The 57,671-nt window shown below is 36.5% G+C and carries 60 protein-coding genes (2 of these 60 only partly in view); 57 read left to right on the plus strand and 3 right to left on the minus strand.

Translation table 11 applies throughout. The features are described 5' to 3' along the window. The 14 genes from lepA to L323_RS25850 form a co-directional block, all read left to right on the plus strand. A protein-coding gene (gene lepA, locus L323_RS25785) for a translation elongation factor 4 (protein WP_020814530.1) crosses the window boundary here: on the plus strand, positions 1-1,294 show its 3' portion. It extends 515 nt beyond the left edge of the window; only the last 1,294 of its 1,809 coding nucleotides appear in the window; its start codon lies off the left edge, out of view; its stop codon occupies positions 1,292-1,294. Between the two features lie 251 nt (positions 1,295-1,545). Then, entirely contained in the window at positions 1,546-4,002 is a 2,457-nt protein-coding gene (locus L323_RS25790) for a mannose-1-phosphate guanyltransferase (protein WP_020814531.1), read from the plus strand. Positions 4,003-4,131: 129 nt separating this feature from the next. Then, positions 4,132-4,677: an RNA 2',3'-cyclic phosphodiesterase gene (thpR, locus tag L323_RS25795; RefSeq protein ID WP_020814532.1), complete on the plus strand. Its 546-nt coding sequence runs from the start codon at positions 4,132-4,134 to the stop codon at positions 4,675-4,677. Positions 4,678-4,805: 128 nt separating this feature from the next. Continuing rightward, complete coding sequence (locus L323_RS25800) at positions 4,806-5,939, plus strand: S1C family serine protease (RefSeq protein WP_020814533.1); 1,134 nt, start codon at positions 4,806-4,808, stop codon at positions 5,937-5,939. A 25-nt stretch (positions 5,940-5,964) separates the two neighbouring features. Beyond that, complete coding sequence (locus tag L323_RS25805) at positions 5,965-7,908, plus strand: stalk domain-containing protein (RefSeq protein ID WP_020814534.1); 1,944 nt, start codon at positions 5,965-5,967, stop codon at positions 7,906-7,908. A 10-nt stretch (positions 7,909-7,918) separates the two neighbouring features. After that, the gene (locus L323_RS25810) at positions 7,919-9,202 is read left to right on the plus strand and encodes a replication-associated recombination protein A (RefSeq protein WP_031341811.1); all 1,284 of its coding nucleotides are present in this window, start codon (positions 7,919-7,921) and stop codon (positions 9,200-9,202) included. A gap of 2 nt (positions 9,203-9,204) precedes the next feature. Next, positions 9,205-9,438: a hypothetical protein gene (locus L323_RS25815; protein ID WP_020814536.1), complete on the plus strand. Its 234-nt coding sequence runs from the start codon at positions 9,205-9,207 to the stop codon at positions 9,436-9,438. Between the two features lie 71 nt (positions 9,439-9,509). Further along, on the plus strand, positions 9,510-9,788 hold the full coding sequence (locus tag L323_RS25820; RefSeq protein WP_020814537.1) for a YkuS family protein: 279 nt from the start codon (positions 9,510-9,512) through the stop codon (positions 9,786-9,788). Between the two features lie 173 nt (positions 9,789-9,961). Then, a complete protein-coding gene (locus tag L323_RS25825) occupies positions 9,962-10,408 on the plus strand; it encodes an RrF2 family transcriptional regulator (protein WP_020814538.1) in 447 nt (148 codons plus the stop codon). Positions 10,409-10,483: 75 nt separating this feature from the next. Continuing rightward, the gene (gene nifS, locus L323_RS25830; RefSeq protein WP_020814539.1) at positions 10,484-11,665 is read left to right on the plus strand and encodes a cysteine desulfurase NifS; all 1,182 of its coding nucleotides are present in this window, start codon (positions 10,484-10,486) and stop codon (positions 11,663-11,665) included. A 37-nt stretch (positions 11,666-11,702) separates the two neighbouring features. Next, complete coding sequence (nifU, locus tag L323_RS25835; protein WP_020814540.1) at positions 11,703-12,164, plus strand: Fe-S cluster assembly scaffold protein NifU; 462 nt, start codon at positions 11,703-11,705, stop codon at positions 12,162-12,164. A gap of 21 nt (positions 12,165-12,185) precedes the next feature. Further along, the gene (gene mnmA, locus L323_RS25840) at positions 12,186-13,265 is read left to right on the plus strand and encodes a tRNA 2-thiouridine(34) synthase MnmA (RefSeq protein ID WP_020814541.1); all 1,080 of its coding nucleotides are present in this window, start codon (positions 12,186-12,188) and stop codon (positions 13,263-13,265) included. 146 nt (positions 13,266-13,411) lie between these two features. Beyond that, positions 13,412-14,971, plus strand: coding sequence for a hypothetical protein (locus tag L323_RS25845; RefSeq protein WP_020814542.1), 1,560 nt, complete (start codon positions 13,412-13,414; stop codon positions 14,969-14,971). 84 nt (positions 14,972-15,055) lie between these two features. Then, on the plus strand, positions 15,056-15,244 hold the full coding sequence (locus L323_RS25850; protein WP_020814543.1) for a hypothetical protein: 189 nt from the start codon (positions 15,056-15,058) through the stop codon (positions 15,242-15,244). Positions 15,245-15,281: 37 nt separating this feature from the next. Here L323_RS25850 and L323_RS25855 read toward each other — a convergent pair whose 3' ends face one another. Next, positions 15,282-16,079 (minus strand): histidinol-phosphatase HisJ family protein, encoded by a 798-nt coding sequence (locus L323_RS25855; protein ID WP_020814544.1) that lies wholly within the window; start codon positions 16,077-16,079, stop codon positions 15,282-15,284. Positions 16,080-16,213: 134 nt separating this feature from the next. Between L323_RS25855 and L323_RS25860 the strand changes: the two genes are divergently transcribed. The 42 genes from L323_RS25860 (at position 16,214) to L323_RS26055 (ending at position 55,485) form a co-directional block, all read left to right on the plus strand. Beyond that, the gene (locus tag L323_RS25860; protein ID WP_020814545.1) at positions 16,214-17,644 is read left to right on the plus strand and encodes an aminopeptidase; all 1,431 of its coding nucleotides are present in this window, start codon (positions 16,214-16,216) and stop codon (positions 17,642-17,644) included. A 20-nt stretch (positions 17,645-17,664) separates the two neighbouring features. Continuing rightward, positions 17,665-18,531 (plus strand): TIM barrel protein, encoded by an 867-nt coding sequence (locus L323_RS25865; RefSeq protein WP_020814546.1) that lies wholly within the window; start codon positions 17,665-17,667, stop codon positions 18,529-18,531. Positions 18,532-18,594: 63 nt separating this feature from the next. Next, positions 18,595-19,023: a type II 3-dehydroquinate dehydratase gene (aroQ, locus tag L323_RS25870; RefSeq protein WP_020814547.1), complete on the plus strand. Its 429-nt coding sequence runs from the start codon at positions 18,595-18,597 to the stop codon at positions 19,021-19,023. Between the two features lie 48 nt (positions 19,024-19,071). Further along, the gene (locus tag L323_RS25875) at positions 19,072-20,157 is read left to right on the plus strand and encodes a M24 family metallopeptidase (RefSeq protein ID WP_020814548.1); all 1,086 of its coding nucleotides are present in this window, start codon (positions 19,072-19,074) and stop codon (positions 20,155-20,157) included. 152 nt (positions 20,158-20,309) lie between these two features. Then, positions 20,310-20,870 carry an elongation factor P gene (gene efp, locus L323_RS25880; RefSeq protein WP_020814549.1) on the plus strand — a complete coding sequence of 187 codons (561 nt, stop codon included), beginning with the start codon at positions 20,310-20,312 and terminating at the stop codon, positions 20,868-20,870. Positions 20,871-20,902: 32 nt separating this feature from the next. Beyond that, on the plus strand, positions 20,903-21,319 hold the full coding sequence (locus tag L323_RS25885) for a CD1247 N-terminal domain-containing protein (protein WP_020814550.1): 417 nt from the start codon (positions 20,903-20,905) through the stop codon (positions 21,317-21,319). A gap of 142 nt (positions 21,320-21,461) precedes the next feature. Further along, on the plus strand, positions 21,462-21,869 hold the full coding sequence (locus L323_RS25890) for a hypothetical protein (protein WP_020814551.1): 408 nt from the start codon (positions 21,462-21,464) through the stop codon (positions 21,867-21,869). A gap of 20 nt (positions 21,870-21,889) precedes the next feature. Further along, complete coding sequence (locus L323_RS25895; RefSeq protein WP_020814552.1) at positions 21,890-22,279, plus strand: GntR family transcriptional regulator; 390 nt, start codon at positions 21,890-21,892, stop codon at positions 22,277-22,279. Continuing rightward, positions 22,272-22,970 (plus strand): ABC transporter ATP-binding protein, encoded by a 699-nt coding sequence (locus L323_RS25900; protein WP_020814553.1) that lies wholly within the window; start codon positions 22,272-22,274, stop codon positions 22,968-22,970. Before L323_RS25895 ends, L323_RS25900 begins: the two co-directional genes overlap by 8 nt. Beyond that, the gene (locus tag L323_RS25905) at positions 22,964-23,788 is read left to right on the plus strand and encodes an ABC transporter permease (protein WP_020814554.1); all 825 of its coding nucleotides are present in this window, start codon (positions 22,964-22,966) and stop codon (positions 23,786-23,788) included. The genes L323_RS25900 and L323_RS25905 overlap by 7 nt, the downstream gene beginning before the upstream one ends. A gap of 199 nt (positions 23,789-23,987) precedes the next feature. Beyond that, positions 23,988-24,959, plus strand: coding sequence for a stage III sporulation protein AA (gene spoIIIAA / locus L323_RS25910; protein WP_020814555.1), 972 nt, complete (start codon positions 23,988-23,990; stop codon positions 24,957-24,959). Positions 24,960-24,974: 15 nt separating this feature from the next. After that, complete coding sequence (spoIIIAB, locus tag L323_RS25915) at positions 24,975-25,493, plus strand: stage III sporulation protein SpoIIIAB (protein ID WP_020814556.1); 519 nt, start codon at positions 24,975-24,977, stop codon at positions 25,491-25,493. A gap of 20 nt (positions 25,494-25,513) precedes the next feature. Beyond that, entirely contained in the window at positions 25,514-25,708 is a 195-nt protein-coding gene (spoIIIAC, locus tag L323_RS25920) for a stage III sporulation protein AC (RefSeq protein ID WP_014313799.1), read from the plus strand. Between the two features lie 33 nt (positions 25,709-25,741). Next, positions 25,742-26,128 (plus strand): stage III sporulation protein AD, encoded by a 387-nt coding sequence (spoIIIAD, locus tag L323_RS25925; RefSeq protein WP_020814557.1) that lies wholly within the window; start codon positions 25,742-25,744, stop codon positions 26,126-26,128. 57 nt (positions 26,129-26,185) lie between these two features. Beyond that, positions 26,186-27,382, plus strand: a complete 1,197-nt coding sequence (gene spoIIIAE / locus L323_RS25930; RefSeq protein WP_020814558.1) for a stage III sporulation protein AE — start codon at positions 26,186-26,188, stop codon at positions 27,380-27,382. Between the two features lie 141 nt (positions 27,383-27,523). After that, positions 27,524-28,039 carry a stage III sporulation protein AF gene (locus L323_RS25935; protein WP_242835242.1) on the plus strand — a complete coding sequence of 172 codons (516 nt, stop codon included), beginning with the start codon at positions 27,524-27,526 and terminating at the stop codon, positions 28,037-28,039. Between the two features lie 55 nt (positions 28,040-28,094). After that, complete coding sequence (locus tag L323_RS25940) at positions 28,095-28,715, plus strand: stage III sporulation protein AG (RefSeq protein ID WP_020814559.1); 621 nt, start codon at positions 28,095-28,097, stop codon at positions 28,713-28,715. Between the two features lie 126 nt (positions 28,716-28,841). Continuing rightward, positions 28,842-29,423 (plus strand): SpoIIIAH-like family protein, encoded by a 582-nt coding sequence (locus L323_RS25945; RefSeq protein WP_020814560.1) that lies wholly within the window; start codon positions 28,842-28,844, stop codon positions 29,421-29,423. A 236-nt stretch (positions 29,424-29,659) separates the two neighbouring features. Continuing rightward, complete coding sequence (locus L323_RS25950) at positions 29,660-30,043, plus strand: Asp23/Gls24 family envelope stress response protein (protein WP_020814561.1); 384 nt, start codon at positions 29,660-29,662, stop codon at positions 30,041-30,043. 171 nt (positions 30,044-30,214) lie between these two features. Further along, positions 30,215-30,766, plus strand: coding sequence for an alkaline shock response membrane anchor protein AmaP (gene amaP, locus L323_RS25955; protein WP_020814562.1), 552 nt, complete (start codon positions 30,215-30,217; stop codon positions 30,764-30,766). A gap of 17 nt (positions 30,767-30,783) precedes the next feature. Then, on the plus strand, positions 30,784-31,014 hold the full coding sequence (locus L323_RS25960; protein ID WP_020814563.1) for a DUF2273 domain-containing protein: 231 nt from the start codon (positions 30,784-30,786) through the stop codon (positions 31,012-31,014). A 32-nt stretch (positions 31,015-31,046) separates the two neighbouring features. Further along, entirely contained in the window at positions 31,047-31,484 is a 438-nt protein-coding gene (gene nusB, locus L323_RS25965) for a transcription antitermination factor NusB (RefSeq protein ID WP_020814564.1), read from the plus strand. A gap of 70 nt (positions 31,485-31,554) precedes the next feature. Continuing rightward, the gene (xseA, locus tag L323_RS0120515; protein WP_031341816.1) at positions 31,555-32,769 is read left to right on the plus strand and encodes an exodeoxyribonuclease VII large subunit; all 1,215 of its coding nucleotides are present in this window, start codon (positions 31,555-31,557) and stop codon (positions 32,767-32,769) included. Continuing rightward, entirely contained in the window at positions 32,762-32,998 is a 237-nt protein-coding gene (gene xseB / locus L323_RS25970) for an exodeoxyribonuclease VII small subunit (RefSeq protein ID WP_020814565.1), read from the plus strand. The genes xseA and xseB overlap by 8 nt, the downstream gene beginning before the upstream one ends. Before the next feature lie 12 nt (positions 32,999-33,010). Beyond that, positions 33,011-33,895, plus strand: coding sequence for a polyprenyl synthetase family protein (locus tag L323_RS25975; RefSeq protein ID WP_020814566.1), 885 nt, complete (start codon positions 33,011-33,013; stop codon positions 33,893-33,895). Between the two features lie 73 nt (positions 33,896-33,968). After that, on the plus strand, positions 33,969-34,133 hold the full coding sequence (locus L323_RS41265; protein WP_165582680.1) for a hypothetical protein: 165 nt from the start codon (positions 33,969-33,971) through the stop codon (positions 34,131-34,133). A gap of 503 nt (positions 34,134-34,636) precedes the next feature. Beyond that, a complete protein-coding gene (locus L323_RS25980) occupies positions 34,637-35,299 on the plus strand; it encodes an Mg2+ and Co2+ transporter CorB (protein WP_020814567.1) in 663 nt (220 codons plus the stop codon). Between the two features lie 6 nt (positions 35,300-35,305). Next, positions 35,306-37,177, plus strand: coding sequence for a 1-deoxy-D-xylulose-5-phosphate synthase (gene dxs, locus L323_RS25985; RefSeq protein WP_020814568.1), 1,872 nt, complete (start codon positions 35,306-35,308; stop codon positions 37,175-37,177). 22 nt (positions 37,178-37,199) lie between these two features. Next, a complete protein-coding gene (locus L323_RS25990) occupies positions 37,200-38,012 on the plus strand; it encodes a TlyA family RNA methyltransferase (protein ID WP_020814569.1) in 813 nt (270 codons plus the stop codon). 68 nt (positions 38,013-38,080) lie between these two features. Further along, entirely contained in the window at positions 38,081-38,941 is an 861-nt protein-coding gene (locus tag L323_RS25995; RefSeq protein WP_020814570.1) for an NAD(+)/NADH kinase, read from the plus strand. A 3-nt stretch (positions 38,942-38,944) separates the two neighbouring features. After that, positions 38,945-39,397 (plus strand): arginine repressor, encoded by a 453-nt coding sequence (locus L323_RS26000; protein ID WP_004617715.1) that lies wholly within the window; start codon positions 38,945-38,947, stop codon positions 39,395-39,397. A 30-nt stretch (positions 39,398-39,427) separates the two neighbouring features. Further along, positions 39,428-41,128, plus strand: a complete 1,701-nt coding sequence (gene recN, locus L323_RS26005) for a DNA repair protein RecN (RefSeq protein WP_020814571.1) — start codon at positions 39,428-39,430, stop codon at positions 41,126-41,128. Between the two features lie 208 nt (positions 41,129-41,336). Next, positions 41,337-42,662: a SpoIVB peptidase gene (gene spoIVB / locus L323_RS26010; RefSeq protein ID WP_020814572.1), complete on the plus strand. Its 1,326-nt coding sequence runs from the start codon at positions 41,337-41,339 to the stop codon at positions 42,660-42,662. 274 nt (positions 42,663-42,936) lie between these two features. Further along, positions 42,937-43,782 (plus strand): sporulation transcription factor Spo0A, encoded by an 846-nt coding sequence (gene spo0A, locus L323_RS26015; RefSeq protein ID WP_020814573.1) that lies wholly within the window; start codon positions 42,937-42,939, stop codon positions 43,780-43,782. 210 nt (positions 43,783-43,992) lie between these two features. Further along, a complete protein-coding gene (locus L323_RS26020; protein ID WP_014313779.1) occupies positions 43,993-44,679 on the plus strand; it encodes a response regulator transcription factor in 687 nt (228 codons plus the stop codon). Next, entirely contained in the window at positions 44,679-46,205 is a 1,527-nt protein-coding gene (locus L323_RS26025; protein ID WP_020814574.1) for a sensor histidine kinase, read from the plus strand. The genes L323_RS26020 and L323_RS26025 overlap by 1 nt, the downstream gene beginning before the upstream one ends. A 71-nt stretch (positions 46,206-46,276) precedes the next feature. After that, positions 46,277-47,845: a S1C family serine protease gene (locus L323_RS26030; RefSeq protein ID WP_020814575.1), complete on the plus strand. Its 1,569-nt coding sequence runs from the start codon at positions 46,277-46,279 to the stop codon at positions 47,843-47,845. 182 nt (positions 47,846-48,027) lie between these two features. Continuing rightward, the gene (locus tag L323_RS26035) at positions 48,028-49,494 is read left to right on the plus strand and encodes an HD domain-containing phosphohydrolase (protein ID WP_020814576.1); all 1,467 of its coding nucleotides are present in this window, start codon (positions 48,028-48,030) and stop codon (positions 49,492-49,494) included. Positions 49,495-49,512: 18 nt separating this feature from the next. Then, positions 49,513-50,973, plus strand: a complete 1,461-nt coding sequence (locus L323_RS26040) for a glycogen synthase (protein WP_020814577.1) — start codon at positions 49,513-49,515, stop codon at positions 50,971-50,973. A 27-nt stretch (positions 50,974-51,000) separates the two neighbouring features. After that, on the plus strand, positions 51,001-51,633 hold the full coding sequence (nth, locus tag L323_RS26045; protein WP_020814578.1) for an endonuclease III: 633 nt from the start codon (positions 51,001-51,003) through the stop codon (positions 51,631-51,633). Positions 51,634-51,666: 33 nt separating this feature from the next. Further along, on the plus strand, positions 51,667-53,793 hold the full coding sequence (locus L323_RS26050; protein ID WP_020814579.1) for a cell division protein FtsA: 2,127 nt from the start codon (positions 51,667-51,669) through the stop codon (positions 53,791-53,793). A 15-nt stretch (positions 53,794-53,808) separates the two neighbouring features. Continuing rightward, entirely contained in the window at positions 53,809-55,485 is a 1,677-nt protein-coding gene (locus L323_RS26055; protein ID WP_020814580.1) for a sensor domain-containing diguanylate cyclase, read from the plus strand. On the opposite strand, the gene L323_RS26060 is transcribed toward L323_RS26055, so the two are convergent. Together L323_RS26060 and rpmB are read right to left on the minus strand one after the other, a co-directional pair. Then, positions 55,482-56,162, minus strand: coding sequence for a PsbP-related protein (locus L323_RS26060; protein ID WP_020814581.1), 681 nt, complete (start codon positions 56,160-56,162; stop codon positions 55,482-55,484). The two genes, L323_RS26055 and L323_RS26060, sit on opposite strands and share 4 nt — an antisense overlap. A gap of 315 nt (positions 56,163-56,477) precedes the next feature. Beyond that, complete coding sequence (gene rpmB, locus L323_RS26065) at positions 56,478-56,666, minus strand: 50S ribosomal protein L28 (RefSeq protein ID WP_004617754.1); 189 nt, start codon at positions 56,664-56,666, stop codon at positions 56,478-56,480. Positions 56,667-56,912: 246 nt separating this feature from the next. Between rpmB and recG the strand changes: the two genes are divergently transcribed. Then, positions 56,913-57,671, plus strand: the start of a protein-coding gene (gene recG / locus L323_RS26070) for an ATP-dependent DNA helicase RecG (RefSeq protein ID WP_020814582.1). The gene runs 1,314 nt beyond the window's last position; the window shows 759 of its 2,073 coding nt (coding positions 1-759); it begins with the start codon at positions 56,913-56,915; its stop codon lies off the right edge, out of view.

A 57,671-nucleotide genomic window follows, 5' to 3' on the forward strand; every position in this document is an offset into this window, starting at 1 on the left:
AAACATTGAAGAGGTTCTTGAGAAGATAGTTGATATGATTCCATGCCCCGATTGTGATGAAAGTGCTCCCCTTCGAGCATTGATATTTGACTCATTCTATGACAGTTACAAGGGTGTTATAGTTTATATGAGGGTCAAGGAAGGTACTGTGAAAACAGGAGATACCATCCATATGATGTACACCAAAAAAGAATTTGTTGTTACCGAACTGGGGTATCTTAGACCTGGAGGACTATCTCCTGCCGATGAACTTAAGGCCGGTGATGTAGGATATATAGCGGCAAGTATTAAGAATGTAAGGGACACCCGTGTTGGTGATACCATAACTCTTGCTGATAATCCTGCAAAAGAACCGCTTCCGGGATATAAAAAAGTAAATTCCATGGTTTTCTGCGGAATTTACCCTGCTGACGGTTCAAAGTATGGTGACCTTCGTGATGCTTTGGAAAAACTGCAGCTTAATGATGCTGCCCTTACCTTTGAACCTGAGTCATCGGTGGCCCTTGGGTTTGGTTTCAGATGCGGATTTCTCGGACTGCTTCATATGGAAATAATTCAGGAGAGGCTTGAAAGAGAATACAATTTTGACTTGGTTACAACCGCTCCAAGCGTTATATACAAGGTTACAACCACAGATGGTGATGTTATTGAGATTGATAACCCAACCAATCTACCCCCTGTTACCGAAATTGAAATGATGGAGGAACCTGTGGTAAAAGCAACAATAATGGTACCCACAGAATACGTAGGCAACATTATGGAATTGTCGCAGGAGAGAAGAGGGTTATACAAGGATATGTCCTATATTGATGAGGGTAGGGCTATGCTAACTTATGAAATGCCTCTGAATGAGATAATATATGATTTCTTTGATGCCTTGAAATCAAGAACCAAAGGCTATGCATCCTTTGACTATGAGCTTATCGGCTACAGGGAATCTGACCTTGTTAAACTTGATATAATGCTAAACGGTGAAGTCGTTGATGCTTTGTCTTTTATAGTCCACCGTGAAAAATCTGTGGCAAGAGGCAGGAGAATGACGGAAAAGCTAAAGGAATCAATTCCGAGGCAGATGTTTGAAATACCTATTCAGGCATGTATCGGAGGTAAGATAGTAGCTCGTGAAACCGTTAAGGCATTCAGAAAAGACGTTCTGGCAAAATGTTACGGTGGTGACATAACCAGAAAGAGAAAACTTCTTGAAAAGCAGAAGGAAGGAAAGAAACGTATGCGTCAGGTAGGCTCTGTAGAAGTTCCACAGGAAGCTTTCATGAGCGTTCTGAAGCTTGATTAAAAAAAATAAAAAGCCAAAAAAGACTGTGCAAATAACATTGCACAGTCTTTTGTAAATTTTAAACCCAAAAACCATTACCAAATATTCCGTAAAGCAATATCGAATAGTTTTTATACATAAGGTAAAAATAATTTCATTATCATATTTGGAACAAATAAAATATAACAGTTCCATAGGCTCTCATTCAAATTTTGCAGTCTAATTGGACATACCAAAAGGTTATACAAAAACATTTTGAAAGGATGGATCTGATGAAAGCTGTGATTATGGCAGGTGGAGAGGGATCACGTCTAAGACCGCTGACCTGTAATAGGCCAAAACCTATGGTGCCAATTGCCAACAAGCCTGTAATGGAGCATATTATTGAGCTTTTGAAAAAATATGGGATCAGGGATATTGCGGTAACCTTGCAGTATATGCCGGAAAAAATAAAAGATTATTTTGGTGATGGAAGAGAGTACGGAGTCAACCTTAAATATTTTACAGAAGATGTTCCCCTTGGCACTGCCGGAAGCGTAAAAAATGCCGAGGAATTTTTGGATGAGACATTTATAGTTATAAGCGGGGATGCTCTGACAGATATTAATTTGCAAGAGGCTCTTGAGTTTCATAAAAAGAACAGGTCTATTGCGACACTGGTTTTAAAGAAAGTTGAGTGCCCTATAGAATATGGAGTTGTTGTAACGGCTGCAGACGGAAAAATTAGAAGATTCCTTGAAAAACCAAGCTGGGGAGAGGTTTTCAGCGATACTGTAAACACCGGTATTTATGTCTTGTCCCCTGAGGTACTTAAATATTTCGAAAAGGGAGTTGTTTTTGATTTCAGTAAGGATTTATTCCCAATCCTATTAAGAAAAGAAGAGCCAATGTATGGTTTTGTAACCCAAGACTACTGGTGTGATATCGGCGATTTGGATGCCTACGTTGGGGTACACACTGATATTCTCGATAAAAAGGTTAACATAAGTATTAATGCCCGGGAAATCAGACAGGGGGTTTGGGCCTCAGAAGGAGCAGTAATATCAAAAGAAGCTATAATCAAGCCTCCCGTGCTAATAGGTAAAAATTCTGTTGTCAAGGATGGCAGTGTATTGGGGTGCTATACTGTCATAGGAAATGAATGTCATATTGGTGAAGGCAGCACCACAAAAAGGAGTATCTTGTGGAATAGCTGTATTTTGAAAAATAATGTTGAGCTAAGAGGAAGCGTACTTTGCAGTAGTGTTAAATGCAGGGAAAAAACAGCGGCTTTTGAAGGAACGGTTGTGGGTGAGAATTGTATTCTGGGTGAAAATGCCTTAATTAAGCCGGGTATAAAAATCTGGCCTGAAAAGCACATTGACATGGGTACTGAAGTATGTACAAACATTGTTTGGGGTTCAAGATATTCCAAAAACCTTTTTGGAAGCAGAGGAATTTCCGGTGAAATCAATGTTGATATAACACCTGAATTTGCATCAAGAATGGCTGCGGCTTACGGTGCTGTATGTAAAAAAGGTTCGGGACTGGCTATAAGCTGTGAGGAAGTAGATGCTTTAAAAATGATAAAAAATGCCTGCGTTTCAGGTATGCTATCAGCAGGTGCGGAAGCCTACGATTTAGGAACGTCCTTGCTGCCGGTTACAAGGTCTGCCATACGATACTATAATTTATCCGGTGGAATTCATATCTCTGAAGGAAATAAAAAAGGAAAAATCATAATTGATATTTTGGATAATAAGGGAAGAAATATTTCCAGAAATGAAGAGAGGAAAATTGAAAACTGCTATATCAGGGAAGACTTTGCCAGATGCGAGGCAGATGAAATAAAAGCAGTTATTAATGTACCTGATCATAAAGTATTCTATATTAGAAGTATACTAAACCATACATTGTCAGAAAACCATGATTTGAAAATTGCTTTAATAGCACCTTCGGGTGATCTGAAGAATATAGTGTCGGCAGTGTTAAACGAGTTGAATTGCCGGTATGAATTTGTTAATACAAAAGAAGCCCATGATAAACGAAAAAGCCTTTTTTCCGATTTGAAAACACTTTCGCAAGTTGTCAGGCACGGAGGCTTTGATGTGGGAGTTTATTTTGCAAACTCGTATGATAAGATTTTTCTTATAGACACAAAGGGTAGAATAATAGCCGATGACTTGTATATGGCACTTATTTCATACATTCATTTAAAATCAAAGGCCGGCAACAAGGTTATAGTCCCATTAAATGCCAGTACTGTAATTGAAAAAATGGCAGGAGAGAATAAAGAAAGGGTTATAAGAACAAAGACCTCACCAAAAGATCTGATGAACAGGATACTCGATGATGAATTTGACGAAAGTATGTTGGATTTCTTTGCCATGAATTTTGACCCTATAGAAGCCTTTATCAGAATAATAGATTATATGGCGCTTAGTGATACAAACCTTGCAAAGATAGTGGATTCCATACCCGATTTTCATATAATAAAAAAAGAGGTAAAATGCTCCTGGTCTGCAAAAGGAAAGGTCATTAGAGCTATTATTGAGGAAAATTCGAACAGTGTTGAAACAATTGAAGGAGTTAAAGTAGTGGGTGATAAGGGTTGGGTTCTCGTATTGCCGGATGCGGAAAAGCCTGTTTGTAAGGTGATAGGAGAAGGTTATACCCAAGAATTCGCCAATGAATTAACAGATATTTTTGTAGATAAAGTAAAATCAATCAGCCAAAACAAGATAACTTGAATGTTCATATTATTTTAGTGCATCTGAATCTTTAAGTTTCAGATGCATTTTTAAGTTTATAGTACAATGAATAACAGGTATATTATATGCTAAGATTAATGATTAAAATATTAAATGGAGTGAGTCACTATGAGAGTATTTTTCGCTATTGAGTTTGACGATGTTATAAAGAATTATTTATCTGAGGTTCAGCATGAAGTCAGATCCCATTGTATCTCCGGGAATTTTTCCTTTAAAGAAAATTTTCATCTTACACTAAGATTTTTAGGTGAACAGAATACCCAGCAGGTTGAAAATCTAAAACAGGTATTAAAGGATGTAGCCGGGGTTTCGGAATTTGAGCTCAGGCTGGACAAATTGGGAAGTTTCAGGAAGGGGAACAGAAGTATAATATGGGTTGGATTGGAAAAAAGTTTACAACTCCAACAGCTTTACAATAATATGGAGAAAACCTTGTCTCAAAACGGATATCAAAAAGAGGAAAGAAGCTATAATCCTCATATAACCCTGGCTAGAGAAGTAAAAATGGAAAAGTTTGAATTTTTGGCAGAAAAAACTGAAATTGAGCAGCTTACTGTCAAAGTGAAATCGATCTCTCTTATGGAAAGCAAGCGTATTAATGATAAGCTTGCATATGTTCCCCTTGAAAGGGTTGAACTACAACATGATTTATAAATTTAACTAAAAAGGTTACAGATTCGTCTAATTGTATTCCAGTAATTAAAATGATAAAATATTACTCAAATAGCATATATAGCATTTTGAAACATGGTTTACAAAAGAAAACTCATACGGAGGTAAAAATGAAAAGAATCAATATAGCAAAATGTGCAGTTCTCGTTTTTGTTTTCGTTTTATGTACTGCAAATACTTTTGCAGCTGGAACTACCCTTAGCATAAACGGACAGGAACTATCGAGCGGAATAAAGACAATAGAGGGTAAGCAGTATATATCCGTCGATGCATTGTCATCCTATCTGGAAGGGGTTTCAATTACACAGGGGAACAGTTCCATCGAAATAAATTCTTCTGACAGGATTTCAAATGTAGTGTCAAAAGTAAGCCCATCAGTAGTCGGAATTATAGGAAAATTGAAAGAAAGCAGTTACGAATATGATGAAACTTCAGACAATATAATATTCGGCACAGGAGTTATATATCGCAGTAACGGTTACATAATAACAAATGCCCATGTGGTAAAAGATATGGAGAGCATTGTTGTAGTGCTTTCAAACAGTAAAGCATACAAGGCAAGGCTGAAAGCTATTGATGAGGATCTTGATCTGGCAGAGATAAAAATTGATAAAGGGGGTCTCCAACCTGCAACATTCGGAGACATTTCAAAAGTAGCCGTAGGAGATGAGGTTGTGGCAATAGGAACACCATTGTCCTTTGGTCTTAGAAATTCCGCTACTAGGGGAATAATCAGCGGGATGAACAGGTCTGAAAACAGACAGTATAGATTTTTACAAACAGACGCTGCTATTAATTCGGGAAACAGTGGTGGCCCGTTGGTAAATATGAAAGGCGAAGTTGTAGGAATAAATTCATGGGTTTATGCAGGAATAGGTGTACAGGGTATGGGATTTTCAATACCTGTGGATACGGTTAAATATGCCATAGACCAGTTTGAAAAGTTTGGGAAAATCAGACGCCCTTATCTTGGCTTGGTTTTCTCCGATAGTATAACTTCTATATATGGCTTACCTAATACCGCATCGGGAGTAACTGTAAAATCAATTGAAAAAAACGCTCCTGCCCAAAAATACAATATCAAAGTTGATGACAGACTGATTTCCATTAACGGTGTCAAGGTCAACTCAACCACAGACTACAATGAAGAATTAAAAAAGTATCTGCCCGGCGACATTGCTGAATTTAAATTACAGCGTGACAATAGGGAAATAAATATAACTGTTACTTTTGGCGAAAAATAATATTAATTAATAAGGGCGTGCAAATATGAAAAACAAGAAATATATAAGTATACTCATTGTTTTGGCAATTTTACTGGCAAGCATTTCAGGTACATATGCAGCTGACGATGACAAGACGGTAATAGAACTCCGGGCAGGTACCAATCAGGTTTGTGTAGATGGAAATTATTCCAATATAGCTGAATCACCGTATGTTATAGACGGTACTTTTTTAGTACCTATGGAGTGGTTTGCCGATACAATTGGGGCCGAGGTAACTAAAACCTCCGAGGATAGTGAACGTATCATTTACGGCGGAAATACGGCTGAAATAAGTATAGGTCAAGCTGTATACACATCAAACTATGAACAAAAGACCATGTCAGTTGCTCCGCAACAAAAAAACAACAGTACGATGGTTCCTGTGGATTTTATAACATCAAATTTTCCTGTGACTGTTACAAGTGATATGGATAGAGGTACCGTAAAAATCGTTCTTGAAGACGATGGTGCCTTAAGTGATTTGTCATTTCTTACAGGAGGGATAAGTACCCCTAAAATAGGCAACAGCTTTTTTGGATGGAGTCTTAGTGTACCTTCCGGGTCCAGAGTTATATCCAACAGTTTCAAGTCCGACTCCATTCAGTTGACAAACGAGGGTAGAGGGTTGTATTTTGAAATTAAGGTTGAACTAAAAAATGGCAGGACATTATCACAGTATTCAAATACATTCAAGCTTGAGAACAGTACCGAAGAATCAAATTTGAACTTAAAAGCCAAAGTCCCGTACTTTGAGTGTTCTGGTACATCAGAATACGATGAACCAACAAGAACCAGAATTTACGATAAGGGTCAGTATTTTTACTGTTTGACAATTGGCTGCTACGACGGTAGTGTATCTTCCAAGCATCTGATGTCCGATAAGTATTATTCAGATATTATAAACTCCTTTAGCCTTGAATATAAAGGCAATGTAAAAGGAATACAGGATCTTTCAAAAGTAGTTAACGGTAAAGTTAGCTATTATAACTATATTTCATTCTCATCACGTAATAAATACCTTTCATGGTCTATGGATATTCCTGCAAACTGGAACAATCTACAAATTTCTAGTAATCAGTTAACAACTTTCCTAGGACTTGATACAAAACACTATGTTCAGATTGCTGTAAACATTTTGGGAGAGAAGACTCTGGGGCAATATGTAGAAAATATTAAAAAAGGCTATGACAAAAATTTCAGCCCAAAGGCGTATACCTTTGTAAGTACCGGAGATAGAACTTTAGCCGGAGCAACCGCTAAAAACCTTAAGTTCAAGATAAAACAGGGTGGAAAAGATTACGTTATTGATGAATATTATTTACAGAAAGGTTCATTTATTTATGAAATCTCAGTAAAGCTTCCTGAAAAAGAATATTCCAAAGCAAAAACCGAATATCTGAATACCGTTGATAAAATATCATTCTTCAGCGAAAAAGAGGATAAGCTGTCTGACGAAATAAGTGATTTTAACGCCTCAAAGGAGGAAGACAGGGTATCTCCTAATGATAAACCCTTTAATTATGCAAATAAAGCCTATAAATGGAATTTGAAGATACCGGGATACTGGACAGATTCCAGTATGTTCAATACTATACAATTCAGCAATCCCAATACAAACGCATTTATAATGATTGAAGCTACACAGAATACTGCTGAAACCAAAAGCCTTCCGGACAAGGAAAAGTTTTATCTAAGTTCGATTATGTCTTCAACGGGTTTTAAACTTACCTCTAAAAGTACTACTTCAGACAAGGGAACAAAAGTCAGAAACTATACATACCGAGTTGAGGATGAAGAACAGGATTTGTATGGGGCTGCACAAATCCATGTTTTTGAAAAAGGAAGCTATTCATATTTCTTTATGAGTTTCATACCGGATTTGACTGCAACTGATAAGGCAGTCAAGGAGATTAATGATATTTGGAAATCACTTACAATTACAAAGTAAAAGGTGCAAAATGAGAGACAGGATACAACCTTTGGCGTACAGGATGTCGCCAAGGACAATTGATGAATTTGTCGGACAAAAACATATAATTGGTAAGGACAAGATGCTCTACAGGATGATAAAGGCTGACAGAATAACCTCTATCATTTTGTACGGCCCGCCGGGGACAGGAAAAACCTCTCTGGCACGAATAATAGCAAATACAACCCAATCCAGCTTTGAAAAGCTGAATGCCGTTACCTCCGGTGTAGCGGACATAAAAAGAATAGCCGCTGATACACAAAACACACTGTTAAATCCTAATGGAAGAACAGTATTGTTTATAGACGAGATTCATAGGTTCAATAAAGCTCAGCAGGATGCACTGCTCCCTTTTGTTGAGGATGGCTCCATTGTACTTATTGGTGCTACTACAGAAAATCCGTTTTTTGAAGTAAATAAGGCATTAATATCAAGATCTACAGTATTTATGCTGAAACCTCTTGAAAGTGATGATATCAAAGAGTTATTAAAATATGCTCTTGAGGACAAAGAAAGAGGACTGGGAAACTACCAGATTAATATAACAGATGAAGCAATGGATTACCTTTGTGAGGTTAGTTCAGGGGATGCCAGGACTGCACTGAATTCACTGGAGCTTGCAGTTCTTACCTCAGAGTTGGGTGAAGACGGCAAAATAGACATTGGAATTGATGCAATAGAACAATGTGTTCAAAAGAAGGCTATACGATTTGATAAAAACGGAGAAGAGCATTATGATAATATCAGTGCTTTCATAAAGTCAATGAGAGGGAGTAATCCCGATGCAGCCGTATTTTATTTGGCAAGGGCTCTTTATGCCGGTGAAGATGTGGAATTCCTTGCCAGAAGAATAATTATATGCGCATCGGAGGATGTCGGAATGGCCAATCCCACGGCGTTACAGGTGGCAGTTGCAGCAGCTCAGGCAGTTAAAATGATCGGTATGCCGGAGTCAAGGATAATACTTGCACATGCAGCCGTTACTGTGGCATGCAGCCCAAAATCCAATTCGGCATATATGGCAATAAACAAGGCATTATCAGATGTAGAATCAAAAAATACCGGAAGTGTTCCTATGCATTTGAGAAATGCCGCGGCAAAGGGAATGGAACAACTAGGGTACGGTATAGGTTATAAATATGCTCATGACTATAAAAACAACATAGTCAAGCAAGAGTTTTTCCCTGAGGAAATGAAGGGAACAATCTACTACAGCCCTACTCAAAATGGGTATGAAGCCAGAATAAAAGAATGGCTTGAAAAATGGAGGTAAAAATGGAAACCAGTACTTTAAAGAGAGTTTTGGCATGGATATTACTTGCAGGCTTCGTATTTCTGCTGTTAAATATAACGATATTCCATGTTTTAATTGTGCCAAGTGTGGCAGTGTATTTGATAATAGCTATCTTTTTTCTGTTTTCAAGGCCAAGGCTGGCAAGAGAAAACAAAAATTTAACAGATACTACTGCACGTCAGGAAACAGAGCCGGATACTGAAAATAATAAATGAAACTAAGAATAATAATAAATCCACAGCAAATAATATTCAGGTACAGACTATTGGATATTTGAGGTGGATTTATGATTGTTGCAGTTTCTTCAAATCTATTGGATATTGCAGAAGGGTTAATAAAAAGAGGTTATACGGTTGTTGACCTGTACTCCTATAAAAAGCCTGTGGATGCGGTTGTATATCAGGGGAAAAATTTTGATTTCTCTGCAATTACCGAGGATAACGTTAGTTCTAATGATGGTACAGGCAGTACAGGTTACGGAGTTTTTATAGTATGTTCAAACGGCAAGAGTATTGACGAAATTGATTATATGTTAAAGACTAGGTGTTATAGTTCGTTTTTTTAGCCAAAATAAAACAATAAAAAAATTTACAGATGCTTGCATTAACTTTGTTAATGTGTTAACATCTGATTAAATCATAGTAATTTAATTGGAATTGAGGTGATTAGCTTTTTTAAGACTGTATTTTAAAAAGCTGATTGCCTAAATTAATTTTTATAAGGGGCGTGGAGGTTAAAATGAAAGTATCAACAAAAGGAAGGTATGGACTCAGAGCTATTGTTGATCTTGCTGCCCATGAAAGTGAAGGACAGGTTTCTCTGAAAAGTGTTGCCGAAAGACAAAGACTTTCAGAAAACTATCTGGAACAGTTATTTTCATCACTGAAAAAGTCAGGTCTCGTTAAAAGCATAAGAGGGGCTCAAGGCGGCTATCTTCTAACAAGACCGGCTGATAAAATAACTGTTGGAGATATTTTAAGGTCTCTTGAAGGAACATTATGTCCGGTAGAATGTATTGACCCTGACGTGCCAGCCAGCTGTGACAGGGCAGATGAGTGTGTTACTGCAGATGTCTGGGCCAAGATAAGAGATAAAATTAACGAGGTAGTTGATTCAATAACTCTGGCTGATCTTGTTTCGGAGTTGGGAAATAAAACTAATAATGATTATATTTACTACATATAAGCTGTTTTTGTTGCTTCTTGCAGGGGTATAATTAAAATAAATATAATTTCACATATATAAAAGGGAGTGTTAGTGATGGAGGATAGAACAGTATACTTAGATCATGCTGCAACCACATATGTTAAACCTGAAGTATTTGAAGCTATGAAACCGTATTTCAGTGAGCATTTCGGAAATGCTTCGTCTATATATAGTTTGGGCCGTGACAGCAAAAAAGCTGTGGAAGAGTCCAGAGAAAAGGTTGCAAAAGCAATAGGTGCAGAACCTAGAGAGATATACTTCACCGGCTCAGGGAGTGAAGCAGATAACTGGGCACTTAAAGGAATAGCTGCTGCTTACAAGAAAAAGGGAAACCATATTATCACATCAGCTATTGAGCATCCCGCAATTATGAGTTCATGCAAATATCTTGAGGGTGAGGGTTTTGAGATAACATATATTCCGGTAGACAGTGACGGACTTGTATCTCCGGAACAGGTAAGAAATGCAATTAAAGATAATACAATACTTATCAGCATAATGTTTGCAAATAATGAGATAGGTACTATTCAGCCTATAAAAGAAATCGGTGCCATCGCAAAGGAAAAGGGAGTTTTATTCCATACGGATGCTGTACAGGCAGTTGGAAATGTAAATATAGATGTTAAAGATTTAAACGTAGACCTCCTTTCTTTATCAGGTCACAAATTCTATGGACCAAAGGGCATAGGAGCGTTGTATATAAAGAAGGGCGTTAAGATTTCTTCATTTATCCACGGGGGACAGCAGGAGCGTGGAAAAAGAGCCAGTACAGAAAATGTTCCGGGCATAATTGGTTTAGGAAGAGCAATTGAACTTGCAACGGAAAACCTTGATGAATACAACAAGAAGCTCATTGAGCTCAGAGAAAAAACTATAGAGGGTCTGTTTGCAAAAGTTCCTTATATCAGGTTAAACGGACACAGACATAACAGACTTCCCGGTAATGTAAATATTTCATTTGAGTTTATAGAGGGAGAATCGCTTCTTCTTATGCTTGATATGAAAGGAATATACGGTTCCAGTGGATCAGCCTGCTCATCAGGTTCTCTTGATCCTTCTCATGTCCTATTAGCTATAGGTTTACCCCATGAAATTGCACATGGTTCACTGAGGCTTACTTTTGGAGATGAAAATACCCAGGAAGATGTTGATTATATACTCGAGGTTATACCTCAGACGGTTAGCAAACTAAGAGATATGTCACCTCTTTGGGAAGCTGTAAGGGATAAAAAGTAAATTATATTATTTTATAGGGAAAAGAGGTATATAAAAAATGTATAGTGAAAAGGTTATGGATCATTTTTCAAATCCGAGAAATGTTGGAGAAATAGAAGATGCAAATGGTGTAGGACAGGTAGGAAACCCGAAGTGCGGGGATATAATGAAAATGTATCTTAAAATAGAAGATAATATAATTGTTGATGCAAAGTTCAAGACCTTCGGGTGCGGAGCGGCTGTTGCAACCAGCAGTATGGCTACTGAGCTAGTTAAGGGTAAAACAGTTGAAGAAGCTATGAAAATCACCAATAAGGCTGTTGCAGAAGCACTGGACGGACTACCACCGGCCAAAATGCACTGTTCTAATCTTGCGGAAGAAGCTATCGCCGCTGCATTGTCTGACTACAGAAAAAGAAACGGATTAGTTGACCTAAATGAAGGCGAAGATTGTACAGGCGAATGTTCATGTTGCCACCACAGCCATGGACGTGAGGAAGACTTTGAAGAAGAAGAATAGAATTTTTGCAGGAGATATATAATGGAATCAAAGAAAGTAATGCTTGGTATGAGCGGCGGCGTTGACAGTTCTGTAGCTGCCGCCATTTTATTAAGACAGGGTTATGAGGTAATAGGGGTCACTTTGCAGATATGGCAGGATATGGATGAAGAAAGGCAGAAATCGGAAGGCGGCTGCTGTTCACTTTCAGCTGTAGATGATGCCAGAAGGGTTGCAAACAAATTAGGTATACCTTACTATGTTTTAAATTTCAAGGCCATTTTTAATAAGACGGTTATAGAATACTTCAAAGAAGAATACTTCAAGGGAAGAACACCAAACCCATGTATTGCCTGTAACAGACATGTTAAGTGGCAGGCTATGCTGGACAAGGCTCTTTCCATGGGAATTGACTATATTGCCACGGGCCATTATGCAAAAGTAATGCAGGATGCTGCAACGGGAAGATTTATTCTAAAGAAATCAGTTACTGACAGAAAAGATCAGACATATGCACTGTATAATTTGACACAGCAGCAATTAAGCCATACGCTTATGCCGGTGGGTGACTATACAAAGGATGAAATAAGAGAAATCGCAAAAGAAATAGGACTTTCGGTAGCAACGAAACCTGATAGTCAGGAAATATGTTTTATACATGATAATGATTATGGCAAATTTTTAAGTGAGAACTGTGACAAAAAGATAGTTCCCGGAAAATTTGTAGATACAAAAGGGAATGTGCTGGGTAATCATAAAGGAATTGTTCATTACACGGTAGGACAAAGAAAAGGACTTGGCATAGCTTTTGGAAAACCAATGTTTGTGGTTGCTGTTAACCCCGAAAATAATACAGTTGTTCTTGGAGACGACAGTGAAGTATTTTCCGAAACGTTGACGGCATCTGATTTGAATTTTATTTCAATTGAGAAACCAATAGATGGAATGAGGGTAAATGCAAAAATCAGGTATTCTGCAAAGGAAGCACCTGCGACAATAAATGTAGTCGATGAAAACAGGATAAGGGTTGCATTTGATATACCCCAAAGGGCCATTACTCCGGGACAATCGGTAGTTTTCTATGACGGAGATGTAGTCGTAGGCGGAGGTACTATAGATTAATAAAACATAATTTTTTATAAAAATCTTCTATTAAAGCTTATTTTGAAGCTGTGATAGAAGATTTTCTATATAATATATAAAAAATTGATTGAATTTACATAAATTTACTGGTAATATATGCCTAGAAATTGTAAATGGAGGTATTTATGAAAAAAAATAAGTTGCAATTTATGTTTCTAGCAGTAGTTTTTATTGCAGTATTTTTTCATGTAGACAATATCTATAGTGCCGACCACATTAATAAAGATACGATTATTCAATCTATCGATATTGATGCCGGCAATGATAAAAATCCTGAATTCAAGGTATCTCTGTACAATACCCGTTCAGATGTGGAATATATAGTTCAAAGCCCATATATCACTAAATACAAGTATATGACATCTAAGATTTATAAATTGGTACAGTATAAAAACGGTAAAAAAACGGGATATGTTAACCTTACTTTGAAAAGTCTAAGTGATAACAATAACTGGATGTTTTTTGTTAACTACTATTCGGATGAAGATAACATTAAGCTCAAATATGATATCAAAGCATATACTCAACAGACAAATCTGAATATCTTGACTTTCCCAAACGAAAATGGCAAATATGTATTAAAAAGAGAAAAAGCATCGAGCAAAGTAACACTCTCAAATAAAGTTACATATCTGGAAAGTGCAAAACGTTATGTTAAGTTCGGCGAAATTATTTCAGCCAGAGGGTTAGGCTCCACAGTATGCGAAATATACAAGTATAAGTCAGACAATGTTCTGACAAAATCAAAAGATGGATTCAACTCACAGATAACATTAAACTCGATTGCAAAAAGGGAAATCAGGGGAAACTGGCTTTTATCCGTTAATCCTATGGTTGATTGGAGCCATAAAACCGCTTTTAATACGATGCTGAAAATGGACTTCGAAACAGGTACAATATTTTTTAGTGATGGAGTATACAGGGAAAACATGTATAATTATGTTCCCAGGTCATCCAGCGTAAGAACCTATTTTAAGAATCCTGCAGGCCTTCAGGTAAGGGCATGCAAATGGGTTTTGGATAAAGGAAGTCTCTTTAAAACAGTAGGAGTCTATTCAATGTATGTATTTGCCGATTCAATAGGTAACAAGGGCTACATACCAACACAGCCAATGTCTGAATGGCTGAAGTCGGATTACAACATTAGTTACAATTTCTATGATACAAGGTTCAATTCGGATACTATGACATCGCTGATATACATCTATAAGGACTATCCGGATAAATACGTACTTGAAAAGTTGAATAGGTATATAGCTTTTTACAAAAATTATTACAAGACAAAACAGTATAAGGTTGGGAAAGCAATATTTGTACCAGATTACATGGATATCAGCGGTAAAAACAAGATTAATCCTACCTCACTAAATCATTTTATTGCGGAAACAGAGGTAATGTTCCTTTACTATAATCTGACAGGGGATAAAGAATGTCATAAAATTGCTTTAGAAATGCTAAATTCCATAAAGCTGACCAGCAGCAAGTGGATACGTCCTAACGGTGATTTATGGTATAGGGTTACACCACAAGGTGTATTCAACACAGATGATTATCCACTGGTTACGTACAATGACCTTGTGTTTTTCAAACAGATTTTAAAAACAGTTGAAGGTAAAATTCCTGCTGAAATAGAAAAAATGTACCAAAGTAAAGAAAAATGGGCAAAGAACCATGGATTTCTTTGATACTGTTTATTTACCAACATATATTTTATTTAAGTGCAGACATTAAATGAGTATTTGTTTTAAAAGCAGGAGGAGGGATTTACTTTGCGTGAAGGATTAATTCCAACGGTATTAGGAACGGCTGTTACCGCAACAGGGCTGGCAATGCGAGGTTATGACATGAAAAAACATGGCATGAAGAAGCGTGACACAGCAATTGCAATTGGAGCAGGCGTTATTGGGTTTGGAGTAGCACACGTTGTATTGGGATCCATAGATCTGATACACAAATAAATTCAAAAGAGGGGTGCTTATCTACGCACCCCTTTTATCATATCCTTTCAAAGACAGGTTTCCTTTTTTCAAAATGAACTACATGTTTAAATCCAATATTTTTCAGGTGTTCCAACCCCTCGCTGAAACTATGTCCAAGATGTTCGGCAAAGTGAGAATCTGACCCTACGGTGATAACTTCTCCACCCAATTCAAAATAGCGTTTAAAAACATCATATCCGGGTATCGTACATCCAAGATCGCTTCTTAACCCGGAAGTATTCAGCTCAATACCTTTTCCCTTTTCTATAACCGCTTTTAAAATCTCGTCGATAATATCGCTGTAATCCTTGTATCTGAGAGGTTTGTCCTCAAAGTTGCCATATCTGGCAGCATAACCTATATGACCTATGACATCATAATTATCATATGCATTTACTGAACATAGGATTTCCTCCAAATATCTTTCATAAGCCTGCTGCTGTGTTCTGCCGATAAAGAAAGCTCCGGTATAAGGGTCCTTGTGCTCTATTATATGCACTGAGTTAATAACAAAGTCGAAGTCGTAACGATTGAGAATATTATTGATTTTGTCAACCACCTGAGGCTGAAAACCCATTTCAACACCTATAAGTATTTGAAGCTTTGATTCCCATTTATCTTTGAGTTTGCTAAAAAAGGAAAAATACTCATTATAATCTATTAAAAAACTTTCATCAAAATCCGGATAGTCATAATCTACATGGTCCGTAAAAACCAATCCTTCAAGCCCGATTTCGACTGCTCTTTTACAGGCTTCATCAGCGTCCATGTTTGAATCTGTAGAAAATTTTGAATGAATATGGTTGTCATGCATTGTAACTTTCTCCTTTGAAAAGTATAATAATACTAAAATTAATCATCCTATAAAATATAATACGTTTTTAAAGTAATACTAATTAATATTATCTACATTTTAAACTAAAAGTCAAAAAAGAGAGAGGTTAGAGTATGAAGCAAGAAAAAACTCAGGGTGAATTATTAGAAGAAAAGCTTACCTATAAACAAAAAAATGCTTGGGAGTATAGTGAAAAAGAGGTTCAACAAGCTTTTGAATTATGTGATGAATATAAGACGTATCTTGACCAAGGAAAAACAGAACGTGAATTCTGTTCAGTTGTAGAACGCCAGCTAGTTAAGGCGGGATATGAAAATCTGACTGAACTTATGAAAAAAGGAACAAAGTTGAAAAAAGGTACCAAGGTGTACTACATAAACAAGGAGAAGTCTGCTGTTTTTGCAGTAATAGGGCAAGAGCCGTTAACTCAGGGCATAAATATGGTAGGAGCGCATATAGATTCTCCTCGCCTTGATTTAAAGCCCAACCCAATCTATGAGGATTCCGGTATGGTACTTCTGAAGACTCATTACTATGGAGGTATAAAAAAATATCAATGGGTAACCATTCCTTATGCGTTACATGGTGTGGTTATTAAGGCAGACGGTACAAAGGTGGAAATTTGTATTGGTGAGGACGACAAAGACCCTGTATTTACCATAACAGATTTACTCCCTCATCTGGCTCAGGAGCAGATGAAGAAAAAAGCTACCGAGGTTATTGAAGGCGAAAGCCTTAATATATTATTTGGCTCAATACCTTTAAAGGATGATGAGGTAAAAGACAAGATTAAGCTGAATATATTAAAACTTTTAAACGAAAAATATGGAATGGTAGAAGAAGATTTTATATCAGCAGAGCTGGAGGCAGTACCTGCGTACAAGGCGAGAGATATTGGACTCGACAGGAGTATGATAGGAGCTTACGGTCAGGATGACAGGGTTTGTGCATTTACATGTATAAAAGCAATGCTTGATCTTCCACAACCTAAAAAAACTGCATTGTGCATTCTTACAGACAAAGAAGAAATCGGAAGCATGGGAAATACCGGAGCTCAGTCCAGTCTTCTTAAGAATTTTGTATCAAAACTATTATATTTAACTGTAGATAATTACTCCGACATTTTAACAAATCAGTGTCTGGAAAATTCAAAAATGCTTTCAGCTGATGTAAATGCAGCTGTTGACCCTACGTATGAAAGTGTAAATGAAAAGTTAAATTCATCATATATGGGAAATGGTATTGTATTTCAAAAATATACAGGTTCAAGAGGAAAGTATGATGCAAGTGATGCCAATGCTGAATTTGTAGCAGAAATAAGGAATTTGTTTAATAAAGAAGGCATTATCTGGCATTTATCGGAAATGGGTAAGGTTGACCTTGGAGGAGGCGGAACTATTGCCCAGCATGTTGCTAACCTTGGCGTTGATGTTCTTGATTGTGGAGTGCCGATACTTTCTATGCACTCTCCAATTGAAATATCAAGTAAAATAGATGTTTACATGAGTTACAAGGGTATGAAAGTTTTCCTTGAAAGTAAATAACGTTATTAGGAGAAAAGGACATGATAAGATTCGGACCATCTGGAAATTCAGACAGCTTTTATGAACAGGGATACAAATCGTCGGCACAAATGCCTGCATGGCTTGCTTCAAAGGGCCTGAATGCTTACGAGTACTCCTGTACAAAAGGAGTAAAGGTTGGAGAGGCAACTGCAAGGGAAATAGGTCAACAGGCTCAGAACAACAATATTTTTGTCAGTATCCATGCTCCGTATTATATAAACATGTCAAGTGAAGAAGAGGACAAAAGAGAAAATTCTAAGAGATACATTATGGAAACCTTGCAGGTTGCAAAGTGGATGGGTGCCAAGAGAATAGTTGTTCATACAGGGTCCACCAGTAAACTAGGACGGGAAAAGTCTCTTGAATGGGCAATACAGATTCTTAAGGAAACTCTGCAAATGTCTGATGCTGCCGGTTTTGGCGATATCAGTATATGTCCGGAGGTGTTGGGCAAGCATAACCAGTTGGGAACACTTGAAGAAATAATGGAAATGTGCAAAATTGATGAAAGGTTGATACCTACTATTGATTTTGGACATATTCATGCCAGAGGCCTTGGAATACTGAATTCTCAAGAAGACTTTGAAACGGTAATAGATTTTATAGAAAACTCAATAGGTAAGGAAAGAACCAAAAGAATCCATTGCCATTTCAGCCGGATTGAGTTTTCCAAAGGCGGAGAAAAAAAGCACTGGAATTTTGCAGACAAGCAGTTTGGGCCTGAATTCGAGCATCTTGCACCTGTTCTGGTTAACAGAAAGATGGAGCCTGTTATTATTTGTGAATCAAGAGGTATGATGGCTGAAGATGCCTCAGAAATGAAAGAAATTTATAATAGTATATTGGAAAATCAAAACTTGTTCTAAAGTAGTATATAAGCCTGTTTGGGGAAAACAAACAGGCTTATATAAAAGAATGTGGAGGTTAAAATGAAAAAAATACTTGTTTTAAACGGGCCTAATCTGAATATGTTAGGCATCAGGGAAAAAGCTGTTTATGGGAGTGAAACACTGCTGGATATTGCCAAAGAGGTTAATATCGTATCTCAGGAGCTTGGGTTGGAGTCGGATTTTGTACAATCAAACCATGAAGGGGAAATAATAGACAAACTCCATGCAGCACGTGGTGTATTTGATGTTGTAATAATTAATGCGGGAGCATATACACACTACAGCATTGCTATAAGGGATGCAATAAAGGCAATAGAAATACCTACAATAGAGATACACCTTTCGAATATACATAGCAGAGAAGAATTCAGACATACATCCATGATAGCACCCGTATGTGTAGGACAGATATGCGGATTCGGGAAGATGAGCTACATATTGGCACTTCATGCTGCGGCAAACTTTTAAAGGTTACTATATATAATTAAAATAATAGGGATTTATGGAGGTAGTTAAATGGTTGACAAACAAATATTATCAAATAGGTTGGATACTTTCAGAAAGGAACTGAAAAACCTTGGTCAGGATGGCGCATTGATTACAAAAAGAGAAAATTATATGTATCTTTCAGGTTTTTCAGGTACTTCAGCAAACCTTGTTATTACTGATAAAAAAGCATATCTGCTGACCGACTTCAGATATGTTGAACAATCGGCAAAGCAGGCACCTATGTTTGAAATAATTCAGCATAAGACCGACATAAAAGATACAATCCTTGAAATATTAAACTCCGAAGGAATTAAAAAGCTTGGCTTTGAAGACGAAAGCTTGACTTATGCGGAATACAAATCATTTAAAAGCAAGTTCAAGGATACTGAACTGGAGGGAATAGGTTCTGTTATCGAAAGGTTAAGGAGTATAAAGGATTCTTTTGAAATAGAAACTATAACTAAGGCTGTAGAAATTGCGGATGGTGCATTCAGCTACGTTCTCGGTATCATAAAACCCGGAATTACAGAGCTTGATGTTGCTGCTGAACTGGAATATCAAATGAAAAAATTAGGGGCATCCAGTGCTTCCTTTGAAACAATTGTCGCATCGGGGCTTAGGTCATCCATGCCACATGGAGTAGCATCTGAAAAGAAACTCGAAATTGGTGATACAATTACAATGGATTTTGGCGCATTATATAACCATTACTGCTCCGATATAACAAGAACGGTTTTTCTTGGACAGCCGGATAAAAAAATGATAGATATCTATAATATAGTTTTAGAGGCTCAATTATCTTCAGAGAGAGGTGCCGTTCAAAGGAAAACAGGGAAGGAAATCGATAAAATAGCAAGGGATATAATATACGGCAAAGGATTTGAAGGTAAATTCGGACATGGACTTGGTCACGGTTTAGGCCTTGAGATACATGAAAATCCACGCCTTTCCCCAAGCGGAGAAACAGTACTGGAAAACAATATGGCAGTTACCATAGAACCGGGTATCTATGTTGAGGGACTTGGAGGAGTAAGAATTGAGGATACCATTATAATCAGGGATGATAACCCTCTTGTTTTAACCCGTTCTACAAAGGACTTAATTATAATATAAGCCAAAATCAGACTTTTTCGGTGTATTTATTGACTTTTATCATTAAATTGAAAATTTTTCTTGCCTAATAGAGAAAATTAATTTAATATAAACTAGGATAGTATTAAAGATAAAATAAATTTTTATGCATTTTTATATTATGGAGGTAAAGTATGATAGTAGCTGGTGATTTTAAAAATGGCGTAACATTTGAATTGGATAATAATATATTTCAGGTAGTAGAATTCCAACATGTAAAGCCAGGAAAAGGAGCTGCGTTCGTTAGAACAAAGTTAAAGAATATAATAACAGGTGCAACAGTTGAAAGAACTTTCAACCCGACAGATAAAATGCCAAAAGCTCATATCGAAAGAAAAGATATGCAGTATTTATATAATGATGGTGATTTATATTACTTCATGGATGTTGAATCCTTTGAACAGCTTCCTATAAATAAGGAAACAATTGGCAATACACTTAATCTTGTTAAAGAAAATGATATTGTAAAGATTCTTTCACATAAAGGAAATGTTTTCGGTATTGAGCCTCCTACATTCGTAGAGCTTGAGGTAACAGAAACAGACCCGGGTTTCAAGGGTGATACTGCTACTGGTGCAACAAAACCTGCTACAGTTGAAACTGGTTATGTTATAAAAGTGCCCCTTTTTGTTAACACTGGAGATATAATAAGAATTGATACAAGAACAAATGAATATATGGAAAGAGTTAAATAATAAAATACCAAAGTGGTAATGAGGAGGTAAATATGAGCTATATAAGCGAACGTGTAGCATTCATTAAAGGTTTGGCAGAGGGTATGAAGATTAATGATTCAACCAATGAAGGGAAGCTGTTAAACGCTATAATCGATGTTCTGGATGACATTTCACTTGCAATTGAAGATATTGAAGAAATTCAGGATGACCTTGGTGAGCAGGTAGACAGCGTAGATGAGGATCTCGCAGAGATTGAAAAACTTATTTATGATGAGGATGACATTGAGTTTGAAGAAATTGAGTGCCCTAACTGTGGTGAAAAAATCGACGTTGATCTTGAAATGATTGATGAAGATGCTGAATCCATCGAGTGTCCCCATTGCCATGAGAAGATTGAATTGGAATGGGATTGCGAATGTGATGATGAATGTGGTTGCGGCTGCGGACATGATCATGATGAAGAATAATTTAATGTAAGTATTATTAAAAGCTTCCAACAAATATTTGTTGGAAGCTTTTTTAATGTTTCGCTATTGACAAAGGTATATTCAAGTTGTATTATTGTATTAATCACTTAATACAATAATACAACTTGAAGGAGAATAAGCCATGATAAATAAAAAGCACATCTTATTAATAATTGTTTCAACTATATTTTTATTATCGGGATGTACTTACGGAAGCTATAGTACTTTGAAATCTGTTGAAAACAATACTTCAAGCATGATGTCCATGAGGTATGAAAGATTTAACGGATACAATGCTACACCTATTAAAGTAAAGGAAGGCAATCCGATTGACGTAAGTGTCGATATTGTTTCAAACAAAGGGAAACTGGACATGTCGATTACAGATGAAAAGGGACAGAGTGTTTATGAAGGTAAGGATATACCCACATCCTCCTTTTCAGTAAGACTTGATAAAGACGGGGACTACAAACTGAAAGTTTCAGGTGAAAAGCACTCCGGTAGCTACAAAATTACATGGGGAAAGGCAAGTGAAGATAATGAAAAATAGCTACAAGGGGAGGTGGTGTGATGGCTAATGATTTTTCATCTAATGTTCCTATATATATTCAAATAATGAATGAAGTTAAGCTAAAGATAGTTTCCGGAGTATGGGAAGCAGGACAAAGACTTCAATCTGTCAGAGAACTGGCTGTAGAGTTTTCAGTTAATCCCAATACCATGCAGAAGGCCTTATCTGAACTTGAAAGAGAGGGCTTGTTGTATACTGAAAGAACATCTGGAAGATATGTCTCACAGGACGAGGAAAAAATAAAAAAAGCACGGGATGAGATGGCTGAAGAATACACCGGGAATTATTACAACCTGATGAAGAAACTGGGCTATAAGAAAGAAGAAATAATATATGTAGTATCTAACAGATTAGCTGATATTGAAAAAGGAGGTCTTAAAAATGAGTAATGTAGTAGAAATAAACGCACTGCATAAGTGTTATGGGGCCAGAAAGGTGCTGGAAAATGTGTCTCTATCCTTAGAAAGTGGGACAATAGTAGGTCTGCTGGGACCAAACGGATGCGGTAAGACATCAATGATTAAGATAATTGCAGGTATTATACAGGATTATGAAGGGCAGGTATTGATTGATGGAAGAGTGCCTGATGAGTATACAAAATCAATTGTTTCCTACCTACCTGAAAAAACATATCTTGGTGATAACTTAAGAGCTAAGGACGCTCTGAACTTCTTTGAAGATTTTTATTCTGACTTTGACAAGGAGAAGGCAAAGAGTATGCTCTCTCAATTCAAGCTTGATCCAAATCAGAAGATTAAAAGCATGTCAAAAGGAATGCAGGAGAAAGTTCAGTTGATTCTTGTAATGTCTAGAAAAGCAAAGGTATATTTACTTGATGAACCTCTGGGAGGACTTGATCCCGCTTCACGTAAAGCAATGCTTGACATTATACTGAACAATTATTCCGAGGATGCAGTAGTACTTCTTTCAACTCACCTGATAAACGATGTTGAAAGAATATTTGATAGGGTAATCATGGTGGGAGAAAAAAGAATTCTGGTAGATGATACTGTTGACAATATTCGTGAGAAAAATGGTAAATCTGTTCAAGAGCTTTTTGAGGAGGTGTTCAAATGTTAGGAAAATTATTTAAATACGAGGTTAAGGATACATCAAGAATAATACCTTTCTTTTATGCAATAACAGCAATTCTGGCTGGTTTGTCTCTGCTAGCCGGAAAACTGGAGTTGGGTTGGTTCAAGGTAACATCGTCGGCGCTACTGCTTTTAGTTGGAATTGCAGTATTTATTGTTACACTGGTAGTAATATGTATGAGGTTTTATAAAAACTTATACTCAAACGAAGGATACTTGAGTTTCTCATTGCCTTTAAAACCTCACCTTCATCTTGTTTCAAAGGCAATCGTATCATTTATTTGGATGATACTGAGTGTTCTGATTTGTCTGGGAGCTTTCTTTGTTGCATTGTATGGACTGGGAGTAGATGGGAAAGTGTGGTCATCGGTTATGGACGAAATAGAAAGATATGGTATGGGGAATTATTTATATGCAATTATACCTATGGTATGTTTATCAATACTGTATTTAATGAGCCAGATTTACTTTTCTATAACCTTGGCAAATCGTCCCAGATTTCATAATATAGGGGCGGCAGGAGCCTCGATTCTATTGTTTCTGGCTACAAATGTAGCGCTAAAGATAGTAGAGACTATACTAACCATAATAATTCCTTTTTCACTTTCCGTCAGCCTGACCGGCGGTTTTGATATTTCTTTAACTGCTCAGAATATGGTTGGATATTTAATGAATAATATAAACAATCAAAATCCTTCAAATATGGTTATTGGTCTCGGAGGATATACATTTGATATAATAATGGTATGTGTCCTCTTCTATACTACAGGTCGCATGATGAATAAAAAAGTTTCCTTGAGATAAAAGAAAATTATACAGATTAAATAAAACACCCGATAGAGCCAAAAATGGTATCATCGGGTGTTTTTTATACCCTTTTTTATTTTTGTCATAAAGTTGGACAAAGCCTAATATATATAAATAAATAAATTTCGTATATGAGATTTATGCGGTTACTTAACACAAGGGTGTTAACTAAAGAAAAGCAAGGAGTGATTAACACATGACTAACGTACAATTTGAAATATTGCCTTTCCTCATCCCCGGTATCAGGGAAGTTATTCAAAAAATCAATATTAATGAGTTAAACAATATGGAAGAAATACGGTTGCGGGCAGGAAAACCCTTAATGGTATTTTATAAAAAAAATGACTGGTTTGTCACTCAAAACGGGCGGTTAACACGTTCTTTTAGCGAGGCTTATGTAGTGGACCAAAAAGAGATAGTCAAAACGCTGGAACTTATGAGTGAGAATTCCATTTATGCATATCAGGACGAAATAAAATCAGGTTATATTACTTTACGGGGGGGACACAGAATAGGTCTCAGCGGCAAGGTTGTATTGCAGGAAGGCAAAATCAGAAATATAAAGGATTTTAACGGTCTGAATATTCGTATAGCAAAAGAGGTAAAGGGTTCTGCAAAACATATAATAAAATACATAATAAAAAACAGCTCTGATATATATAACACACTTATCGTCGGGCCGCCTCAATGCGGGAAGACTACCATACTTAGGGATTTGTCCAGAATGTTGAGCAGCGGTGAAACAGAATACGATTTTAGCGGTATGAAGGTTGGGATAGTTGATGAAAGGTCTGAAATCGCAGCATGCTGTAAAGGTGTGCCTCAGAATGATGTAGGATATAGAACTGATGTTTTAGATGGTTGTCCGAAAGTATTGGGAATGGAAATGCTTTTGAGGAGCATGTCGCCTGGAATAATAATTACGGATGAGATAGGAACTCATGGTGACAGGGATGCCATACTAAAAGTGTTAAATTCCGGAATAAAAATAATAGCGTCAGCACACGGCTATAACGTAACAGAGCTAAAAATGAGGGATGAACTCCTTTCTTTGATTAAATCCGCAGCATTTGAAAGGTACATAGTACTGAGTTCCAGAAATGGGCCCGGTACACTTGAAGAAGTTGTAGACGCAGGTATGATACCGGTTTACAGGGCATCATCATAGAAGGGAGCTGTAAAAATGATTATAAAAATTATCGGCTCGGCACTACTCATATGTGCCACCAGCCTTATGGGCTTTTCTCTGGCAGCAGACTGCTCTAAAAGACCTAAGGTGCTAAGAGAGCTTCAGGTACTGATGCAAATGTTTGAAAATGAGATAAGCTATCTGTCAAATTTATTGGCGCAGTCCTTTGAAAGGATATATACAAGCTCCAAAACTGATGCCTCACTACTTTTCAAGGAAGCGGCTGAAAACCTATCCTTACCCGGAATAACTGCAGATACAGCGTGGGAAAAGGCTGTTGAGAATACTTATTCAAAGCTGGGCTTAAATAAGGAGGATAAGGCCATTTTGATTACCTTCGGAAAAATGCTTGGCAGTTCAGATCTGGAAGGCCAGATTAACAACATAAATCTTGTCTCATCCCAACTGAAGCTTCAGGAAATGAAAGCGGAGCAGATGAGACAAAAAAATGAAAAAATGTACAAAAGCCTTGGTGTATTAAGTGGATTGGCAATAGTAGTTGTATTATTTTAGGTACAAAGGAGTGAAGTTTTATGGAAGTAGATCTCATATTTAAAATTGCAGCGATAGGCATTTTGGTTTCGGTATTGAATCAGGTTTTAATCAGGTCAGGCAGGGAAGAGCAGGCCATGATGACTACTCTGGCAGGAATAGTAGTTGTACTTTTAATGGTATCAAAACAGATTGCGGGCCTTTTTGAGGCGGTAAAAACAATGTTTCAGTTTTAACAAAAGCATTATGGATACGAGGGTACATATGATATGGATATACTTCAGATTGTTTGTATTGGTATAGTTGCGGTAGCACTTTCATCAGTGATAAAGGTACAGAAACCGGAGCTTGCTTTGCAGGTGAGCATAATTACCGGGATTCTCATATTTATGCTTGTAGCAGTAAAGCTATCCGCAGTCATAGAATTTATAAAAACCTTCAGTCAGAAGGCTGATATAGACTCAACATATATTGCTATTTTGCTTAAAATAGTCGGAATCGCATATATAGCGGAGTTTGGAGCGGAGGTTTGCAAAGATGCAGGAGAATCGTCAATTGCATCCAAAATAGAACTTGCCGGTAAGGTTACCATAGTAGTTCTGGCAGTACCAATAATAACATCACTCCTGGACCTGGTAGTAAAACTGATGCCATAGCAGGTATCGACATACATCACGTTAATGGCTGCTTTTAGCCTCGGAGGAATTTTACCAATGAAATTAAAAAAACTTGTATTTGCAGTATTATTACTTATAACTGTTTTCTCCCCACTTTGTATACATGCAGAGACATTACATCAAAATACTGACAGTAGTACTGAGAATGAAAAGATTCTTAACGATCAGCTCAAGGATAACTCAGGTATAAGCGACAATGTAAGAAAGTATTACGGTGAAGATTCCCAAGAACTCTTTCCGGACTTTGACCCCGGAAAAATTGTTTCCGATGCGGCAAAAGGTGATTTGAAATTCAGCTTCACAGGAGTTATTAACAGAGTAATCAGGTATCTTCTTAAAGAAGTCTTTTTAAATGCAGACATATTAATAAAGATAATAATCCTTTGTATTATTTGTGCAATACTGAAAAACCTGCAAAATTCATTTCTGAGTGAAAGTGTGGGTGAAATGGCTTTTTTCGTGTGCTACATAGTACTGGTATCAGTATTAATGGTTAGCTTCAGTACAGCTATGAAAATGTGCATGGATATTATTGATAGTATGGTGTCGTTTATGCATTCAATAATACCCCTGCTAATTACACTTCTGGCAACATCAGGAAGCATATCTTCGGCAGGTGTTTTTCAACCTGTACTGGTAATGTTGATTGAAATAGGTGCCACAGCAATTAAAAATTTTTTCATCCCGTTAATTTTTCTTATTACCATACTTAACATAGTTAATAATATTTCCGATAAGATTCAATTAACCAAACTTGCTGGTTTTATGAAACAAATATGTACCTGGGGGCTGGGGCTTATCCTTACAATATTTATAGCAATCGTATCAATACAGGGGTCAATGGGTGCAGTGGTAGACGGCGTGACAAGCAAGACAGCAAAGTTTGCACTGGGAACATTTATACCAGTAGTAGGAAAGTATCTGGCAGATGCGGCTGATACGGTTGTAGGTTGCACCCTTGTAATTAAAAATGCATCAGGACTTGTTGCAATGATTGGAATCCTATTAATATGCCTTGCGCCGCTTTTGAAAATTCTTGCCGTGGTTGTTTTGTACAAGCTGGCCTGTGCAGTTGTAGAGCCCATATCAGATAAGAAGATTACAAATTGCCTTAACGATATGTCAGGCTCGTTGACATATATATTAGGAGTAACGGCCGCTATAGCAGTTATGTTCCTAATAGCAATTACAATTGTAATAAGTACTACTAACATGTCTGCTGCAATTAGGTAAGGGAGGGTTTTCAAATGCTTGAATTTTTAAGAAGCTGGATTATCAACATTGTAACAATCACAATCATTCTTGTTTTGTTTGAAATAATAATGCCTTCAGGAAAAATAAAAAAAATAAATAAGTCTTATAGCGGGATTTATTTTGCTGATTGCTGTAATAAACCCTTTCTTAACTCTTAAAAATAAAAATTTTGACCTTGGACAGAATGTGATATCGGATAGCATGTACATTGATAAAAATGAGCTGGAAGCCAGCAGCAAACTGTTAAAGGACAAGCAGATGAAACAGGTATCCCAGGTGTACAAGGAAAAAGTGATTAACAGTATACAGGAACAAGCCCTTAAAATTGATGGAGTTTCTCAGGCAAAAGCTGATATTGAAATCAATGAGGACTACTCTTCAAATAAATTCGGGGAAATAACCAGAGTAAATCTGCAGATAAAACGAGGGAAAAAACAGTCGGACAGTGTAAAAATTAATTCCGTAATGCCTGTTAAAAAGATTGATATTTCATTACCTTTTATAAAGGGAAGGAACAATAAAACACCGGAAGCACCAGTAGATGATGAAAGTAAAAAAATAACAGAACAATTAAAACAGACCATAAATAAATCCTTTGAAATAAAAAAGGACAGTATTATTGTTATAGTTAATTAATTTATTTTGGATAACCCATAAATTTTCGGAATAAATGGTGCAGGAGGGAATATAAATGTATAAATTTAGTAAGCTTATAACGGATCTGAAAAAAAGAATAACTGCTGACGGGAGTAAAAAGGTAATTCAGAATACCGTAATAGTTGCAATTATAGGAATAATTCTACTCATCGCAGGCAGCGTATTTTTTCAAGGCACAGACAAGAAAAACGAGAAGGTTACCCCCCAGCCTAAAAACGGGACAGAGGTTGTGGAAACATTAAGTCAGAAGGAAGGTGAAACAAAGGATAAACTGGAAAAAAGTCTGGAAGCTATCCTGTCACAAATAAAAGGAGCAGGTAAGGTTAGTGTTATGGTGACCTTTTATTCCGGTAATGAATCCGTGCCGGCTTATAACACAAAAAACAGTACAAGCGACACACAAGAGAAAGACAAGGAAGGAGGTACGAGGTCAGTTAAACAGGCAGACAGGGAGAATAGCATCATTTTCGAAGAAAGCGACGGAGTAAAAAAACCATACATAACAAAGGAACTGCTCCCCAAAGTAAAAGGTGTTGTCATAGTTGCAGACGGGGCCGGAGATGCAGAAGTCAGAAGTAGCCTGGCAAAAGCAACGGAGGCACTTTTTGAAGTGGCTTCCCACAAGATACAGGTGTTTGAGAGAAATAAAAACTAATTTTAAAAAATAGAAATAAACTTAAATATATATGAATATACATAATGTGTGAGACGAGCAAAAATCCTTTAGGTGAAAAGCCAAGGAGAAACAATAAACTAAAAGATTGTTAGGAGGGTCTATGTAATGAATTTTTTAAAAAGAAAACAAATAATTGTACTTTCCCTTGTACTTATGCTGTTAGTCGCAGGCTATCTGCAGTACAACTACAACAAAAGCTCACAATACAGCGAAGATGACTCCGCTCAAATTGGCGATGCAGTATATGTAGATAATCAGGATGCATCTGATAAGGGAAATATTGACACTGCAGCTGCCGGGGATGAAGAGAAAACAGCTACCGCTTCAAAGGAAGCAAACAACTTTTTTGCTCAGGCAAAAATGGATAGGGATGTTACAAGAGACAAGGACATTGAAACAATGAAAGGTGTCTATGAAGACGATATGGCCAGCAAGGATGCAAAATCCAAGGCATATGAAAAAATGATGAAAATAGTTGAAACGTCTCAGAAAGAGGCCAATATTGAAACCCTTATCAAAGAAAAAGGTTTTAATGATGTAGTTGCATTATTTTCTGACGACGGAAGTGTAGATGTTGTTGTAAAAGCTCCCGCAATATCAAAGGCTGACTGGGCTAAAATAGCTGACATTGTTGCAAGACAGGGAAATGTTCCTTTTGATAAGATTATAATCAAGAATATGTTCTGATTCTTATAATTTTATAAATAAATCAGCTCAAAAAGGGGTTATCTTGAAAGAGATAGCCTTTTTGTTTTTTGTAAATTTTTTAGGACAAGGAGCAACATTATTCCAGATGATTAGAAACCGCTGTTATTTAAAATACTAGTATAGATTGATAATTAAGGATTGAAGTGATATAATTTTACAAGCTGTTATCCAGAAGAAATGGTAATATTGCCTGACTGATATAATGGAGGTATATTATGGAAGATAATAATATAATTGATGACTATGGTTCTGTAAAAATATCTGAGGAAGTTGTTGCCATTATCGCCGGAATTGCTGCGACTGATGTTCCTGGGGTAGCGGGAATGAGTGGTGGTATTGCAGGAGGAATCGCTGAGATTCTCGGAAGGAAGAACCTTTCAAAAGGTGTTAAAGTTGAGGTTGGAGAAAAAGAGGCAGCTATAGATTTATATATAATAGTAGAATACGGTGCGAGAATACCTGAAGTGGCATGGGACATACAGGACAAGGTAAAAAGTACAGTACAGGAAATGACAGGACTCAATGTTGTTGAAGTTAACATTCACATTCAGGGCGTTAACTTTGAAAAAGAGATAAAGAAGGATTCCGAAACTAAGTAGGGTATCAATATCGGTGTTATTGGAAATAATTAAGTAAAGTATATGAGAATGATTATTATCCAAACATTCTCATATACGTTTGATTTTTATACATAATTGAAATATAATGAAATTAATTACCGAATTTATGGTATTGTTTGCTTAAAATAAAAGAATAGAGGTGAAGTTTATATGAACATAATTTTACGTGTACTATTAGCTGTATATGCATTTTTCCTGACAATTGCATCAATGTTCGCAATGCTTGTTACAATCAAGTCTGACATATTGTCGGAGGCTTATACATACTTATATAACGATGTGTTGGCGTATCGGAATCCATCCATTTTGATGTTCATTGTTTCTTCAATATTTTTCTGTTTGAGTTTGACATTCCTTCTTTCCGGTTTTAAGCCTGAAGGAGATAAGAAAGCTATAACCAAATACAATAAAAACGGCGATATCAGAATTACTTTAAACTCAATCGAGAACATTGCATTGGCTACATCGAGAAAACTCAACGGGATTCGTGATTCCAAGGCATTTGTTACAAAAGTAGGCGAAGGTGTAAGCATTACTGTGAAAGCAATTGTTCTTCCTGACATAAACATTCCTCTACTGTCTGAAGATATGCAGCAGAAAGTAAAATCTGCAGTTGAAGATTGCACCGGAGTGCAGGTAGATAGTGTCAGAGTTTTAGTGGAGAGCATTTTCACTGGTTACAAATCTGCAAGAGTTGAGTAACAATTGGAGGTGTTACCATGGATAAACAGGTATTAACCGAATTTTACAATCAGCACAAGGGTGAAATACTGGGGGCTGCAATTGGTTTTGCGATTGCAGTTATTGTATTGATTCTTGGATTGTTAAAGGCATTATTTATAGTGTTGTGTGTAGTTTTTGGATTTTATGTTGGGAAAAAATTGTATCAGGACAAAGACTATATTAAAAATCTTCTGGACAGGATACTGCCCCCTGGTACATACAGATAGACAGAAATAACTTAATTTAAGGAGGAATATCAATGGGACGCCGTGCATCCAGGGAATCTGCGATGAAACTGTTGTATCAATTGGAAATACAGAAAACTGACAGAGACGAACAAATTAACATGGCCCTGGAAGACGAAAGTTTAACTAAAAACGATAGGGAATATATTAAAGGAATCGTTGATGGGGTATACGAAAAAACACCGGTTTTAGACGGTATAATAGAAAAAAAAGCTACCGGATGGAAAATAAATCGTTTATCAAAAATAGATTTATCAGTTTTAAGAATAGGAATTTACGAGATATTGTACAGAGACGATATACCGTTTAGTGTTTCTGTAAATGAGGCTGTAGAATTGGCTAAAAAGTATAGCAATGAGGATGCAGGAGCGTTTGTTAATGGCCTTTTGGCTAAGGTATCAAAGAGTGATGTGCCTCAAGAAACGTCCATAAGTGAAATTGATTCTGAATAATAGAAGCTTTAAAGGGTAATGTGATACATTTGACATTATCCTTTTTTGAAATATAGGAGTTTTAAGAATAATGAATAGAGTTTATTCGGTTTCTGACATAAATAATTATATAAAACAGTTGGTATCGAGGGACCTCATATTATCGGATGTGTCAATTAGGGGTGAAATATCCAACTTTAAGCACCATTACACAGGACATATGTATTTTACAATTAAGGATGAAAACAGCCTTTTAAAATGCGTTATGTTCAAGTCACAGGCCATTGCACTTAGATTCGCTCCCGAAAACGGCATGAAGGTGATAGTATCCGGCTATATCTCTGTTTTTGAAAGAGACGGGCAGTATCAGCTGTATGCAAGCAATATGCAGCCGGATGGAGTGGGTGCTCTCCATGTTGCCTTTGAACAGCTTAAAGAGAAGCTTCAGCGGGAGGGGCTATTTGATCCCGAAAAAAAGAAGAGTATTCCTGTGCTGCCCGGAAGTATAGGCATTGTCACATCTTCGACAGGTGCCGTTATCAGGGATATTATAAATGTTACCTATAGAAGAAACAGTAAAATGAAACTGGTTCTGTATCCTGTAGCAGTTCAGGGGCCACAGGCAGCAGGGCAGATAGCTGAAGCAATAAAGCGCCTCAATGAGCATAATAAGGTTGACGTAATTATTGTGGCCAGGGGCGGCGGCTCACTGGAGGAATTGTGGGCATTTAATGAGGAAATTGTTGCCAGAAGTATATATGCATCAAATATTCCTGTTATATCTGCCGTTGGACATGAAACTGACTTCACCATATCCGATTTTGTTTCGGATATGCGGGCACCGACTCCTTCTGCCGCCGCTGAACTTGCAGTCCCTGATATAGAGGTTCTTTTATATAAGCTGGATAGTTACAATATGAGAATGAAAAATGCCCTTATAAAAAAAGTCACCGCATTACAGAATCAACTGCAAAAGATAAATTCAAGACCTTTTTTTACACAGCCTTATGACAGAGTAAACCAACAAAGGCAGACATTAGACAATTTAATAAAAAGTATTTTGAGAGAGAATCAATCTATTATAAAAGATAAGAAGTCACAGTTTGGAATGCTTACAGGAAAGCTGGATGCTTTGAGTCCCTTGAAAATAATGGAACGTGGCTATAGTCTTGTAAAAAACTCTCAAGGACATGTTGTAAATAGTGTAAAGCAGGTTAATACAGGAGATAAGTTGGAAATATTGGTAAATGACGGACTGGCAGAATGTGACGTTATATCGGTAAGAGAGGGAAAAATATATGAGTAAAAGTGTTAAAATTGAAAAGAGCTTTGAAGAGGCTATAGCAGAGCTTGAACAAATTGTTGTGAAGCTTGAAAAGGGTGAAGCCACATTGGAGGAGTCCATTACCAGCTTCCAGCAGGGAATAGAACTGTCAAGGTACTGTGCAGCAAAGCTGGATGAAGCAGAAAAGAAAATTACAATGTTGATTCAGGATGAAGAGGGTAATTTGGAAGAACAAGATTTTAACATGTAATTCGGAGGAAATATGAATTTTAAGGAAAAAAACAATATATATGTGAATATGATTGAAGAGAGGCTTCATAATATTATTCCGGAAGTAAACGGTTACTGCGTTGATATAAAGGAAGCAATGTCATATAGTCTTTTAGCCGGAGGCAAGAGATTGAGACCTTTATTGGCACTTGCTGTTGCTGAGATGTTTGATAGGCCCTTTGATGAGGTAATTAATTTCGGCTGTGCAATAGAAATGATTCATACATATTCGCTGATACACGATGATCTGCCGGCTATGGATAATGATGATTATAGAAGGGGAAAGCCGACAAACCACAAGGTGTTTGGTGAGGCCATGGCAATACTTGCCGGAGATGGACTATTGAATATGGCTTATGAGATAATCATTAATGACGCAGTTGAATCAAGGAATATTGAAAAAATGCGGGCTGCCGGAATAGTTGCGAAGTATGCAGGGGCATTAGGAATGGTAGGGGGTCAGGTAATTGATCTTCAATCAGAAGGAAAAACCATTGAAAGTGATAGGCTCAAAACAATGCACAGACTAAAAACAGGTGCGTTGATAAAAGCGCCGGTGGAAGCTGCTGCAGTTATATGCGGTGCCGATATAAAGGAATTTGAGCTTCTGTCAGGATATGCAGCAAATTTAGGGTTGGCTTTTCAAATAAAGGACGATATCCTTGACATTGAAGGAACCGTTGAAAATATGGGAAAGAACCCCGGAAATGATTCTTCATGTAATAAATCAACTTATGTAACCATGTTTGGACTTGAAGAGTCAAAAAAGCTTCTGCAAACAGTAACTCAAGAAGGTATTTCCTGCCTTGAAGCATTCGGCCATAAGGCGCAGTTTTTGAAAGAACTTGCATTATCACTGGTTGTAAGGGACCGATAAGATAAATTTTGGGGAATAATATTCTCTTTGTTTATCAAAGTTTTTATGTTATAATGTTGTCTCGATAACATTTATGTTATTTAATATTATTACTATTGACAAAAAAACAGGGTGGCGCAGTATTCTAGTCAGTACTGATGATTCTGAAGACGGGCCTAAAAATCCGTTTAAGGGCACATCGATGAAGTTCCTTGTGTCGGCTTGCTACGCCCAGTGGTGGGTTGATGCTGGGAGTTAAGGCTTAGGGGCGATCCGCAATGGCATGCGGGCGTTGACCCCTTTTCCGTGGAGACCCTTACTTGTGGGAGAAAAGTCAAGCTTTTGCTTGCCACCTCGACTACGAAAAGGGATTAAACCTGTTATGCGGTGTCTTTATGATGGCTGTGAACAGTGTAGCCTGCCTTGAGTGAAATCCGGTGAATAACGGATCAGATGCTTCATGTATTGGCCGATATATAAGCATTATTGCTGTTTGAAACCTTTTTTGCAAAAGAGGCTAGGAATCATTTTGACTGCTGGGGAAAACCCCTAGACTGTTCTTAAAAGTGGTTTATTGGGGATTAAAGTGTGGACTAAGTGGTAATCAGGCCCCGTAAACGGAGACGTACGGTGATGTGTTTAAAGGGAAACCACTGGTTTGGCGACATTCCAGCACATGTCAGGGAAATCCTGCCTGACCTAAGCCGCAAAATTTACTCAATAAACTGCCACCTGTTTTTCTAATAAATCTGGAGGATTGGTGTGGAAGATAATTTAAAACATCCAGCCGACGAAAAGAAGGTTAAATTCAGGGCTAACGCAATTAGCTCTAAAAAAGAAACAAGAGTTTGGACACTTTTAATAACGGTAATCACTTTTTTCATTTCTATTTTTATGTCTTTTTTTTCAAATGAAACATTAGGTAATGCTACCACAGTTGTTTCATTTCTTATTGTTTTTGTTATAATAATCATAAGTATATTATTTGATCTTATAGGTACAGCTGCAACAGCTGCTGATGAAGCACCGTTTCATTCTATGGCATCAAGAAAGCTTTATGGTGCTAAACAGGCTGTTATACTAATAAGAAATGCCGACAAGGTCTCAAATTTCTGCAACGATGTCGTTGGGGATATTTGTGGTGTAATAAGCGGTACGGCGGCTGCCTTTATAGTATACAAGTTTTTGGGCGGCGGTACGGGTGCACAAAATTCTATCTTTGGACTTTCAATTACAGCAATGGTTGCATCGCTCACTGTTGGCGGAAAAGCACTGGGTAAATCCATAGCATTGCAAAATAGTAATTACATTATATATAAAGTAGCGGTTGTTATAAAATTTCTTTTTGGAAAATTAAATTTTAAAAAGAGAAAGAAATGGAATAATAAAAAAAAATGCACTAACAAAGGTACTAAAAAGGAGTAAATACAAGTGGGGTATTTGGATAGTATAAACTCTCCTGAAGATATAGAAAAATTGGAGATTGAACAGTTAAAGGTTCTTGCAGAAGAAATCAGAACATTTCTTATATATAAAGTTTCAAAAACCGGGGGGCATTTAGCCTCTAATCTGGGTGTTGTTGAATTGACACTTGCGATTCATAATAACTTTAATACAAATAAGGACAAGATTGTTTGGGATGTAGGACATCAATCATATGTCCACAAAATATTGACTGGCCGAAAGGCAGATTTTGATACGTTACGAAAATTCGGAGGTTTAGCTGGATTTCCCAAAACCTGTGAAAGCGTACATGATTGCTTTAACACAGGGCACAGCAGTACATCGATTTCTGCAGCACTGGGTATTGCCCGTGCAAGGGATATAAAGAAAGAAAACTATAGTGTAATGGCTGTGATAGGCGATGGGGCAATGACTGGCGGAATGGCTTACGAAGCCTTAAATGATGCCGGAAGACTGACAAGTAACTTTATTGTGATACTTAATGACAATGAGATGTCCATAGCACAGAATGTTGGCGGAATGTCAAGATACTTAAGTAAACTGCGTACTGACCCTGTTTACACAAAAACTAAAGAGGATATAGATAATTTTCTTGATAGGATGCCAAATATTGGAAAGAAGGCCAGAAAGGCTGTACGCAAATTAAAAAGTACTGTGAAATACCTCATTACGCCGGGAGTATTTTTTGAACAGTTAGGTTATAAATATTACGGACCTGTAGATGGGCATAGTCTGGATGAGTTAAATAAATCACTACAGGCAGCAAAAAAAATTAAAGGGCCTGTGCTGATTCATGTATGTACTCAGAAGGGAAAGGGTTATTCCTATGCAGAAGAAAGTCCCGACAGATTTCATGGAATAGCACCTTTTGAGGTGGAGACCGGAGAAACGTACGGTAAGAAGTTGCCCGACTATTCTGAAGTTTTTGGGGAAGCGGTTTTAGAAGCTGCCGGAGTAAATGACAGGGTGGTTGCCATATCAGCAGCAATGGCAAAAGGAACGGGATTATACAAATTCAGCGAAACGTATCCGTATAGGTTTTTTGACGTGGGTATAGCCGAACAGCATGCGGTTACGTCGGCTGCCGGAATGGCTATTAACGGTATGGTACCGGTTGTTGCAGTTTATTCATCATTTTTACAAAGAGCATATGACCAGTTGATACATGACGTAGCACTTCAGAAGCTGCATGTAGTTATAGGCGTGGACAGAGCTGGGATTGTAGGTGAGGATGGAGAAACTCATCAGGGTGAATTTGATCTGTCATTTTTAAATCACATACCCGATTTTACAATAATGGCTCCTGCCGACTATTATGAACTTAAAGCAATGGTTGATTATGCCATAAACAAACATACCGGGCCTATAGCCATCAGATATCCCAGAGGCAGAGGAAAGGATTTACTTACACAGGAGATACCTTTAGTACCTGGCAAGGGAGCAGTGCTAAGAGAGGGACAGCATGTGTGTATACTGGCTGTGGGCAGTATGGTTGAAACAGCTTTACAAGTATCAGAGAAGTTGAAAGAGCACGGTATAAATGCAGGAGTTGTCAGTGCAAGGTTTATTAAGCCTTTGGATGTAGAATTGATTAAGGAATGTGCAGACAAATATACAAACCTCGTAACGATGGAAGACAATTGTGTAATGGGTGGATTCGGCAGCAGAGTACTTGATACCCTTAACACTTTTAATTATAAAACACGTTTACTTATAAAAGGTTTGCCGGAGCAGTTTATATCTCAGGGTTCAAGAGAAGAGCTAATGAAAAAACTCAGATTAGATACAGACTCAGTAACAAATGATATAATAGATATGTTAAAAAATACCACGTTATAATAAATCTTTTGGAGGGTATATTTTGGAAAAGGAAAGACTTGATGTACTACTTGTAAATAAAGGCTTGTTTGAGAGCCGTGAAAAATGCAAGAGTGCTATTATGGCCGGACTTGTGTGGATTAATGGAATCAGGGAGGACAAGCCGGGTACAAAAGTCCCTGTTGAATGTGAGATTGAAATAAAGGAAAATGTCAATCCTTATGTAAGCAGGGGAGGATTAAAGCTTGCTAAAGCCGTGAGTGCTTTTAATATAATTCTTACAGATAAAACCTGCCTTGACATAGGTGCGTCTACCGGAGGATTTACGGATTGTATGCTTAAAAACGGTGCAACAAAGGTAGTTGCTGTAGATGTAGGGTATGGACAGCTTGCATGGGAGTTGAGAAACGACCCCAGAGTTATATGTATGGAACGTACTAATGTCAGATATGTTAAGCCGGAAGATATAGGCTTTTTATCTGATTTTGCATCAATAGATGTTTCATTTATATCACTTACAAAGGTGTTGCCGGCAGTTTTGGCACTTTTAAAGGACGAGGCTGAGTTGGTATGTCTTATAAAACCGCAGTTTGAGGCAGGGCGTGAAAAGGTTGGTAAGCACGGTGTTGTAAGGGACAGCGCCGTTCATAAGGAAGTTATATTTAATATAATTAATTTTGTTATAGCCAACAATTTATTTATAAAAGAGTTATCGTTTTCACCGATTAAAGGCCCGGAGGGCAATATAGAGTATTTGTTGTATACAACGAAAAAAGAAAATCAGGATTCAAAAGATACAAATGAACTTGTAGAAAGTGTTGTTTCTGAAGCACACAACACACTGGTAAAAAGCTGAATAATCTGTTAAAGTGTAAAAAAAGATAAACAACTATGTTACTGCACGGCTCATGGAGGCTGACGACTATGAAAAAAATCGGAATTATAACAAACAGAGAAAAAGACAAAGGTTTAGAATATACAAAACAATTGGTTAAAAGTATTCAAAAACACGGCGGACAAGCTGTATTGCCTACTTATGACGGTACTTTTGAAATGGATGATATTGACAACCATGTGGTTGAAATTTGTGATAATTGCGATATGATCATATGTCTCGGTGGAGACGGCACTTTTCTAAGAACAGCCAGAACCGCATATTTGTACGGACTCCCTATGTTGGGTATTAACCTTGGGTCTCTTGGGTTTTTAACTGATGTGGAAAAAGGTGAAATAGACAAAGCGGTAGAAAATATATTGAATGACAGGTACAGTTTAGAAGATAGAATAATGTTATCATCCAAATTGTACAAGGAAGGGAAGTTAGTTGCCCAGGACGTGGCAATAAATGATATTGTTATTTCGAGAGGGGGTATTCCCAGAATACTTCACCTTAGTACTTATATTGATAATAACCTTGTTGAAATGTATCCGGGTGACGGTATCGTTGTGGCTACACCAACAGGTTCCACAGCGTATTCCTTATCGGCAGGAGGACCCATAGTTGAGCCTACATCGGAACTGATTATCATAACTCCGATTTGTCCGCATATTTTGTCGTCAAGAGCATTAATTACATCGGATATGCGAAAAATAAAAATATGTGTATCACAGGGTTTTGAGCACAAAGCTATTGTAACTGTGGACGGACAGAAAAATCTTGAAATAACAGGTGGAGATTATCTTGAAATAGAGAAAACAGACAGTACTGTAAAAATAATCAGGGTAAATTCCAAAAACTTTTTTACCGTACTCAGAAGTAAAATTTACGAGAGAAAAGAGGAGTAAAGTATGAAATATAACAGACATGCAAAAATTTTGGATATAATCGATAATAACGATATTGAAACACAGGAAGAACTTGCAGAAAAGCTCAAGCAACAAGGGATGGATGTGACTCAGGCCACAGTTTCCCGTGATATTAAGGAACTAAGGCTGATTAAGGTTATGACTGCTGAAGGCAAATATAAATATTCTGCTTTTGCTCAGTCTGAAAATCAGGTTTCAAACAGATTGATTACCATTCTAACGGAAGCATATGTTTCCAGTGATTATGCAAATAATATCGTTGTTGTTAAGACACTCTCAGGTATGGCTCAGGCTGCCGGTTCTGCAATAGATTCACTTAAATGGACTGAAATACTGGGTACAATAGCCGGAGATGATACATTGATAATGGTTTGCAGGGCTGAAAAAATTGCTGAGGACATTGTTAATAAATTTAATAAAATGATAAAATCATAAATTACTTTTTAAACAGGCAGGTGTTTTTGTATGCTGTTACAGCTCGATATCCAGAATATTGCACTTATTGATAAGATAAGTCTTGAAATTGCACCGGGGTTGAATGTCCTTACAGGTGAAACCGGTGCAGGAAAGTCCATTCTTATTGATTCAATAAATGCCGTCCTCGGAGAACGTGTAAACAGGGACATAATAAGAAATGGTAAAGAGAAGGCATTTATTGAAGCTGTGTTCGAATATGACAGTACTTATATAAATGACATTTTGAATGAACTGGGTATTGAACATGAGGATGGTAGCTTGATTCTATCAAGGGAAATAAGTTTGAGCGGAAAGAATACGTGTCGTATTAACGGAAGATTGGTAAATGTTTCCGTGCTAAAACAAGTAGGTCAGCTTCTTTTGGATATTCACGGTCAGCACGACAATCAGTCACTGCTTAAAACAGAATCACATATTGAATTGTTGGATGCTTTTGGCGGAGAGGCCATTCAAAAAGTTAAGTCTGAATATCATTGTCTCTTTGAGGACTATAAATCAGTAAAATCCAAACTTAAAGGCATCGTTGGAGATAAAGGTGAAATTGAACGCAGGATGGATATGCTGAAATTTCAGATTGACGAGATTAAAAATGCCAAACTAAAGGAAGGCGAGGATGAGGAACTATTAAAAAGGAGACAACTACTCGCTAATTCCGAGAAAATAATGAATTCCATACATAGTTCTTATCAGTTGCTGAGTGATGGGGGAGACACCGGTAAATCAGCTTTATATAATATAAACAAGGCACTTTCTGAGCTTGCAGCCGTTCAGAAGTACGATGAAGGGTTTATTCCTTTGTCCGAAAAACTGGAATCAGTTGTTTACCAGATGGAGGATATTTGTGAGGAGTTAAGGGCAAGAAGGGATGAAGGTGATTTTGACCCCGATGAACTGTCAGTAATAGAGGAAAGACTTGATATTATTACCAGGGTAAAGAGGAAGTATGGAGCAGGTATAATAGAAGCCTTGGATTTTCTTAAGAAATCCCAGATTGAATATGACGAATTACTCCAGAGTGAAAGCCTTGCTGAAGACTTGAAAAAGCAGCTGGTAGCCATAACTCAAAAATTGCAGGAAACAGCTACTAAGCTGCATTCTCAGAGGGAAAAGGCAGCTCTGGTTCTTGAAAGTAATATAACTGCTGAACTTGAAAATCTTGAAATGAAAAATGCCCGTTTCAAGGTCAATATTATAATGGATGATACAAAGCATAATTTCACCAAAAATGGTTTGGATAATGTGGAATTTCTGATTTCAAGTAATGCGGGGGAACCATTAAAACCCCTTAGCAGAATAGCTTCGGGTGGTGAAATGTCAAGAATTATGCTTGCCATAAAAACTATTCTTGCCAATGTAGATGCAATCCCAACACTTATATTTGATGAGATTGATACTGGAATCAGTGGAAAAGCAGCTCAAAAGGTTGGAGAAAAGCTGTCCTACATTTCAAGAACCCATCAGGTTATATGTGTTACTCACTTGTCCCAGCTGGCGTGTATGGCCGATAATCACCTCTATATTGAAAAAAATTCTAATGGTGAAAATACATACACTACCGTAAGAATTTTGGATGAAAAGGGCCGTATTCAGGAAATAGCAAGAATAATAGGAGGTTCTGACATAACCTCCATTGCTTATAAGCATGCGGAAGAATTACTTCACTCTGCTGAAAATTTTAAGAAAAAATAATTATAGAAATCGTTTCCAAAAATCGAAAAGTCGCCAAACATGACAGATATGAGTTTTAATTACCTGTCATGTTTTTTTTTACTTGAATAATAAAAATGCATAAAGGTTAACTTATGATTATGATTTTGAGATCACGCTTTAATAGGCGTGATTTTATTATCCGCAAGCAGCCGTAAAGATATTTTAAATATCGGGAGAGTGAAAATAAATGCACTATATCAAATCAAATAAGAAAAAGCTGTTTGTATTATTATTTGTTTGTTTTTGTGTTATTACACTCAGTTACTTGCAAGCATTTTCCGTAATTCCAGAAAAACTTATTCTTCTGGAAGGAGAGGAGTATATTTACAATTTTAAAAGCTTCTATTTTGTAAATATCAAGGCTGATAACCGGGCAGTTCTAAAACTTAATAATACTGATATAAAAGCGCAGGGGAATTATCTGGAATTAATATCTCCACTTTCTTTTAAAACTCAAAAGAGAGGCTCGGTGAAACTTAATTTCAAAGCATTTGGAGTTATACCGTTAAAGACTATGCAAGTAGACATAATTCCTAGTAAAAAGCTTGCTGCATGCGGAAATACTATAGGGGTTAAAATTAGAATGGATGGTATTTTAGTAATCGGGCTTAGTGAGGTTGATAAGCCAGACGGCTCTAAGTCTGCGCCTGCCAAGGATGGAGGTATAAAGACAGGAGATGTCATTTACGAGGTAAATAACAAAAAATTGTCAGGTATTAAAGATCTTATTGATGAGATTGATTACTGTAAAGGAGACAAGCTGACAATTAAATTCAAACGTGGCAATGAATTTATGACTACTACCATTAATCCAATTGAAGGTGTAAATGACAAAAAATATCACATTGGATTATGGGTTAGAGACAGCACCGCAGGTATAGGAACTATGACATTTTATGATCCCGAAACTCATGGATTTGGCGCACTGGGGCATGGCATAACGGATGCTGACACCGGAACATTGATGCCTGTTAACAGCGGAGAAGTAATGGAATCAAATATTATTTCTGTAAGAAAAGGCGAGCAGGGAACACCGGGCGAACTTAAAGGAATATTTATGGAAAACAAACCCCCATTGGGAAATATATTTACCAATGCAGAATGCGGAATATATGGGCGAATGTTTGAAGATTTTCATATTGACAAAAACCGATTATATCCAATAGGTTTGAGAGGCCAAGTAAAAGTTGGACCTGCAACGATTTTGTCAAATATAGAAGGAAACAAAATTGAAGAGTTCAGTATAATTATTGAAAAGGTTTCAAGGCAGTCTTTCAGCGGGCCAAAAGGAATGGTTATAAGAGTAAATGACAAGAGGCTATTGAATTCAACCGGAGGAATTGTTCAGGGTATGTCAGGCAGTCCAATAATACAAAACGGTAAATTAATCGGAGCAGTTACACATGTTTTGGTTAATGACCCTACAAGAGGTTACGGAATATTTATTGAATGGATGTTAAAAAATATTTCTGAATCCCCTGTAAAACAAGAAGAACAACTTGATGCAGGATAAACTACAGATAAAATGTCAGCAAGTAACATAAATATAAATGAAAACATTATACTTATTTCTCTTTTTGGGCAATAATATAATGTTTTTTATTTTAAAAGAAGATTTTTAAAATGCAACAAAATGTGCTACTATAGACTTATACAGCGGATTTTAAAATTTCTGAAAAAATAATTCCTTGGCAATTCGTGTAAAAAACTTGAAATAATGTCGAGTTCAAAATATAATAGATTCATGACATATAATGGAAAAATTAAAAACATGGGGGGTTTTCAGTTTGAGTAGTAAAAAAATAGAAGTCCTAATCGCAGATGATAACCGAGAGTTTGGAGACATCTTATGCGAGTACTTATCCAACCAGGAGGATATAGAGGTTGTTGGTCTTGCAAGAGATGGATTCGAAGCAGTTGATTTGATCCTTCAAAATACTCCTGATATAGCAATTCTGGACATAATAATGCCTCATTTGGATGGTTTGGGCGTTTTGGAAAAAATAGCTTCATCCAATCTTGAGAAAAAGCCATTATTTATTGTTCTTTCTGCCGTAGGACAGGATAAGATTACCCAACGCGCTTTATCATTAGGTGCGGAGTACTACATAGTGAAGCCATTTGACATGGATGTTCTTGTAAGCCGAATCAGACAACTTAAGGATAACACATATTTATCTTCAGCTAGCACTTCCACATCAATGAATTCTTCCATATCGCAACACAGAAGTGATACATTTATCACAGAAAAGAAGCCGGCACATATTAATAATACTTCAAGAAGCCTTGAAGTTGAAGTAACAAATGTCATGCATGAGATTGGAGTGCCTGCACATATTAAGGGTTACCAGTATTTGAGAGACGCAATAATGATGGTTGTTAAAGACCTTGACGTTATAAATTCCATCACAAAATTGTTATATCCCAGTATAGCAAAGGAATATAATACTACTCCAAGCAGAGTTGAAAGGGCAATACGCCATGCAATTGAAGTTGCATGGAGCAGAGGCCAAGTAGAGGCTATAGATGCACTGTTTGGATATACAGTAAATATAGGCAAGGGGAAACCTACCAATTCAGAATTTATTGCAATGATTGCCGATAAGCTGAGATTGGAATTGAAGGTAAGCTAAATAAGGAATGCTTTTTAGAGTTTAGAAATAACCTTTTTATTTATTTGGTAAAATAATACCTATGAATAAAGAGGTTTTTTTATGTTTATCAATAATACTGATTTTAATTTTTTGTTAACAATTTAAAAATTTTCACCTTTTTCACACGGAATTGATATAATTAAATTAATTTTATGGAAAAAAATTAACTTACAAAGACAAGGAGTACTTATGAGTAGTAAAAGCAAAGTATTAATAGTTGACGATGATAGAAATATATGTGAGTTGATAGGGTTATACCTTGAAAAAGAAGGATATGAAGTCCTCTATGCTTATAACGGGCTTAATGCTGTTGATACATTTAAAATACAGACTCCTAGCCTGGTAGTTCTGGATATTATGCTTCCCGGAATCGACGGTTGGCAGGTATGCCGGGAAATAAGGAAGGTAAGCTCCATACCTATTATTATGTTAACTGCGAAAGGCGAAACCTTTGACAAGGTCCTTGGACTGGAGCTGGGAGCAGATGACTACATGGTTAAACCCTTTGAGCCTAAAGAGCTAGTTGCAAGGGTAAAGGCAGTATTAAGAAGATATGAGCATAAGGAAGTAGACACACTGGAAGTTGCATTTCCAAACCTGATTATAAATAAGAGTAATTATACAATCCGTCTGAAGGGCAACCTGATAGAACTTCCTCCAAAGGAATTGGAACTCTTATTTTTCCTAGCCTCCAATCCAAACAAGGTTTTTACAAGGGAGCAGCTACTGGAACATGTATGGGGATTTGATTTTTATGGAGATTCCAGAACTGTTGATGTTCATGTGAAGAGAGTTCGTGAAAAAATAGATCTGGAAGGTCAGCCATGGCAGCTAAAAACCGTATGGGGTGTTGGCTATAAGTTTGAGGTGAAATAATGATCAGGTTTAAAAAGACAATATTTCAGAAGCTCGTAGTGGTTTTTATAGGACTGCTTGTTTTAAGCTATGTAGTTACAGGCGGCTTTTTGTACTATTTTTTAAATGGTTTCGTTACAAAACAGCAGACTGATACTCTTGGTGAGAGTGCAGAAAATATAAGGGACTTTTTCTACAATTATTATCTACCAAATAAAAACAACCAACTGGTTCAGGGGATTTTTCGTCAAACCCTTGAAATGTACAGCGTTTCAAGTAATTCTATTATTTGGATAGTTGATAATACGGGGCATATCCTTATATCAGTATCCAGCGATGATCAAATAAGCGATGTTCTGAAGCAGTACATAGATGATTCGGGATATCCGAAGCTGCCGGATATAAGGCAATATATAAAAGTAATGAATAACAGTGGTAAAACACAAACAGAAACAGGAAACTTTTTTGGCTTTTTTAGTAATGAGGCTTTCCAAAAATACGGAAGTTCGTGGCTTACCATCCAGATGCCGTTTGAAGTAACACCAATTAATGGAAGGCAGCAGACTATAGCGGCCGTTTACCTGCATACTCCGGTACCTGCTATTCAAAAAGTAAGAACCTCGGTATTCAGCCTATTTCTTATTTCAGGTGGAGTAGCCATAATTCTTGCCATAATTCTTGTTTATATATTTTCAATCAGATTTACACGTCCTTTAAAACAGATTAACAATGCTGCAAAAATAATTGCAGGGGGAGACTTTCAAAAAAGGATTGTTGTCAGTTCCCGGGATGAGATAGGGCAACTTGCGGACAGTTTTAATCATATGGTTGAAGATTTGCAAAGGCTGGAAGAACTCAGAAGAGGATTTATTGCGAATGTTTCTCACGAACTACGAACGCCAATGACTTCTATAAGAGGTTTTATAGAAGGTATCCTTGACGGTACTATACCTCCTGAAAAGCAAAAAGACTACTTAACGATTGTGCGGGATGAAACCAACAGGCTTAACAGATTGGTGAATGATCTTCTGGATCTGGCGAAAATGGAATCCGGTGAGTTGACGTTATCTATGAAGCCTTTTGACATAAACGAATTAATAAGAATTTGCGTCATAAAGTTGGAAACTCTAATTACCTCCAAAAATTTGGAAATAGAAGCTAATTTTGAGATAGACAGCATGATGGTATTAGCTGACAAAGACTCCATTGAACGGGTTATTATAAATCTCTTGCACAATGCCGTAAAATTTTCAAATGAAAATGGTAAGATAATAGTTGAAACTGCAAAGAATAAAGATAAAGTCTATGTATCTGTTAAAGATAACGGTATTGGAATAGATAACGATGATAAAAAAAGAATTTGGGATAGATTTTACAAGTCAGATAAATCAAGGGGAAAGGATAAAACAGGTACCGGTCTTGGTTTAGCAATCGTAAAAAATATTATAACTGAACATAAACAGGATATATGGGTGGAAAGTGAGGTAGGAAAAGGAACAAAGTTTATGTTTACACTTGATTACTACAAAAGTCATGTTGAAGATTAACACTTTGTTCATACTTTTTTAAAAATACATCATTAAAATAAAACTATAGAAAAAGGAAGGGAGACTTCATAATGATCGACGATAGAGATGATAAGATAAATGAAAATGGTTCCATTAGTGACCAGCCGCAGAATGATAACGGCACTTATGAAGTAAACAGCAATTCAGAATCACAGGGGTCTGAAAGTACAACTCAGGAGGATAACACAAACAGCAGCAACCAATATGAAATAACGAATCCTGAAATTGAAAATGAGGAGCCGGTTGATAATGTAGCCGGAGAAAATACAAATCAAGATACTGTTGATGCTAATTACAATTTAAACACACAAGAATCACAAACCGGACCACAAGAAGTTGGTACGTCTAATTTTAGTGTAAAAGATAACAACTGGGAAACGCAAGGTGTACCGAGTCCGGCTTATAACAATTATTACAAGGAAAGCTTTAAAAAAACAAATACTAAAAAGTCAAATGCATGGAAATATGTATTAGTATCAGCTGTAAGCTCTCTAGTTGGAGCAGCGCTTCTTGCATTGTTAATGCTTTTTGTTGCACCGGTTGTGCAGCCACATATAAAAGAATATCTTGGAAATAATTTCCCAGGTCTTAAAACAGAAAGTACACAACCCAATAATACCGGCGAACTAAAACGGGTAGAGATTGTACAAAATGGAGAATCAGCGGTAACCAGCGTTGCAGAAAAAGTTGGACCTTCAGTAGTGGGTATAAAAACAACTTATCAAAATTCCAATGAATTATTTGGTGTTCAGTCTGAGGGCGGTGAAGGTTCAGGAATAATAATAAGTGCGGATGGATATATCCTTACAAACCATCACGTTATTGAAGGGGCTTTAAATGACAAAACCAGAGGCATCAGAAGTGACGCAAAGATTGAAGTGTTCCTTCCAAACAGAATAGATAAGCCATATTCCGCGACAGTTAAAGGTTACGATTCTAAAACAGACCTTGCTGTTTTGAAAATAAATGAGACAAATCTGCCTGTTATAGAATTCGGTAATTCAGATGACATTAAAGTAGGTGAGCCGGCCATTGCAATAGGCAATCCGGGAGGCCTTGAATACATGGGTTCTTTGACATACGGTGTTATTAGCGGACTAAACAGAACCGTTCAGTTGGATGGAGGAAAGAGAATCAGGCTTGTTCAGACAGATGCTGCTATAAACCCCGGAAACAGTGGCGGTGCATTGGTGAATATTAAGGGACAGCTTATTGGAGTAAATACAGTAAAAATGGTTGCAACAGGATTTGAAGGACTTGGTTTTGCAATCCCGGTAAATGAAGCAAAAACAATAGCAGATGAACTTATGACAAAAACCTATATTGCAAAACCTTATCTGGGGATTTCAGTTAATCAGCAATATACGGAAGATATAGCAAAGGCAAATAATATGCCGGCAGGTGTATATGTAGCAGATGTTGAGCTGTTTGGTGCCGCTGCTAAAGCAGGTATAATGCCTGGCGATGTAATAACTAAGTTCAATAATAAATCAGTGAAATCCTATGATGAACTTGAAGATATAAAGAATAAGATGAAACCTGGGGATGTTGTTAAGATTGAAATCTTCAGAGATGGAAATTCAAAAACCGTTCAGGCAAAATTAGGTGAAACAAAGTAAAAAATATTTATATGAAGGCTGTCTCGTGAACAATTAATTGTTTCATTGGACAGCTTTTTTTAATTGTAAATAAAAAAAATTTAGGGAATAAATAAATTGTATTGCTAATAAGTAAAAAAAAATTTACAATTAGATATATAATCTTAGGATTTTTCTGGAATTATAAAATGCTGGAGGCATATATGAACTTAAGCAAATATTATTCACATCTAGTTAAAATAATTATATGCGTTATAGCTTTACCATGCTTTATATACGGGATTTATATGAATGCTGAGAAACCGTTGGCTATAACTTGTGGTTTGTGTATTGTATTTTTAGCATATGATATTTGTGAATATATTATTATAGATAGAAAAAATCGAAAAAATATAAAGAAATATGGAATTCTCCAGCAAAATGAGTATCTTCTCAATACGATAGCGGGAAAGAGCTATTTTAAGACTTTAAAACTTCTTGTGGAAAAACAGAATCAGTTAGAAGCATTAAGCATTACGTCTGAAAAATTTAACTCTACAATTGAAATTGAAAATATAATTAAATATGTATACGATGTATTTAAAAAGTTTACAGGGTGTGACAGGTGCCTTATTTGCTTCAAGGATGTGGATTCTCAAGATATATATTGTAAATATGAATTGGGAGAAATAGTGTTTGGAGAAGTAGGGAAATATTTTGACGAGGATTCTGTTGTTACACAATGTTTTAATACAAATTCCGTTGTAGTTAAAAGCGGGATTGATATTAAAAGAAGAGGTATATTGGGAGACAAGCTTGTGATACCTCTTAACATATCCGATGAACAGCTGGGTGTTATTTTTCTTGAAACAAAAAATAAAGATTCTTTTAAAAAAGTAAATCTTACATTTCTCCAAAGTCTTGCAAATTATGCAGCTGTCGCCATGTACAAGTCTCAGCTAATAAATGATGTATATATACAGAAGCAGGAAATTGAAGCCCTTTATGAGGAAACAGCAGCGGTTAACGACGATTTGAATAATAATATTGAAAGTCTCAATACAGCCAAGGACGAACTTCGTCAAAAAAATGAAGAGCTTCTAAGGTACTCGGAAAGCCTTAATACAGGATATATTCAAACAGTTATGTCTTTGGTAAATGCAATCGAGGCAAAGGATGCTTATACCAGCGGACATTGCCAGAGGGTGATGGAGATTTCATGTGAGATTGCTGCCCGTATGAAGCTGGATGAAGATACTATACAGGATTTAAGATATGCGGCAATTTTGCACGATATAGGAAAGATAGGAGTATCGGCTTCAATTCTCAACAAATCAGACAAATTAACTGATGGTGAATATGAAGAAATAAAAAAGCATCCACTCATTTCCTATAATATACTTAAAAATGTAGAATTTTTAAGAAACGGTTTAAAAGCAATTCTGGAACATCACGAAAAATATAACGGTGGCGGTTATCCTAATGGGCTAAAGGGTGAGGAAATCAGTCTTTTAGGAAGAATATTATGTATAGCAGATGCCTTTGATGCAATGACAAGTGACAGAACATACCGAAGAGGTATGACAATGGAATTGGCAATTAACGAAATTGAAAGGTGCAAGGGTATTCAGTTTGATCCAAGAATATCGGATCTTTTTATAAATATGATTAAAGAGCTGATTAACAACTAGCATTTTGGAGGTAATGTGGTGAATTTATCTAATAAACAGTTAAAGGTACTTTTTGTATCCGCAGAAGTTGACCCTTTCGCAAAGACCGGGGGCTTAGCTGACGTTGCAGGTTCTCTGCCAAAGGAGTTAACGCTGCTGGGGCAGGATGTAAGAGTACTTATGCCGCGATACAAAAGTATAGATACAGAATTAGCTTATGTAGCCGATTTTCCGGTTGAAATGGGCGAAAGAAAAGAAACATGTGTAATCAAGGAAAGCTGTATACCTGTTTCAGGTTCAAAAGAAGTTAAGGTCTATTTTTTAGAAAACTATCATTATTATTATAGAGATGGTATATATTGCTACCAGGATGATGCACAAAGATTTATAATGCTGTGCAAGGCAGCCCTTGAAATGTTACCCTATATTGACTTTAAACCGGATATTATTCATTGCAATGACTGGCATACTGGCCCTTTATGTCTGCTTTTAAAAGAAAAATATGCCAAACATGATTTTTATAAAGATATTGCTACGGTTTATACTATTCACAACCTTGAGTATCAAGGAAATTTCAGTGCTGATATATGCGGTTTTCTAAACTTGGAGGAAGACTTCTTTACCTATGACAAGGCTGAATTTTATGGAATGTTCAGTTTTATGAAATGCGGACTTGTGTATTCAGATAAAATAAATACCGTAAGCAAGCAGTATGCGCAGGAAATTCTTTCAACTGCATACGGTGAAAAAATGGAAGGTATACTTAATAAAAGGAAAAAAGACCTTTTCGGTATTGTAAATGGAATATCTTATGAAGAGTTCGATCCCGGTAAGAATGAAGATTTATATAAGGGTTATGACTCTAAATGCCCGTGGAATAAGAAGGAAAACAAAAGAAAATTCCAGAAAGAGTTCGGCTTAGCTAAAAGTGATGCTCCGATTTTGGCAGTTATTACGAGACTGACACATCAGAAGGGTCTGGAACTTATATTGGGGTGTATCGACAGATTTATAAAAGAAAAGGATATACAGTTGACTGTTCTTGGAATCGGGGATGAATATTATCATAACTCGTTTAAGGAACTTCAGAAAAAGTATCCCGATAATGTAGCAGTTTTTTTGGAGTTCAACCAAAAACTGGCTAAAAAGATATATGCCTCAGCAGATATGTTCTTAATGCCTTCTCGTTTTGAACCTTGCGGCTTAGGACAGATTATTAGTTTCAGATATGGTACAATTCCCGTTGTAAGGGCTACAGGAGGCCTTGCTGAAACTGTAATAGATTATGATAAGGATAGAAAAAACGGAAATGGGTTCTCTTTCACGGAATTTGATGAAAAGGAATTTGAGGATACTTTGAATAGGGCAATACAGGTTTATTGCAGTCAAGAGTGGGAAGAATTGGTTGTCAGGGCGTTGGAAAGTGATTTTTCTTGGAAGAAGCCTTGTATTAAGTACTTAGATTTATATAAAATAGCTTTAGAACACAAAAATAGATAACATAAGATAAAGAAGGTATAAAATTCGATGACTAAAAAGGAAAAGGTTCTGCAGATGATAGAAGTTCTTGACAGGCTTTATCCTGGCGCGGAGTGCTCCCTGCAGTATGAGAACCCGCTTCAGCTTTTGATTTCTACTCAACTTGCAGCCCAGTGTACTGATGCCAGGGTAAATATAGTTGCAAAGGATTTATATAAGAAATATCCATCGGTAGAGGCATTTGCAAATGCAGATGTAAGAGAACTGGAAGAGGATATTAAATCAACTGGGTTTTACAGAAATAAGGCAAAAAACATAATCGCTTGTTGCAAGATTATTACTGAAAAATACAACGGAAAAATTCCTGATAATATGGAGGAACTTCTTGAATTGCCCGGGGTAGGACGTAAGACAGCGAACCTATACTTGTATGAGATACATGGAAAGCAGGGAGTGGTTGTTGACACCCATGCTAAAAGACTTTCAAACAGAACGGGTCTGACCAAGAATGAAGACCCTGAGAAGATTGAATATGATTTGCAGAAAATAATTCCTAAAGATAAATGGGCAGACTTTTGCCATAAGTTGGTCTTTCATGGCAGAGCTGTGTGTAACGCAAGAAAACCTGAATGTGAAAAGTGTGAGATAAATCATTTATGCAGTTATTATACTAAGAAATAGAGTCACGACTGTTTTTATACATGGGGGTAAGGTATGCCTGGTAAACAGAAGATAACAAAAACTAAAGTAGAAACATTTAATGAAGAAGATTTGATATTTGCTCTTGATATTGGAACAAGAACAGTTATAGGTATAGTAGGAGTTTATGAGAAGGAATGTTTCAGGGTTGTTGCGGCTGAGATATGTGAACATAAAAGTCGTGCAATGCTGGACGGACAAATACATGATATTGAAAAGGTTGCCGAAGTAATAACTCAAGTTAAAGAACGACTGGAGAAGATACTTGGGGTTGCTTTGACAAAAGTAGCCATAGCAGCTGCAGGAAGGGTTCTAAAAACAAGTCAGACAAAACTGGAATACGATATTGAACAGGGACGTGAAATAACATCGGAAATTGTGGGAAGTCTGGAAGTTGACGCTATTCAGAATGCACAATTTAAGCTAGATAACGAAATATCCAATGAAGAAAAAATGACCTTTTATTGTGTCGGGTATAGTGTTGTAAACTACTTTCTCAATGGGTATGTTATTTCGTCACTTGTAGGGCATAAAGGTAAGAAAATCGGGGTGGAAGTACTGGCTACATTCCTGCCTCACGTTGTAGTAGACAGCTTATACACGGTTATGTCAAAGGTTGGACTGGAGGTAATAAGTCTCACGCTTGAACCTATAGCTGCAATAAATGTAACTATTCCAAAAGATTTAAGACTTTTGAATCTTGTTCTGGTTGATATCGGTGCAGGAACATCGGATATAGCAGTAACCAGAGACGGCTCCGTGGTGGCGTATGGCATGGTTCCGATAGCTGGTGACGAGATAACCGAAAAAATAGCTCAGGAGTTTTTGGTTGATTTTAATACTGCTGAGAAAATTAAAATATCTATTTCATCTGGTACAGAAAATATCAAGTATACAGATATACTAGGGAATAAGTATGAGATTACACACCAAAAGGCTATTGAAATAATAAAACCTTCTATAGATTTTTTAGCAGGAAGTATATGCGATAAAATTCTGGAATTCAATCAGAAGGCCCCCAATGCGGTGTTTCTGATAGGAGGCGGGAGCCAGATACCCGGGCTTACAAACAGGATAGCTGAAGGACTGGGGCTTCCTGATAACAGAGTTGCAGTAAGGGGGAGGGATGTAATACAAAACATAAAGACCAAGATTAAAAAGTTAACAGGGCCTGAATCTATCACACCTTTTGGGATAGCCATGATGGCACATATGCAAAGAGGCCAGGACTTTATGACTGTCACTGTAAATGAAAATAAAATAAAGCTGTTCAACTCCAAGAAGCTTAGTGTAGCAGATGCTTTAATATTGGTAGGGTATAATCCTGATAAGCTGATTGGCAGATCAGGAAAGTCATTGAAGTTCACACTTAATGGTAAAGATGTGAGTATTAAGGGTGAACATGGAAGGGCGGCTGAAATTTTCGTTAACAATGAGCAGGCAAGTCTTGATACTAGAATAAATAATAATGATTCCATATACATAAAGCCTTCATACAATGGTATGGACGCTGAAAAGAGAGCAATTGATTATATCAAACACCCAAGAGGGCTAACTGTCTTTTTGAACGAAGACCGGATAGAGCTTGTACCGTATTGTTCAATTAACGGGCAGGTATGCGGTATGGATGTACCTATAAAAAATGGTGATAAGGTTCAAATAGAGGAAATAGTCACACTAAAGGACTTCATAACAAAATTTGAAATTGGTCTTGAAAGCAGTTTATTACGGGTCAATGGGGAAATCGGCAGTCCTGAATACATACTAAAGGACAACGACAGTATAACTGATTCGGAACTTCTGGAATCAGTTGCTGTAACTGCTCCTGAACAGGGCTTTGAAGAACAAGAGATTTATGAGACTGATGATGTATTAATAAATCAATTGGAACAGGATAATATGGAAAACAACAGTGTTCCTGTACCTGAAAAAGGCTTTGTTATTTATGTAAACGGTGAAAGAATCGAATTGAAAGAAAACAAGCAGTATATTTTTGTGGATATTTTCAACTATATTAATTTTGATTTGTCAGTACCTAAAGGAAACATTATATTAAAATTAAATGGAAGTCAGGCTAATTTTACTGATACAATTTCTCGGGGAGACAATATAGAAATTTATTGGGAGAATATGCAATTGTAGTTAGAAAGGAAATATATGAATAAAATACAAAAATATGAAAAGGTTATGATTAACCTTTATTGGGTATTTATTGTATTACTGTTTTCTGCATTGCTTTTCAAGCAGGAACTTTATACTGATGCTAATGTTTATTTTAGTAAGGAAATTTTTCTCATAGTATTTATAGCGTCAATTTTGTCTCTGAATATTGTTAAAATTATATTTGTAAAAAATATAAATCTATATTCAGATACAGTATTTGACATTTTTAGGTCAATCGAAGTCTTTTTGACATCCGTATTTTTATTGCCATTTTCGGATGGGATAGAGTACCTTTCTCTTGTCTTGCCTTTATTTTTTATAAGCATTCACAAGGGCAAAAAGTTGACCTATACGTTATTGAGTTTCAGTGCAGTAATCAAGGTAGCACATATATTTATAGTATATGGGATACAAGAGTCCTTTGATGTTACAAAAGTACTTTATAGTCTTTTCAGGATTGTGTGCATATACATATTACTACTTTGTATATTCCGTATAAGTGCTAAAATTTACTCTGAAAACTTAAAAAATGAACAGGAAAATGATAGGTTGATTGATGAATTGGGTGAGAAGTATGAGCAGCTTGCTTTCGCCAAGGATAAAATAAAGAACCAGTATGAAAAGCTAAAGGAAACCAATTTTAAGCTTGAAGATACAAATAAAAGGCTCACGTCAAGTATTGCAGAGTTTTATACCCTTCAACAAGTGAGTGAGGCCATAGGCTCCATTCTAGACATAAACGAGTTACTTAATTTTGTAAATGATGTAATAATAGGTGTAATGGGCGTGAACTATTCTACTATATTATTGTTTGACCAGAAGAAAAACAGACTTAAGGTACAGTTTACAAATATCACAAATAAAGAAGAGCTTGCGATTTTGGCTGATAATGTTAATTGTGAGCTTCTCCTTGATATATTGCAAAATGAAAAGCCTTTGATAGAAAATATGGTTGACCCTGATAAATACGATTTTATTCAGACAAGACAAATAGGTTCCTTTATGTGCGTGCCTTTGAGTTTGAAATCCAGAAAGTTCGGACTCACTCTCATTGAACACCGTAATAACAACACATTTAATACCGAAAACTTAAGGCTGCTTACTACCATGGGAAAACAGGTAAGTATGGCAATTGAAAATGCCGAACTTTATGCCAACCTTCAGGAAATGGCCACAGTTGACGGTTTGACAGGGGTTTATAACCGTGTCTACTTCCATGAAAAATTCGAAGCTGAATTTAAGATGGCTGAGGAAAAGGGGTACAGTTTATCTCTGGTAATTCTGGACATTGACTTTTTCAAAATATTTAATGATACATACGGACATCTTTTTGGTGATGTAGTACTGAAAGAAGTAGCACAAACAGTAAAAAATAACCTGCGGGGAACTGATACCATCGCAAGGTTCGGGGGAGAAGAATTTGTACTTATCTTACCACGGACATCAATACAACAGGCTCATGAAAAAGTTGAGTTTTTGCGAACAAAGATTGCAGGCAATGTAATTAAAGACAATCTTATATCAGCCTCTGTTACTGCAAGTTTTGGGATAGCGTGCTATCCTGAAACATCTTCGAATCAGGTAGGATTAATCAGAGATGCAGACAATGCACTATACAAGGCAAAGGAAAATGGAAGAAATTGTATTATGATTTCTCCAAAAGTAGGTTAATTAACTTTCATAGAATTTACCATTTTCCAAAACATATCATAGTCTTCATGGGTATAATTTTTTTCAGGTATATAAAAACTAATTCTATATAGCCTGGAATCCTTTGAGAGGAATACTTCAAGTGTTTTATAGTTTTCATTGGAACCTTTTACGGTATACTCCCAAAAATACCCTTTCATTTTATTGACTTCGATCTCTTTGGAATTGAAATTGATAAAATCGGCAAGAGAGTTTTCCTTTGATTCCTCAAGAAACTTACTGAGTTCGTAAGGCAGATTCCAAACCTGAACAAACCCTGTAAAGGAATTATCGTTTTTATTTTGAAAATCTACATGATATAAAATTTCACTGCCCGGAAAAGCCTGCTGATTCAGTTTGAAATTTGAAGGATAACTGAAATGAAATTTGTCTTCGGGTGACTTATAATCAATAAAACTCTTATATTTACTGTTGCTTGCCTGAATATATGGAGCAGAAGCAGGGTCGCTGGCATATACATTTTTAATTGCGAAATCCATGGGGTAAGAAAAAGATATTTGGCTGTTAACCGTTATTGTATAATAAGAGTTTCCATAAAAAAAAATACGAACAAATGTAATAATACCTACAGAAAATACAATAAATACTATTATCATTATAAGTTTTTTTCTTTGACTGGCATTAAATAGAGAAAACATCTGACCACTCCCTTTAAAAAAATAGCTTATCCGTATATATCTATTCACTATAATAAAGATTTAGACAACTTTTTAGGTTAAGAATTTGTATTTACTATCACGAAAGTACTTTTGGCGGAATATGATAAATAGTAAGAGCTATTCAGGGGGAGTGTAATTATGAAAATAGTAGTCGTAAAAATGCCTAAGTTTTTTGGAAACATATTAAAGAAGGTATTTAAAATAGGCTGATCCTAATGATGAGGAAGTAATAAAAATAAAAATAAAAAAGCGTCTCGTAACGCTTTTTATTTTTAGAAATTTAACGTAATCAAATTATATAGCTCTGGTAACTTTGTTTGAACGAAGACACCTTGTGCATATGTTAATTGACTTTGGTGTGCCATTATCAATTATCTTTATTTTTCTTACATTAGGTTTCCATGTACGGCTAGTAGCATTTAATGCATGGCTTCGGTTGTTACCAAAAGTAGTTGCTTTACTGCATACTTCACACTTTGCCATATATTACACCTCCTTTAATTATTGGAGAATTTTATTTTCTCAATATCTCGGCATCAAGCAATAACTATTTTAACACACAAAAGCCATATACTGCAAGTCTTTTTAATTTAAAAGTATTAGGATTAATATCTGATAAAAGGATACAGGACCAGATACCCTTTTTCTATGTCGAAAAATATGGTACAATTTACTTTACATAGCCGAGACTTAACGGGATATTGTTAGTGTACTTACAAAAGAGGTTGTATGAAAAAAATAACAATTAACGATTTGAAACAAAAATCAATCAGATATATAAAGGGTGTTGGTGAATCAAGGGAATTACTATTTAAAAAATTGGAAATCCACAATTTTTTTGATCTCTTAACTTACTATCCAAGAGACTATGAAGACAGGAGCAGTATAAAGAATATAGCCGATCTTCAGAATGGTGTTCCGTGTTCCTTTGAGGGAACAATAGTATCGAATGTAAGCTTAACAAGACCTAAGAAAGGTATGACGGTATCAAGAGTATCAATAGAGGACAGTACCGGAAAGATTACAGCAATTTGGTTTAATCAGCCATATGTAAAAAACTCTTTGACACTTGGAGAAAACTACATATTTTTCGGAAAAGCAGACAGAAAATTAAATAAACTTCAAATAGTAAATCCAGTCTTTGAAAAAACAAGTTCTAAATACATGAAAAAAAGCCTGAAAATACTTCCTGTTTATTCTTCTACGAAAGATTTAGGGCAGAATATTATAAGATCGGTTGTATATGAGGCAATAAAGGGAGTAAATGATATTGAGCTTGAAGACATGATACCTTTATCTGTCAGAGAAGAGTACAAGCTCGCTGACAAAACCTATTCAATAAAACAAATACACTTTCCGGCCTCTGCCCGGGATATTGAACTAGCAAGGTTCAGACTGGTTTTTGAAGAACTTTTTATGCTGCAGCTGGGGCTTTTATCGTATAAGAGCCTTGCAACTGATACAAGAGTGGGTATAAAATATACTCAC

Source organism: Ruminiclostridium papyrosolvens C7 (assembly GCF_000421965.1).
GTDB lineage: Bacteria > Bacillota > Clostridia > Acetivibrionales > DSM-1351 > Ruminiclostridium > Ruminiclostridium papyrosolvens_A.

Excerpts from the sequence above, each read along its gene's own strand:
- recN (WP_020814571.1), top strand. The coding sequence starts at position 39,428 with ATGCTGTTACAGCTCGATATCCAGAATATTGCACTTATTGATAAGATA.
- spoIIIAC (WP_014313799.1), top strand. The coding sequence starts at position 25,514 with ATGGAAGTAGATCTCATATTTAAAATTGCAGCGATAGGCATTTTGGTT.
- rpmB (WP_004617754.1), bottom strand. The coding sequence starts at position 56,666 with ATGGCAAAGTGTGAAGTATGCAGTAAAGCAACTACTTTTGGTAACAAC.
- L323_RS25885 (WP_020814550.1), top strand. The coding sequence starts at position 20,903 with ATGAGCTATATAAGCGAACGTGTAGCATTCATTAAAGGTTTGGCAGAG.
- L323_RS25815 (WP_020814536.1), top strand. The coding sequence starts at position 9,205 with ATGGAAACCAGTACTTTAAAGAGAGTTTTGGCATGGATATTACTTGCA.
- L323_RS25905 (WP_020814554.1), top strand. The coding sequence starts at position 22,964 with ATGTTAGGAAAATTATTTAAATACGAGGTTAAGGATACATCAAGAATA.
- nth (WP_020814578.1), top strand. The coding sequence starts at position 51,001 with ATGACTAAAAAGGAAAAGGTTCTGCAGATGATAGAAGTTCTTGACAGG.
- nifU (WP_020814540.1), top strand. The coding sequence starts at position 11,703 with ATGTATAGTGAAAAGGTTATGGATCATTTTTCAAATCCGAGAAATGTT.
- spoIIIAD (WP_020814557.1), top strand. The coding sequence starts at position 25,742 with ATGGATATACTTCAGATTGTTTGTATTGGTATAGTTGCGGTAGCACTT.
- L323_RS25800 (WP_020814533.1), top strand. The coding sequence starts at position 4,806 with ATGAAAAGAATCAATATAGCAAAATGTGCAGTTCTCGTTTTTGTTTTC.
- L323_RS25945 (WP_020814560.1), top strand. The coding sequence starts at position 28,842 with ATGAATTTTTTAAAAAGAAAACAAATAATTGTACTTTCCCTTGTACTT.
- L323_RS25855 (WP_020814544.1), bottom strand. The coding sequence starts at position 16,079 with ATGCATGACAACCATATTCATTCAAAATTTTCTACAGATTCAAACATG.
- L323_RS25875 (WP_020814548.1), top strand. The coding sequence starts at position 19,072 with ATGGTTGACAAACAAATATTATCAAATAGGTTGGATACTTTCAGAAAG.
- nusB (WP_020814564.1), top strand. The coding sequence starts at position 31,047 with ATGGGACGCCGTGCATCCAGGGAATCTGCGATGAAACTGTTGTATCAA.
- L323_RS25975 (WP_020814566.1), top strand. The coding sequence starts at position 33,011 with ATGAATTTTAAGGAAAAAAACAATATATATGTGAATATGATTGAAGAG.
- L323_RS25890 (WP_020814551.1), top strand. The coding sequence starts at position 21,462 with ATGATAAATAAAAAGCACATCTTATTAATAATTGTTTCAACTATATTT.
- L323_RS26060 (WP_020814581.1), bottom strand. The coding sequence starts at position 56,162 with ATGTTTTCTCTATTTAATGCCAGTCAAAGAAAAAAACTTATAATGATA.
- spoIIIAB (WP_020814556.1), top strand. The coding sequence starts at position 24,975 with ATGATTATAAAAATTATCGGCTCGGCACTACTCATATGTGCCACCAGC.
- L323_RS26035 (WP_020814576.1), top strand. The coding sequence starts at position 48,028 with ATGAACTTAAGCAAATATTATTCACATCTAGTTAAAATAATTATATGC.
- L323_RS25960 (WP_020814563.1), top strand. The coding sequence starts at position 30,784 with ATGGATAAACAGGTATTAACCGAATTTTACAATCAGCACAAGGGTGAA.
- L323_RS25940 (WP_020814559.1), top strand. The coding sequence starts at position 28,095 with ATGTATAAATTTAGTAAGCTTATAACGGATCTGAAAAAAAGAATAACT.
- L323_RS25865 (WP_020814546.1), top strand. The coding sequence starts at position 17,665 with ATGATAAGATTCGGACCATCTGGAAATTCAGACAGCTTTTATGAACAG.
- mnmA (WP_020814541.1), top strand. The coding sequence starts at position 12,186 with ATGGAATCAAAGAAAGTAATGCTTGGTATGAGCGGCGGCGTTGACAGT.
- L323_RS25860 (WP_020814545.1), top strand. The coding sequence starts at position 16,214 with ATGAAGCAAGAAAAAACTCAGGGTGAATTATTAGAAGAAAAGCTTACC.
- xseA (WP_031341816.1), top strand. The coding sequence starts at position 31,555 with ATGAATAGAGTTTATTCGGTTTCTGACATAAATAATTATATAAAACAG.
- L323_RS25820 (WP_020814537.1), top strand. The coding sequence starts at position 9,510 with ATGATTGTTGCAGTTTCTTCAAATCTATTGGATATTGCAGAAGGGTTA.
- L323_RS26025 (WP_020814574.1), top strand. The coding sequence starts at position 44,679 with ATGATCAGGTTTAAAAAGACAATATTTCAGAAGCTCGTAGTGGTTTTT.
- spoIIIAE (WP_020814558.1), top strand. The coding sequence starts at position 26,186 with ATGAAATTAAAAAAACTTGTATTTGCAGTATTATTACTTATAACTGTT.
- L323_RS26030 (WP_020814575.1), top strand. The coding sequence starts at position 46,277 with ATGATCGACGATAGAGATGATAAGATAAATGAAAATGGTTCCATTAGT.
- amaP (WP_020814562.1), top strand. The coding sequence starts at position 30,215 with ATGAACATAATTTTACGTGTACTATTAGCTGTATATGCATTTTTCCTG.
- L323_RS26055 (WP_020814580.1), top strand. The coding sequence starts at position 53,809 with ATGAATAAAATACAAAAATATGAAAAGGTTATGATTAACCTTTATTGG.
- nifS (WP_020814539.1), top strand. The coding sequence starts at position 10,484 with ATGGAGGATAGAACAGTATACTTAGATCATGCTGCAACCACATATGTT.
- L323_RS25950 (WP_020814561.1), top strand. The coding sequence starts at position 29,660 with ATGGAAGATAATAATATAATTGATGACTATGGTTCTGTAAAAATATCT.
- spoIIIAA (WP_020814555.1), top strand. The coding sequence starts at position 23,988 with ATGACTAACGTACAATTTGAAATATTGCCTTTCCTCATCCCCGGTATC.
- spoIVB (WP_020814572.1), top strand. The coding sequence starts at position 41,337 with ATGCACTATATCAAATCAAATAAGAAAAAGCTGTTTGTATTATTATTT.
- L323_RS25995 (WP_020814570.1), top strand. The coding sequence starts at position 38,081 with ATGAAAAAAATCGGAATTATAACAAACAGAGAAAAAGACAAAGGTTTA.
- L323_RS25790 (WP_020814531.1), top strand. The coding sequence starts at position 1,546 with ATGAAAGCTGTGATTATGGCAGGTGGAGAGGGATCACGTCTAAGACCG.
- L323_RS26050 (WP_020814579.1), top strand. The coding sequence starts at position 51,667 with ATGCCTGGTAAACAGAAGATAACAAAAACTAAAGTAGAAACATTTAAT.
- L323_RS25845 (WP_020814542.1), top strand. The coding sequence starts at position 13,412 with ATGAAAAAAAATAAGTTGCAATTTATGTTTCTAGCAGTAGTTTTTATT.
- L323_RS26020 (WP_014313779.1), top strand. The coding sequence starts at position 43,993 with ATGAGTAGTAAAAGCAAAGTATTAATAGTTGACGATGATAGAAATATA.
- thpR (WP_020814532.1), top strand. The coding sequence starts at position 4,132 with ATGAGAGTATTTTTCGCTATTGAGTTTGACGATGTTATAAAGAATTAT.
- L323_RS25810 (WP_031341811.1), top strand. The coding sequence starts at position 7,919 with ATGAGAGACAGGATACAACCTTTGGCGTACAGGATGTCGCCAAGGACA.
- L323_RS25825 (WP_020814538.1), top strand. The coding sequence starts at position 9,962 with ATGAAAGTATCAACAAAAGGAAGGTATGGACTCAGAGCTATTGTTGAT.
- L323_RS26000 (WP_004617715.1), top strand. The coding sequence starts at position 38,945 with ATGAAATATAACAGACATGCAAAAATTTTGGATATAATCGATAATAAC.
- L323_RS25895 (WP_020814552.1), top strand. The coding sequence starts at position 21,890 with ATGGCTAATGATTTTTCATCTAATGTTCCTATATATATTCAAATAATG.
- L323_RS41265 (WP_165582680.1), top strand. The coding sequence starts at position 33,969 with ATGTTATTTAATATTATTACTATTGACAAAAAAACAGGGTGGCGCAGT.
- L323_RS25805 (WP_020814534.1), top strand. The coding sequence starts at position 5,965 with ATGAAAAACAAGAAATATATAAGTATACTCATTGTTTTGGCAATTTTA.
- efp (WP_020814549.1), top strand. The coding sequence starts at position 20,310 with ATGATAGTAGCTGGTGATTTTAAAAATGGCGTAACATTTGAATTGGAT.
- L323_RS25900 (WP_020814553.1), top strand. The coding sequence starts at position 22,272 with ATGAGTAATGTAGTAGAAATAAACGCACTGCATAAGTGTTATGGGGCC.
- aroQ (WP_020814547.1), top strand. The coding sequence starts at position 18,595 with ATGAAAAAAATACTTGTTTTAAACGGGCCTAATCTGAATATGTTAGGC.
- xseB (WP_020814565.1), top strand. The coding sequence starts at position 32,762 with ATGAGTAAAAGTGTTAAAATTGAAAAGAGCTTTGAAGAGGCTATAGCA.